Here is a 57475-nt window from a genome sequence, read left to right on the forward strand (position 1 = left end):
GAGGCGGCCGGGTTCTCCAAGCAGGACATCGTCCGGCGCTACGGCCTGGTCGGCATCCCCATGGTCGACACCCGCGCAAAATTCTACATCCCGTCGACCTATGGCGACTGGATCACGATCGAGAGCACGATCGAGAGCATCAAGCGCTCGTCCTTCGACGTCACCCACAAGGTGTTCAAGGGCGAGGCGCTGGCGATCGAAGGTTTTGAGACCCGGGTGCTGGTCGGGCGCGATCCGACCGACCCGGACAAGTTGAAATCGGCGCCATTCCCCGAGGAGATGAGAGCCAAGTTTCTCGAGGGATGAGGCTGGAATGAGTGCGACATGCGACCGTCTTAAGGATGATCAGCAGTCGTGCTTTGGTCGACTGGTGAGACGTGATCTTCTCGTGTTCAATGCTATGATCACGTTTGGACACATATCGGCCGGCCAATTGGAAGGCGCCTTCGGATCGGGGGTGGGACTGCAAACAGGATCGGCGGATCACGAGCTGAATCGAAAAGATTGAGGGAGGATTGAATGAGGAAGGCCTATCTGGCGGCGGCTGGCGTCATTGCGATGCTGGCGGCAGCGCCTGCGCTGGCGCAGACCAGCGAGATCACCATCGGCATCACCACGACCACGACGGGTCCGGGCGCGGCGCTCGGCATCCCCGAGCGCAATGCGCTCGAGTTCGTGCCCAAGGAGATCGGCGGCGTGCCGCTGAAGGTGATCGTGCTCGACGACGGCGGCGACCCGACGACGGCGACCACCAATGCCCGCCGCTTCGTCACGGAATCGAAGGCCGATATCATCATGGGCTCGGCGCTGACCCCGCCGACCATCGCGGTGTCCAACGTTGCCAGCGAAGCCGGCATTCCGCATTTCGGCCTGGCGCCGTTCCCGGTCACCCCGGAGCGCGCCAAGTGGTCGGTGGTGATGCCGCAGCCGGTGCCGATCATGGGCAAGGTGCTGTACGAGCACATGAAGGCGCACAACATCAAGACCGTCGGCTATATCGGCTATTCCGATTCCTACGGTGACCTCTGGTTCAACGACCTGAAGAACCAGGCCGTGCCGATGGGCATCACCATCGCCGACGAGGAGCGCTTCGCGCGTCCCGACACGTCGGTCACCGGTCAGGTTCTGAAGCTGGTCGCCGCCAATCCGGACGCCATCCTGGTCGGCGCTTCCGGCACCGCCGCGGCGTTGCCGCAGACCGAGCTGCGCGAGCGCGGCTATACGGGTCTCATCTATCAGACCCATGGCGCGGCGAGCATGGACTTCATCCGCATCGCCGGAAAGGCGGCGGAGGGCGTGATCATGGCCTCGGGCCCGGTGATGTCGCCGGAAACGCAGGACGACAGCGCGCTGACCAAGAAGCCCGGCCTCGAGCTGAACAAGGCCTATGAGGGCAAGTATGGCCCCAACAGCCGCAGCCAGTTCGCCGGTCACTCCTTTGATGCGTTCGAGATCCTCAAGCGCGTCATCCCGGTGGCGCTGAAGACCGCCAAGCCCGGCACGCCGGAGTTCCGCGAGGCCATCCGCCAGGCGCTGATGACCGAAAAGGACATGGCGGCCTCGCAGGGCGTCTACAACTTCACCGAAAAGGATCGTTCGGGCCTCGACGACCGCTCCCGCATCATCCTGACCGTGAAGGACGGCAAGTACATCCCGGCGAAATGAGCCGCACGGACCATAGCTTCGATTGAGAAAGGCCGGCTCGGTGAGCCGGCCTTTCGGCTATCAGGACGACGAGTTTTTGGTTTTCTGGGAGACCCCCGATGATTTTCGCCCCCACCGGAGCCACGAGGCTCCACATCATCATCGGTGATCCCATTGCGCAGGTGCGCGCGCCGGCCGGTGTCAGCGAAGCCTTTGCGGATCGCGAGAGCGATGCGATCCTCGTCGCGGTCCAGGTCGCGATGGCTGATCTCTCAGACTTCCTGGCAACGATGACGCGGGTCAAGAATCTCGACGGCATCGTCGCGACCATTCCGCACAAATTCGCCTGCTATCGCGCCTGCACGACGGCGACCGAGCGCGCGCATTTCATCGGCGCCGTGAACCTGATGCGGCGTGATGCGAATGGTAGGTGGCACGGCGACATGGTTGACGGCCTCGGCTTCGTCGGTGCGGCCAAGGCGGCCGGTTTCGATCCCTCCGGCGTTCGTGCCTTGCAGATCGGGGCAGGCGGCGCCGGCTCGGCGATCGCGCTCGCCCTGATCGATGCCGGCGTGCGCGAGCTCGCCATCCACGACAGCGATGCCGGCCGGCGCGATGCGCTGATCGCGCGGCTCAACGAGCGTGGCAAGGGCCGGGCTGTCATCGGCAGCACCGATGCCAGCGGCTTCGAGATGGTCGCGAATGCGACGCCGGCCGGCATGCAGCCCGGTGATCCCCTGCCGGTCGACATGGTGACCGTCAGCCCGTCGGCCTATTGCGGCTGCGTCATCACCAAGCCGGAGGTGTCGCCGTTCATCGCCGCCGCGCGTGACCGCGGCTGCCCGACGGCAACCGGCACTGACATGTACCGTGCGCTGGAGCGCGTGATGGTCGACTTCCTGCTGTCGAAGGAGGCGCCATCCTGAGACAGCGCCTCACCTCGATGACATCAGGCTCAGCTCGCCGCTGTCTCGGCGAAGCCGAGATAGCTCGCCGCGACGCGCGGGTCGGTGGCGATCTCGCTGGCCTTGCCGTTGAGCACGAACTCGCCGAGCTCCATGACATAGGCACGGTCTGCGACATTCAGCGCGGCCTTGGCGTTCTGCTCGACCAGCAGCACCGAGACGCCCTCCTGGCGCAGCTTGGCGACGATCTCGAAGATGCCGGCGACGATGATCGGCGCCAGCCCGAGGCTCGGCTCGTCCAGCATCAGCATCTTCGGCGAGCCCATCAAGGCGCGGCCCATCGCCAGCATCTGCTGCTCACCGCCGGAGAGCGTGCCGGCGAGCTGCTTGCGCCGCTCCTTCAGCTTCGGGAACAGCGTGTAGACGTGCTCGAAGCCTCTCACCGCGTGCGCCTTCGACATTCTGAACGCGCCGAGCTGCAGATTGTCCTCGACGTTCATGGTCGCGAACAGCTCGCGATGCTCCGGCACCAGGCAGAGGCCGCGGGCGACGCGATCCTCGATCTCGTAGCGCGCGAGGTCCTCGCCGAGGAACGACACGCGGCCCTTGAGCGGAAACACGCCCATGATGGCGCTGAGCAGCGTGGTCTTGCCGGCGCCGTTGGCGCCGATGATGGTGACGATCTCGTTCTCGGCCACAGTGAGCGAGACCGAGCGAACGGCCTCGACCTTGCCGTAGGAGACGTGAGCGTCGGAAACGTCCAGCAGGGTGCTCATGCGGTGGCTCCGAGATACGCCTTGATCACCTCAGGGTTGGTCTTGATCGCGGCTGGGGTGCCCTCGGCGATCTTGGTGCCGAAATCGAGCACCACGATGCGGTCGGCGAGATCCATGACGAAGCCCATGTCGTGCTCGACCAGCAGCACCGACATGCCGCCGGCGCGGAGGTCGCGCAGCAGCGCGCCGAGGCGCTGCTTCTCCATGTGCCGCAGGCCGGCCGCGGGCTCGTCGAGCAGCAGCAGCATCGGATCGACACACAGCGCGCGGGCGATCTCGACGATGCGCTGCTGGCCCAGGGACAGAGAACCAGCGAGCTGGTGCATCTGCTCGCCTAGCCCAACGCGCTCGATCTGGCGCGCCGCCTCCGCGAGCAGCTTGGCCTCGTCGCCGCGGTCGAGCCGGAGCATGCTGGAGATCGCGTTGGAATGGCCGCGCAGATGCGCGCCGATCGCGACGTTCTCGAGCACCGTCATGTCCGGCACCAGCTTGACGTGCTGGAAGGTGCGGGAAATGCCGAGCTTGACGACATCCTGCGGCGGCGCATTACCGACGGCCTTGCCGAGCACCGAGATGTTGCCGGAGGTCGGCGGCAGCACGCCGGTGATGAGGTTGAACGTGGTGCTCTTGCCGGCGCCGTTGGGGCCGATCAGCGCAACGATCTCGCGGGCCTGGACGTCGAACGAGACGTTGTTGACCGCAACCACGCCGCCGAACTGCTTGCGCGCATTGTCGACCTGCAGCAGCACGCTCGGCGCCGACGCGGATCGGGTGCGGGCCGGCAGCTGGATCGAGGTGTCCGGCTTCTTGGCGACCGGCTTGAACGGCAGCCACGACGTCAGCCACGGCCACAGGCCGGTCGGCGCGAGCTGCAGCAAGGTGACGAGCAGGATGCCGAACACGATCGTCTCGAGCTGGCCCTCGCCGTGCAGCAGCAGCGGGAGATAGCTTTGCAGCACCTCCTTCAGCACCACGACGATCGCCGCACCCAGCACGCCGCCCCAGACATAGCCGGCGCCGCCGACGACCGCGACAAACAGATATTCGATGCCGGCCTGGGCGCCGAACGGCGTCGGGTTCACCGCACGGGTGAAGTGCGCATAGAGCCAGCCGGACAGGCCTGCGAGCACCGCGGCATAGATGAACACCAGCAGCTTGGCGCGCGGCGAATAGACGCCGAACGCTTCCGCTGCGATGTGGCCGCGGCGCAGTGCGCGGATGGCGCGGCCGGTGCGGGAGTCCAGGAGGTTCATGGTCAGCAGCGCGGAGATCAGCACGGCCGCCCAGATCGCGAAATAGATCGTGCCCGGATCGAGCATCTTGAGGCTGCCGATCGACAGCGGCGGGATGCCGGAGATGCCGTCATTGCGGCCGAGGAAGGCGAGCTTGCTGAAGAGATAATACAGCCCGAGACCCCAGGCGAGCGTGCCGAGCGGCAGATAGTGGCCGGACAGCCTGACCGTCACGAGGCCGAGCAGCACCGCCGCGAAGCCGGAGACCAGCAGCGACAGCGGCAAGGTCAGCCAGGGCGAGAGGCCATATTGCGCCGACAGCACCGCTGTCGTGTAGGCGCCGAAGCCGACGAAGGCCGCCTGGCCGAACGAGGTGAGGCCGCCGACGCCGGTCAGGAGCACCAGGCCCATGGCGACCAGCGCGGACAGCCCGATATTGTCGAGCAGCACGATCCAGAACGGCGGCATGCCGGGGATGAACGGGATTGCCGCAACGATCACGGCAAAGACGATGAAAGGCCAACGCTCGCGCACGGATCAATCCTTCTCTTCTTCGACCGCGGGCGCGGCGAGCGAACGCAACAGCAGGACGGGGATCAGCAGCATGAAGACGATCACCTCCTTGAAGTTGGAGGCATAGAACGAGGAGAACGCCTCGACGATGCCGACGACGAGGGCTGCCACCGCGGTCAGCGGATAGCTGATCAGGCCGCCGATGATCGCGGCGATGAAGCCTTTCAGGCCGATCAGGAAGCCGGTGTCGTAATAGAGCGTGGTGATCGGCACGATCAGGATGCCCGACAGCGCGCCGATCGTGGACGCGAGCAGGAACGCGATCTGGCCGGACAGCGTGGTGCGGATGCCGACGAGGCGCGCACCCAGCCGGTTGACGGCGGTCGCGCGCAGCGCCTTGCCGTAGAGCGTCAGGCCGAAGAACAGCCAGAGTCCGACGATGAAGGCGATGGTGATGCCGTAGACGACCATGCCCTGCCCGGTGAAGCGCAGCGTGCCGAGCGTTGCCGTGGCGTTCAGCAAGGTCGGGCCGCGCTGGCCCTCGGCGCCGAAGAACAGCAGGCCGAGGCCCTGCATCGCCAGATGGGTGCCGACGGAGGCGATCAGCAGCACCAGCACCGAGGTGTGGGCGAGCGGCTGGAATACGATGCGGTAGAGCGACAGGCCGATCGCGGCGACGATCAGCAGCGACAGCACCAGGCTGACGCCGGCCGGCATGCGCTGGTCGGCCGCCCACATCGTGGCGAGCAGCACGGCGACCGGGAAGGCGACGTTGAGCCCGAAGGCGCGTGCGATCTTGGGCGCATGCAGCGTCTTGCGCATCGCGTAGAGATCGAAGGCAAAGGCGATCAGGCCCATCACCACCGCGAGCTTCGCCGTACCCGGCATGCGGCCGGCGGCGAGCGAGGCATAGGTGAGGGCGCCATAGGTGACGAATTCGCCCTGCGGGATCAGGATCACCCGGGTGACGGCAAAGACCAGCACCAGCGCCAGCCCGAGCAGGGCGTAGATCGCGCCGTTGGTAATGCCGTCCTGCAACAGGAACAGCAAGATCGTTGTGTTCAAGACAGGACGCTCCCCCTCTGTGGTGACCGCGCGCCGTGGGCGCCCAGCGCCCACGGTAGGCCGGAGCAGTTGAATGGCTGCCCGTGTTTGATATAGTGGATAACAATTATCGAGTATAATCTCAAGGCCGCTGTTCCGGCTGCGGCACTCGAGACCAGGGGATGGAAGCAGGGCGATGACGATGGCGGATTGTGATGGCCGATAGCGCCAAGCCCGTCAGCAAGCGGGACAGCCGGAAGGAAGCTGCCGTAGCCGCCGACGAGACGCAAGCGGTGCAGCTCGGCGAACTGTCCGATCTGCTCGGCTATGTGCTGAAACGGGCGCAGCTGAAGGTGTTCGAGGACTTCCTGCGCTGCGTCGCGCCCTTGCAGCTGACCCCGGCGCAGTTCTCGGTGCTGCTGCTGCTCGACGCCAATCCCGGCCGCAACCAGACCGAGATCGCCAACACGCTCGGCATCCTCCGGCCGAATTTCGTGTCCCTGCTCGACAGCCTGGAAACCCGCGACCTCTGCACCCGCGTCCGCTCGGCCAATGACCGGCGCTCGCACATCCTGATGCTCACGGAGAAAGGCCGCGCCGTGCTCACCCGTGCCAAGAAGCTCGTGGTGTCGAAGCACGAGGCGCGGCTGAACGAGCTGCTCGGCCCGGAGGGCCGGGAGGCGCTGCTCGCCATGCTGACCAAGATCGCGGAGGAGTACTGAAGGCGCCGTGGCGCCCTCAATCGACCAGGATGACCCTGACGTCGTTGACGTTGGTGAGCGTCGGGCCGGTCTGCAGCAGGCCGCCGGTCGCGGCGAAGAAGGCGGTGGCATCGTTGTTGGCGAGATAGGCCTGCGGATCCAGCCGCTGCGCCCGCATCGCCGCGATGATTTCGGCATCGACCAGCGCCCCGGCCGGGTCGGAGGCGCTGCCGCCGCCGCCATCGGCGCCGTCGGTGTCGCCGGCCAGCGCCGCGACGCCGTCCATGTCCTGGAGGAGGTCGGCGAGCGCGAGCGCGTATTCCTGGTTCGGCCCGCCGCGGCCGCTCCCGCGCACAGTGACGGTGAGCTCGCCGCCGGAGATGATGGCCATGCGGCGGCCGAGCGCGCGGGCCTCGCGGGCCAGCTTGGCGTGATCGGCAGCCACCTCGCGGGCCTCGCCCTCTAGATCGGCGCCGAGGTCGAGCACGTCGTAGCCAGCGGCCTTGACGCTGGCCACGGCGGCGTCCAGCGAGCTGGCCGGACGTGCGATCAGCTCGAACGCGGCCCGGGCGAAGGCGGGATCGCCGGGCTTGCAGCTCTCATTGCCGGCATCCTCGAGCGCGCGGGCGATCGCCGGATCGACCTCGAGCTTGTACTTGGCGACGATCGCGCGGGCATCGGCCAGCGTCGTCGGATCCGGCACGGTGGGACCAGAGGCGATCGCCGAGGGATCGTCGTGCGGCACGTCCGAGATCGCAAGCGTCACGATCTCGGCCTTCTGCCCGGCCCGCGCCAGCCGCCCGCCCTTGATCCGCGACAGATGCTTGCGGACGACGTTCATCTCGCCGATCGGCGCGCCCGAGCGCAGCAGCGCGCGGGTCAGCTGCTGCTTCTGCGCGAAGCTCACGCCGGTGACAGGCGCAACCCAATTGGCGGAGCCGCCGCCGGAGATCAGCACCAGCATCAGGTCGTCGGCTTCGGCGGTCGCGGCGAGCTGCAGCGTGTCGTCCGCGGCCTTCAGCCCGGCTTCGTCGGGCATCGGGTGACCGGCTTCGATCACTTTCACGCGCCGGGTCGGCACGCCATGGCCGTGCCGCGTGGTTGCGATGCCGACCAGCTTTGCGGGATCGAAGCCCAGCGTGTCCAGGTAATGGCGCTCGGCGGCGACCGCCATCGCGGCCGCGCCCTTGCCGGCGGCGAGGCAGATGATCCGTCCCTTCGGTGCCGCCGGCAGGAAGGCAGGCAGCACCACGTCGGGATGCGCCGCGGCGACCGCGGCGTCGAAGATGGCGCGCAGCAACGGACGGCGGCTGGTCATGCGGCGCCGCCCGGATGCTGTGCCGATCCTACTTGAGTTCGCCGCTCATCACGTCGCCGAACAGCTGCCAGCGCTCGCCCTTGAACTGCATCAGCTGCAGCTGCTCGATCGGCTGAAAATCGTCGGGACCCGTGGTCAGCGTGATGCCGGGCAGCAGCCCGCCTTGTGCAAACTGCTTCAGGCTCGCGGCCTGCTTCATGACGTTTGCGCGAGTCAATTCGTCGCCGCATCGCTTCAACACCTCGACCATCGTGGTGGCGATGTTGTAGCCGGTCAGCGCAGACGAATCCACGGGATTGATCTCCGGCAGATATTTGGCCAGCAATTCCTTGAAGGCGCCGATGCCCGGGTCGTTTGCCCATTGCGGATCGGACACATCCTTGGCGTAGGCCGCCGAGATCACATCTTGCGAGTTGTCGACGCCGGCGGGGCGCATTACGGCGGCCGTCGAGGCGCTGACGTTCGAGATGATGGTCAGCGGCTTCCAGCTCATCTCACCGAGCTTCTTGATCGCCTGGGCGCCGGACTTCGGCGTCGTGAACAGCACGACAACGTCCGGATTGGCCGACTTCATCTTGACGATATGCGACTCGACGGTCGGCTCGGCGATCTCGTAGCTCTCCTCCAGCACGATCCTCGACGCATCGCCGAGGCCGTCCTTGAGGCCCTTCAGATAATCCTTGCCCATGTCGTCGTTCTGGTAGAGCACCGCGATCTTGCCGTTGGGCTGCTGCGCGGCGAGATATTTCGCATAGATGCGTGCTTCAGACTGATAGCTCGGCAACCAGCCCATGGTCCACGGATTGGTCTTGGGCTCGTTCCACTTGGTCGCGCCGGTGGCGACGAACAGCTGCGGCACTTTCTTGGCGTTCATGTACTTCTGGATCGCGGTGTTGGGCGCGGTGCCGAGCACGCCGAACAGGAACAGCACCTCGTCGCTCTCGACCAGCTTGCGGGCCTGCTCGACCGTCTTCGGCGGCGAGTAGGCGTCGTCATAGGAGATGAAGTTGATCTTGCGGCCGTTGATGCCGCCGTCGTCGTTGACCTTCTTGAACACCGCCGACATCGCCTTGCCGACCGAGCCATAGGCCGAGGCCGGTCCGCTATAGGGCACGATGTTCCCGATTCTGATCTCGGTGTCGCTGGCGCCGGTGTCGTACTTCTTGTCGGCATGGGCGGCGCCGGAGCTCGCGCCGATCAGGGCGAGGCCGATCAGGCCGGACAGCGTGCGGCGGGTGAGGGCAGTGGTCATCGCGATGGGGCTCCTGATGGGCCTTGTGAATTGGCCTTGTTGTTGGATCCGCCCGCGGCGCGGGCGACTCGTTTCACTCCGAACGAGTCCCATAGCGCAGCGGCGCGCGCGACGTAACCATCGCCGGCGCATGACCACCGCTCGTTCAACTCCTAGCTTGGGAAATGCCTGGGAAAGATTGCGGAGATGTTCAGAGCCGAAGCCTCCTGCGGCGTGGCGCCGCAGGAGGTTCTCGTCGTCAGATCGTGTCGTCAGCCGCCGGCGTCGGCCGAAATGACGTCGCCGAACAATTCCCACTTGTCGCCCTTGAAGCGCATCAGCTGCAACTGGCTCACAGGCGCGAAGTCGGTTGCCGAGGTGTTGATGCTGATGCCCGGCAGCAGCATCTCGGTGCGGAAGTTCCGCAAGGACGCCGCCTGCTTCATGACGTTCTCGCGGGTGAGATCGTCGCCGCACTGCTTCAAGACCTGCACCAGGGTCTGCGCCACGCCGTAGCCGACCACGGTGCCGCCGTCGAGCTTGTCGCCTTCCGGAAAGTCCTTGGCCATGAAGTCGAGGAACTGCTTCATCCCGGGGTCGTCCTTCCACTGCGGGTCGGTGACATCCTTCAGATAGGCGGCCGAGATGATGTCCTGCGAATTCTCGTAGCCGGCGGGCTTGAGCACGCTGCCGACCGAGGCGGAGACGTTGTTGAGGAGGTGCAGCGCCTTCCAGTCGATCTCCTTGACCTTCTTGATCGCCTGGGCCGCGAATTTCGGCGTCGTGATGTTCATGAACACGTCGGCGCCGGTCGACTTCAGCTTGACGATGTGGCTGTCGATCGTCGGCTCCGTCGTCTCGTAGCTCTCCTCCATGACGATCATGCTCGCCGCCTTGGCGCCGAGCCCGTCCTTCAGGCCCTTGAGATAGTCCTTGCCGTAGTCGTCGTTCTGATAGAGCACGGCGATCTTGGCGTCGGGCTTCTCCTTGAGCAGATATTTCGCGTAGATCCGCGACTCGGCCTGGTAGCTCGGCTGCCAGCCCATGGTCCACGGGAAGTTGGCCGGATCGTTCCACTTGGTCGCACCCGTCGCCACGAACAGCTGCGGCACCTTCTTTGCGTTCATGTACTTCTGGATCGCCGTGTTCGACGGCGTGCCGAGCGAGTTGAAGATCAGGAGTACCTCGTCGCTCTCGACCAGCTTGCGCGCCTGTTCGACGGCTTTCGGCGGCGAATAGGCGTCGTCATAGGAGATGTAGTTGATCTTGCGACCGTTGATGCCGCCCTCGGCGTTGATCTTCTTGAAGTAGGCCGCCTCCGTCTTGCCGATGATCCCGTAGGCCGAGGCCGGCCCGCTATAGGGCATGATGTTGCCGATCTTGATTTCGGTGTCGGAGGCCCCGGTGTCGTATTTCTTGTCGGCCGCGAATGCGGCGCTGGAGGTGAGGACGATCGCGGCGGCCGTGGCGAGGGCTGCCCTTCGCGTAAACATCATGATGCGCTTCTCCCGTGTCGTTGCTGGATGACGTGTCGCGGCTTCCCTGGTGGAAGCTCTTGTTGTGCCGGGAAACTATAGCAGAGCTGGTGAGGCGCGGTTGCGACATCGCAGCACGGCCCGTGTTTTTGCGCGGTTGGAGAAGGCTATGAGTTATGTGCGACTGCGAGATGGTATTGCAATCTCAACGGGTGCGTGCTCTGCACTCACAGCTTGAGATCAAGGTGACGGTGTCGGCTCACCGCTCCCCGGTGAGCGCTGGTGCGCAAGAAAAAAGCCCTCCGCGCTGATGCGCGGAGGGCCAGGCAGAGGTCGGCACCGCTGTTTGCGGCGATGCGCGACTATTCGATCGCGCCGCTGATGGCGTCGCCGAACAGCTCCCACTTCTCGCCCTTGAACCGCATCATCTGCAGCTGATCGATCGGGGCGAAGTCGGTCTCTGACGTGTTGATCTTGACGCCGGGCAGCAGCGTGTCCGGCGTGAAGTCCTTCAGGCTCGCGGCCTGCTTCATGACGTTCGCGCGGGTCAGGTCGTCACCGCACATCTGCAGCACCTTCACCAGGGTCTGCGCCGCGCCGTAACCATAGACCGTCGAGCTGTCGAGCTTGTTGGCGTCGGGATAATACTGGGCGAGGAAGTCGAAGAACTTCTTCATGCCGGGATCATTGTTCCACTGCGCGTCGGCGGCGTCCTTGGCGTAGGCGGCCGAGAGAATCCCTTGCGAGTTCTCGAATCCGGCCGGCTTGATCACGCTGCCGACCGAAGCCGACACGTTGACCACGAGCTGCGTCGGATGCCAGTCGATCTCGGCGAGCTTCTTGATCGCCTGTGCCGCGAACTTCGGCGTGGTGACGCTGAAGAACACATCGGCGCCGGAGGCCTTCAGCTTGACGATGTGACCGTCAATCGACGGCTCCGACGTCTCGTAGCTCTCCTCCATCACGACCATCGACGCGGCCTTGTCGCCGAGCCCGTCCTTGAGACCCTTGAGATAGTCCTTGCCGAAATCGTCGTTCTGGAACAGCACGCCGATCTTGGCGCCGGGCTTCTCCTTGAGGAGATATTTGGCGTAGATGCGGCCCTCGCTCTGGTAGCTCGGCTGCCAACCCATGGTCCAAGGGAAGTTCTTCGCATCGTTCCACTTGGTGGCGCCGGTCGCGACGAACAGCTGCGGGATCTTCTTGCCGTTGAGATACTTCTGGATCGCCGAGTTCGAGGGCGTGCCGAGCGGGTTGAAGACCAGGAGCACCTCGTCGCTCTCGACCAGCTTGCGCACCTGCTCGACCGCCTTGGGCGGCGAATAGGCGTCGTCATAGCTGACGAAGGTGATCTTGCGGCCGTTGATGCCGCCCTCGGCGTTGATCTTCTTGAAATACGCCTCTTCGGTCTTGCCGATCACGCCGTAAGCGGACGCCGGGCCGCTATAGGGCATGATGTTGCCGATCTTGATCTCGGTATCGGACGCGCCGGTGTCGTACTTCTTCTGGGCGAGTGCTCCGCCCGAGGTGAGGGCGATGACCGCCGTCGCGAGCGCGGCGATTCGTAGTTGTTGGATGACGAGCAAGATTTTCCTCCTTAGCTCTTTCGGACCTTGCCCAGCAATTGCTGAGCCACCATCGCCACCTGCCGCGAGCCGTGGGGCACGAGGAAGATGATGAGGAACAACAGAACGCCGAACACCGCGCCGGACAGGCCCTTGGAGATGCCCTCCGCGATGTTCGGAACGAAGATGATGAAAGCGGCGCCGATGAAGGAGCCGGGCAGCCAGCCGACGCCGCCGACCACCATGCCGAGGAACAGCGAGATCGCCAGCACGATCGTATAACTGTCGGGCGCGACGAACTGCACCGCAATGGCGCCGAGGCCGCCGGCGACGCCGGTGATGCCGGCGCTGACGCCAAACGCCAGCGTCTTGTAGGTGGCGACGTCGACGCCCATGGCGGAGGCCGCGATCTCGTTGTCACGGATCGCCATGAAGGCCCGTCCGGAGCGCGATCGCAGCAGGTTGACCGAGAAGATGTAGATCGCGATCGTGATCGCCAGCGTGAAGTAGTACAGCCACATGTCCTGCGACATCGGCAGCCCGAACGGCGCGTCCGGCTTGGTCACGACCAGACCCTGCACGCCGCCGGTCCATTTCTCGAAGAAGCCGAGCTTGAGGATCTGCGGCATCGCGGTGGCGAGCGCAAAGGTGGCGAGCGCAAGATACACGCCCGACAGCCGCAGCGCCGGCTGACCGAACAGGAAGCCGAAGCCGAAGCAGACGACGCCAGCGACCGGCAACGTCAGCGCATAGTTGATGTTGTATTGTTCCATCAGGATCGCCGACGTATAGGCGCCGACGGCGTAGAAGGCGCTCTGGCCGAGCGAGAACTGGCCGCTGCCGCCGGTCAGGATGTTGAGCGCCAGCACCGCGAGCCCGTAGATCAGGAGCATCGTCATCTGGAAGATGATGAAGTTCTTGACGAACAGCGGCACCACCAGGAGCAGCAGCACGACCACGAACGCCGTGCCCGCATTCAGAGTCATGGCGCGCTTCGGCACGGCCTCGACCGCGGGCGCCTGGGATCCGACTTCCTCGATTGCGCTCATGATCAGACTCGCTTCACGATGTTGCGGCCGAACAGACCGGCGGGTTTGACGACCAGGACGGTGATGATCAGCGCCAGCGCGATCGGGAGCTTCATCTCGTTGCCGACATGGGGGATGTAGGTTCCGGCGAGGTTCTCGAAGATGCCGACCAGGAAGCCGCCGAGCACCGCGCCGAACGGGCTGGTGAGGCCGCCCAGCACCGCAGCAGCAAAGCCGTAGATCAGCACGCCGCCCATCATGTTGGGCTCCAGGAACACCACCGGTGCGATCAGCATGCCGGCGATCGATCCGATCGCCGCCGCCATGCCCCATCCGAGTGCGATCATCCAGGAGGTGTTGATGCCGACGAGGCGGGCCGATTCGGGCACCGACGCCGCGGCCCGCATCGCAAGGCCGATGCGGGTGTACTGGAAGAACACGTAGAGGCCGATCAGGAGCAGCACGGTTATGCCGATCATGCCGGCCTGGTGGGTCGAGATCAGCTGGCTGCCCAGGAACGGCGTCGAGCCGAACGGCGTCGGATATTGCTTGATCGTGAAGTCCCAGATCAGCCCGGCGCAGGAGTTGATGATCGAGAACAGCGCGATGAAGCCGGCGACCTGGGTCAGGATCGGCGCCTTGGCCAGCGGCTTGAACAGCACGCGCTCGATCGCGATGCCGCCGGCGAAGGAGAACGCCAGCGTCACCACGAAGGCGACCCAATAGGGCAGGCCCCATTGCATCAGCTGCCAGGAGATGAAGGTCGAGAACATCGCCATCTCGCCCTGCGCGAAATTGAGATGGTCGATGGCCTGGTAGATCATGACGACGGCGAGCGCCATGCAGGCGTAGATCGCGCCGGTCGCGATGCCGGCCAGGACCTGGTTGGTGAAGAGCTCCATTGTCCGGCCTCCGTCAGTAGCCAAGATAGGATTTGCGGACGTTCTCGTCCTGCGCGATGTCCTTGGCCGCGCCGGACATGACGATGCGGCCGGTCTCGATCACATAAGCCTTGTCGGCGAGCTCCAGCGCGAGCTGCGCGTTCTGTTCGACGACGAGGATCGAGACCTTCTCCTCGCGGTTGATCTTGCCGAGGATCCCGAACAGGTCGCGCACGATCAGCGGCGCCAGTCCGAACGACGGCTCGTCCAGCAGCATCAGCCGGGGACGCAGCATCAGCGCGCGGGCCACCGCCAGCATCTGCTGCTCGCCGCCGGAGAGCGTACCGGCCTGCTGGGTGTGCCGCTCCTTCAGCTTCGGGAAGTAGCCGTACATGCGCTCGATGTCGGAGCTGATCGCCTTGTCGGTGCGGGTGATGGCGCCGAGCTGGAGGTTCTCCTCCACCGTCATCGTGGTGAAGGTGCCGCGGCCCTGCGGCACATGCGCGATGCCGAAGCGGACAATGCTTTCGGTCGACTTGTTGTTGAGCGGCTTGCCGTCGAACTCGATCGCTCCGGTGGAGCGGACCATGTTGCAGATCGCGCGCAGGGTCGTGGTCTTGCCGGCGCCGTTGGCGCCGAGCAGGGTCGTCAGCGAGCCCTCGTTGAGCGAGAAGGACAGCCCGTGCAGGGCCTGGACCTGGCCGTAATAGGCGCGCAGATCCTTGACGTTGAGAAGCGGCGTCATTGATCCTTGCTCCCGAGATAGGCCTTGATGACGTCGGGATCGGCCTGCACCTGGGCCGGCGTGCCCTCCGCGAGCTTGCGGCCGAAGTTCAGCGCGACGACGTGGTCGGCGATCGACATCACCAAGCCCATGTGATGCTCGACCAGCAGCACCGTGATCTTGCGGTCGTCGCGGATGCGCCGGATCAGGTCGCCGAGGACGTGGACCTCTTCGTGATTGAGGCCGCCAGCGGGCTCGTCGAGCAGCAGGATCTTCGGATCGGCGGCCAATGCGCGGGCCAGCTCGACGCGCTTCTGGGTGCCGAACGGCAGGCCGGAGACGGTGCGGTGGGCGACGCTCTCGAGATCCAGATAAGCCAGAATCTCGTGAACCTTCGTGTTGACCGACGCTTCGCTGCGCCGGACCCAGGCGAGCCGTAGCGAATCCGAAATGATGTCGCTGGACGTGCGGGCGTGGGTGCCGACCCGGACGTTGTCGAGCACGGAGAGATTCGGAAACAGCGCGACGTTTTGGAAGGTGCGCCCGATGCCGATCTCGGCGATGCGGTGCGGCGGGCGCGACAGGATGCTGCGGCCTTCCATCAGGATGTCGCCGGAGGACGGCTGATACAGCCGGCTCAGGCAGTTGAACAGCGTGGTCTTGCCGGCGCCGTTCGGGCCGATCAGTCCGAGGATCTGTCCCTGGTGCATGTCGAACGACACGCCGGCGAGCGCCACGATGCCGCCGAACACGACGTTGACGTCACGCACCGCGAGCAACGGGTCGCCGCTGCGAGCAAGTTGTGCCTGCGTCATGTCGTCTCGCCCACCATCGTCAGCGTGACGGAAGGACGATTTGCCGGCGTGGCGCGACCGCGCAGGCTATCTGATACCCTCGGCAACTCGGGCAAGTTTCCCTCCTGGCTTGTGCTTTTTGCTTGGTTCTTTGCTGAATTGATTAGTTGGCGGCGCGAGTCCGCCCACCGCCGCTTCGATTTTCCTTACCATCGCGAGCAGGCGAGGTCCAATGTCGGTCCGCAGACGCTCTTCCGTGAAGCGGAATGCGGGCGCGCCGCAGTTGAAGGCGTAAGGGCCCGTCCCGTCATTGAGCCGCATGGCGACGCCGACGGCATGCACGTCGTCCTGCCACTCGCCGGCCGAGATCGTGAAGCCGTGCTCGGCAACGGTCTCGCCGGCGCGCTCGATGCCGTCGCGGATCTTGGGCCAGCGGTTGCCGTAGTGCTCGCGCAGCTCGCGCATCAGCACAGTGCGCTCCTCTTCGGGCAGCGCCCAGATGTAGGCTCGGCCCATGGCCGTGGTGGCAATCGGGATGCGTGAACCGACGTCGAGCTGAACGTTGACGACGCCGTGCCGGCTCTGGCCGATATAGACCATGCTGAGGCGGTCGCGGCCGCCGATCGCAACTGCGCCGCCGGTCTCGCGCATCAGCTGTTCGCGGAACGGTTCGGACAATTGGCGGACGCCGAGATTGGCCAGCGCGGCATAGCCGAGCAGCAGCGCCGACGGCGCGAGCTGATACTTCTCGAATCGGGGGACCGGCGTGAGATAGCCGAGCTTGGTCAGCGTATAGGTCAGTCGCGATACCGTCGGCTTGGGCAGATTGGTGCGGGCAGCGATCTCCTGGTTGCCCAAGAGGCCGTCATTGGGCCTGAACGCCCGGAGCACATCGAGGCCGCGCGACAGCGCAACGACGAAGTTGCGATCGGTCGCAGCTTTCTTCCCTGGGCGTTTCATTTCATCGGCTGTTGATGGCTGCCTCGTTGACAACGCTCGTGCTTCAAAATAACCCTGGCTGTCAAGATGTGGAATTAGATTTCGCACTGCGGAATTGGGCTTTGGCAGCGTGTAGACGCAAGCAAGCCCGATGCGCGGAGCGAATGACAAGCCGCCGGTTCACGGCGGCAACCCGGCAAAGCGGCAGCATTAACCAGCCGCAAAGAAACGTCATCTCGAGGAGCGCAGTGTGAGCGAAGTGGCCAAGCTTGAACGTCATGACATCGTGGGCATCGTCACCATCGACAGCCCGCCCGTCAATGCGCTGAGTGCCGCAGTTCGCGGCGGCATCCTGGACAACGTCAACGCAGCCATTGCCGATCCCGCCATCAAGGCGATCGTGTTGACCTGCGGCGGCCGCACCTTCATCGCCGGCGCCGACATCACCGAGTTCGGCAAGCCGCCGAAGCCGCCGGCGCTCAACGACGTGCTGAGCGCGATCGAGAACAGCCCCAAGCCCGTGATCGCGGCGATTCACGGAACCGCGCTCGGCGGTGGCCTCGAAGTGGCGCTGGCCTGTCATTATCGTGTCGCCACCAAGGACGCTAAGCTCGGCCTGCCCGAGGTGAAGCTCGGCCTGCTGCCCGGCGCCGGTGGAACGCAGCGCCTGCCGCGCGCGGTGGGTCCGGAACTCGCGGTCAAGATGATCGTCGGCGGCGATCCGATCGGCGCCGCGGAGGCGCTGAAGGCGGGGCTGATCGAGGAGATCATCGAAGGACCGGCGGCCGGGGGCGAGGCCTTCGCGCGCAAGATCGTCGCCGAGGGTCGACCGCTGCGCAAGCTGCGCGACGACGAATCCAAGATCGCCGCGGCCAAGGCCGATCGCTCGATCTTCACCAACGCGGTCGCCGCGATCACCAAGAAGTCGCGCGGGTTGGAGGCGCCGTTCGCGGCCGCCGATGCGGTCGGCTATGCGATCGACCTGCCGTTCGACGAGGGCCTGAAGCGCGAGCGCGAGGGCTTCCTCAAGCTGCTGACCAGCGACCAGTCCAAGGCGCAGCGCTATGCGTTCTTCGCCGAGCGCGAAGCCGCCAAGATCGCCGGCGTGCCCGACGGCACCAAGGGCCGCAAGGTCGAGCGCGTCGCCATCATCGGCGCCGGCACCATGGGTGGCGGTATCGCGATGTCGTTCGCCAATGCCGGCGTTCCGGTCACCTTGATCGAGACCGCCGAGGAACAGCTGAAACGCGGCATGGGCATCATGCAGAAGAACTGGGAAGCGACCGCGGCGCGCGGCGGCATCCCGGCGGATGCGCCGGCCAAGCGCATGGCGCTGATCGACGGCAAGGTCGGGCTGGAGAACGTCAAGGACGCCGATCTCATCATCGAGGCGGTGTTCGAGACCATGGCCGTGAAGAAGGAAGTGTTCGGCAAACTCGATCAGTATGCCAAGCCGGGCGCGGTGCTGGCCTCGAATACCTCGTACCTGAACATCGATGCCATCGCCGCCGAGACCAGCCGTCCGCAGGACGTGCTCGGCATGCACTTCTTCTCCCCGGCCAATGTCATGAAGCTGTGCGAGATCGTGCGCGCGGAGAAGACCGCGCCGGACGCGCTCGTCACCGCCGTGTCGATCGCGCGCAAGATCGCCAAGGTTCCGGCGGTGGTCGGCGTCTGCGACGGCTTCGTCGGCAACCGCATGCTGGCGCAGCGCGGCAAGCAGGCCGAGAAGCTGTTGTTCGAAGGCGCGCTGCCGCAGCAGGTCGACGCGGTCGTCACCAAGTTCGGCATGCCGATGGGCCCGTTCGCGATGGGCGATCTCGCCGGCCTGGACATCGGCTGGCGCTCGCGCAAGGACCGCGGCATCAAGAGCGAGATCGCGGACGCGCTGTGCGAAGCCGGCCGCTTCGGCCAGAAGACCGGCAAGGGCTACTACAAATACGAGGCCGGCTCGCGTTCGGCGCTGCCGGATCCCGATGTCGAGAAGCTGATCGACGAGACGCTCGCCAAGCTCGGCCTCAAGCGCCGCGCCGTCAGCGACGAGGAGATCCTCGAACGCATGATGTATCCGATGATCAACGAGGGCGCGAAGATCCTCGCCGAAGGCATCGCCGCGCGTCCCTCCGATATCGACGTGGTCTGGCTGTACGGCTATGGCTGGCCGATCTATCGCGGCGGCCCGATGTACTGGGCCGACAGCGTCGGCCTGAAGCACATCGCCGAGCGCCTCGCCTTCTACGCCAAGGAGACCAACGATCCGTCGCTGGAGCCGGCGCCGCTGCTGAAGCAGCTCGCCGATGAAGGCAAGACCTTCGCCTCGCTGGCCCAGGGGAAGGCCGCTTGAGGCGGCCTGCTCTTTCCACATGGTCATTCCGGGGCGCGCGGAGCGCGAGCCCGGAATCCATAACCACGACCGGGAGTATGGATTCCGGGCCTGCGCCTTGCGGCGCATCCCGGAATGACAGCATCATTTGAGGCAAGCAGGTCGGCGCATGACCCATCCCGGTGAACAGTTCTATCCCGAAGGTGTCCGCTGGGACGCGCCGCTCGCGCGCGGCACCTTGCCGGATCTGCTGGCGAAGTCCGTCAGTGATTTTGGCGATCGCAACGCGCTCGAATTCCGCGATCGCCCGATCAGCTTCAACGAGCTCGCCGGCCTGGTCGACGAGGCCGCCGCCGCATTCCTGCGCGCGGGCTTCGGCAAGGGCGCCTCGATCGCGCTGTTCCTCGGCAACTCGCCGGACCATCCGATCAACTTCTTCGGCGCGCTCAAGGCCGGGGCGCGGGTCGTGCATCTGTCGCCGCTCGACGGCGAGATCGCGCTGTCGCACAAGCTGAGCGACTCCGGTGCGCGCATCCTGGTGACGTCGAATCTGTCGGCGCTGCTGCCGATGGCGCTGAAGTTTCTGGCGAAGGGCCTGCTCGATCGCCTGATCGTCTGCGAGGACGATCACTGGGGCAAGGTCGGCACGCCGCAGACCGCCTTGCCGGACAATGCCGCCGTCATCACGCACCGTGCCTTCGTCGAGGGCGCGACGCCGCCGGCGGCGTGGCCGGCGATCTCGCCCGACGACATCGCGCTGCTGCAATACACCGGCGGCACCACCGGCCTGCCCAAGGGCGCGATGCTGACGCATGGCAATCTCACCTCGGCGGTCTCGATCATCGAGATCTGGAGCCGTGCCACCCGGACCCAGCACGAAGGCGGCGATCGCGTGATCTGCGTGCTGCCGCTGTTCCACATCTACGCGCTCACCGTCGTGCTGTTGACCGCGCTGCGCATCGGCAGCCTGGTGTCGCTGCATCAGCGCTTCGATCTCGAGGCCGTGATGCGCGACATCGAGGTCAAGCGCGCGACGTATTTTCCGGGCGTGCCGACGATGTGGATCGCGATCGCCAATCTGCCCGATCTCGACAAGCGCGATCTGTCATCGCTGACCAGCGTGGGCTCCGGCGGTGCGCCGTTGCCGGTCGAAGTCGCGCGCATCCTGGAGCGCCGCGTCGGCATGAAGCTGAAGAGCGGCTGGGGCATGACCGAGACCTGCTCGCCCGGCACCAGCCATCCCAAGGAAGGGCCGGACAAGCCGGGCTCGATCGGCATCGCGCTGCCCGGCATCGAGATGGACGTCGTGTCGCTGGAAGATCCGTCCAAGGTGCTCGGCACCGGTGAGGTCGGCGAGATCAGGGTCAAGGGGCCGAACGTCACCAGGGGCTACTGGAACAGGCCGGAGGAGTCGGCGCAGTCGTTCGTCGGCGATCACTTCCTGACCGGCGACATCGGCTATGTCGATGCCGACGGCTTCTACTTCCTGGTCGACCGCAAGAAGGACATGATCATCTCCGGCGGCTTCAACGTCTATCCGCAGATGATCGAGCAGGCGATCTACACCCATCCCGCCGTGCAGGAAGTCATCGTGATCGGCATTCCCGATGCCTATCGCGGCGAGGCCGCCAAAGCCTTCATCAAGCTGCGCGACGGCTTCGCGTCGTTCCCGGTCGAGGATCTCCGTGACTTCCTGACCGGCAAGCTCGGCAAGCACGAATTGCCGACGGCGGTCGAGTTCGTCGACGAGCTGCCGCGCACCCCGGTCGGCAAATTGTCGCGCCACGAATTGCGCCAGCAGCAATCATCAACATCTCACAGCAAACAGTCGTAACACCAACAGGAGGTCATTCATGACCGATGCCGTCATCGTTTCCACCGCCCGCACGCCGATCGGCAAGGCCTATCGCGGCGCGCTCAACGCCACCGGCGGCGCCACCTTGCTCGGCCACGCCATCGGCGAGGCCGTCAAGCGCGCCAAGGTCGATCCGGCCGAGGTCGAGGACGTCGTGATGGGCGCGGCCCTGCAGCAGGGCTCGACCGGCGGCAACATCGCGCGCAAGGCGCTGCTCCGCGCCGGCCTGCCGGTGTCGGTCGGCGGCACCACCATCGACCGCCAGTGCGCCTCGGGCCTGCAGGCGATCGCGCTGGCAGCGCGCTCGGTGATCTTCGACGGTGTCGAGATCGCGGTCGGCGGTGGCGGCGAGTCGATCTCGCTGGTCCAGAACGACAAGATGAATGCATTCCAGGCCACTGACCCGGCGCTGCTCGAGATCAAGGGCGACGTCTACATGCCGATGATCGACACCGCCGAGATCGTCGCCAAGCGCTACGGCATCTCGCGTGAGCGCCAGGACGAGTATGCGCTGGAGAGCCAGCGCCGCACCGCGGCCGCGCAGCAGGGCGGCAAGTTCAACGACGAGCTGGCGCCGATCTCGACCAAGATGGCGGTCACCGACAAGGCCACCGGTAACATCTCGTTCAAGGACATCACGCTGTCGCAGGACGAGGGTCCGCGTCCCGAGACGACCGCTGAAGGCCTTGCTGGCCTCAAGGCCGTGCGCGGCGAGGGCTTCTCGATCACCGCCGGCAATGCCAGCCAGTTGTCCGACGGCGCTTCCGCCTGCGTGATCATGAGCGACGCCAACGCGGCCAAGCGCGGCCTGCAGCCGCTCGGCATCTTCCGCGGCTTCGTCTCGCATGGCTGCGAGCCCGACGAGATGGGCATCGGCCCGGTGTTCGCGGTGCCGCGCCTCTTGAAGCGCCACGGCCTTACCGTCGACGACATCGGCCTGTGGGAGCTCAACGAGGCGTTCGCAGTCCAGGTGCTGTATTGCCGCGACAAGCTCGGCATCGATCCCGACAAGATCAACGTCAATGGCGGCGCCATCGCGGTCGGCCATCCCTACGGCATGTCGGGCGCGCGCCTGACCGGTCACGCCTTGATCGAGGGCCGCCGCCGCAAGGCCAAATACGCCGTCGTCACCATGTGCGTCGGCGGCGGCATGGGCGCCGCCGGCCTGTTCGAGGTGCTGCAGTAACAACGATTTCAATTCCGCGCGCAATTCGTGCGGGATTTCCCTCGGTGTCGTCCCGGGCAAGCGCAGCGCAGACCCGGGACCCATACCGCGTGATGTCGCTTGGCGCACTGTGGCAGTCGCCTGTGCTTCCAAGCCCCGCCTGTGGTTATGGGTCCCGGCTTTCGCCGGGACGACGGCTGAACGAGACGAACTAACAGGACTGAACGACACACGGGAGCGATCCAATGGATCTTGCATTCACTAGGGAAGAGCAGGCGTTCCGCGAGGAAGTGCGGGCGTTCTTCAAGGACAACGTGCCGCCGGAGACGCGCCGCAAGATGGTCGAGGGCCGTCATCTGTCGAAGGACGAGATGGTGACCTGGTGGCGCATCCTCAACAAGAAGGGCTGGGGCGTCTCGCATTGGCCGAAGGAATATGGCGGTACCGGCTGGACCTCGGTGCAGCACTACATCTTCAACGAGGAGCTGCAGGCCTATCCGGCGCCGCAGCCGCTCGCCTTCGGCGTCAGCATGGTCGGCCCGGTCATCTACACCTTCGGCAACGAGGCGCAGAAGAAGCAGTATTTGCCGCGCATCGCCAATGTCGACGATTGGTGGTGCCAGGGCTTCTCCGAGCCGGGCTCCGGATCGGACCTCGCCTCGCTGAAGACCAAGGCCGAGCGCCGCGGCGACAAGTGGATCATCAACGGCCAGAAGACCTGGACCACGCTGGCCCAGCACGCCGACATGATCTTCTGCCTGTGCCGCACCGATCCCGCCGCCAAGAAGCAGATGGGCATCTCCTTCATCGTCTTCAGCATGAAATCGAAGGGCGTCACGGTGCGTCCGATCCAGACCATCGACGGCGGCCACGAGGTCAACGAGGTGTTCTTCGACGACGTCGAGGTACCCATCGAGAACCTGATCGGCGAGGAGAACAAGGGCTGGGACTACGCCAAGTTCCTGCTCGGCAATGAGCGCACCGGCATCGCCCGCGTCGGCGTCTCCAAGGAGCGCATCCGCCGCATCAAGGAGCTCGCCGCCAAGATCGAGTCCGGCGGCCGCCCCGTTCTGGAGGATCCGTCGTTCCGCGAGAAGCTGACGGCGTGCGAGGTCGAACTGAAGGCGCTCGAGCTGACCCAGCTTCGCGTCGTCGCCGACGAGGGCAAGCACGGCAAGGGCAAGCCCAACCCGGCCTCCTCGGTGCTCAAGATCAAGGGCTCGGAGATCCAGCAGACCACGACCGAGCTGCTGATGGAAGTCATCGGCCCGTTCGCCGCGCCCTACGATATCCATGGCGACGATGACAGCAACGAGACCATGGACTGGACCGCCCAGATCGCGCCGAGCTACTTCAACAACCGCAAGGTCTCGATCTACGGCGGCTCCAACGAGATCCAGCGCAACATCATCGCCAAGGCGGTGCTGGGGCTCTGATTTGTGAGCCGCAGCGCGTCGACAACGCACGCCGTCATGGCCGGGCTTGACCCGGCCATCCACGCGAAGCCCTGCGGTGGCCCGACGTGGATGCCCGCGACGAGCGCGGGCATGACGGAGAATGGGGATACTGGAGAGTCAACCAATGGATTTTGATCTCACCGAGGAGCAGCGCCTTCTCAAGGACAGCATCGACGGCCTGCTGGCGGATGCCTATGATTTCGACAAGCGCAAGCTGTACATGAAGGAGAAGGGCGGCTGGAGCCGCGCGATGTGGTCCAAGCTCGCCGAGCAGGGCCTGCTCGGCCTGCCGTTCTCCGAGGACGATGGCGGCTTCGGCGCCGGCGGCGTCGAGACCATGATCGTGATGGAAGCGATGGGCCGCGCGCTGGTGCTCGAGCCGTATCTGGCGACCGTGGTGCTGTCGGGCGGCTTCCTCCGCCACGGCGGCACGGCGGCGCAGAAGGCGGCGCATCTGCCCGGGATCATCGACGGCAGCAAGACCTTTGCGTTCGCCCAGCTCGAGAAGCAGTCGCGCTACGATCTGTTCGATGTCGCCACGTCAGCCAAGAAGAAGGGCGACGGCTGGGTCATCGACGGTGAGAAGTTCGTCGTGCTCAACGGCGAGAATGCCGACACGCTGATCGTCACCGCCCGTACTTCCGGCGGCCAGCGCGATAAGTCGGGCATCGGCGTCTTCATCGTGCCTGCCGACGCCAAGGGCGTCACCCGCAAAGGCTATCCGACCCAGGACGGCCTGCATGCGGCAGACATCACGTTCACCGGTGTCGAGGTTGGCGCTGACGGCGTGATCGGCGATGCCGCCAATGGCCTGCCGCTGATCGAGCGCGTCGTCGACGAGGCCCGCATCGCGCTGTGCGCGGAAGCGGTCGGTCTGATGGACGAGTCGCTCTCGACCACGGTCGAGTACATCAAGACGCGCAAGCAGTTCGGCGTCGCGATCGGCTCGTTCCAGTCGCTGCAGCACCGCGCCTCCGACATGTTCGTGGCGCTGGAGCAGGCCCGCTCGATGTCGATGTTCGCCACCATGGCCGCCGAGTTCGACGACGCCAAGGAGCGCGCCACCTCGATCGCCGCGGCCAAGGTGCAGATCGGCAAGTCGGCCAAGTTTGTCGGCCAGCAGGCGATCCAGCTGCACGGCGGCATCGGCATGACCATGGAGGCCAAGATCGGCCACTACTTCAAGCGCCTGACGATGATCGAGAGCACCTTCGGCGACACCGACTACCACACCCGCCGCGTCAGCGAGGCGGGCGGGTTGATCTGAGATGGTCCGTCGTTGCCGGGCTTGACCCGGCAACCCATCGCTCTTCTGAAGATGGATGCGCGGGTCAAGCCCGCGCATGACGAGAGTGAGAGGCTTACGTCGTCTCGAGTGTTTGAGCCGTCGTTGCGAGCGTAGCGACGCGTCCGCCGAAGCTCGAAGAGCGTAGGCGGAAGCAATCCAGGGCGTCACGCGTTGCCCTGGATTGCTTCGTCGCTTCGCTCCTCGCAATGACGCGGAGGAAGCAGGACATGACCCCCAACCCCTTCAATCTTACAGGCCAGGTCGCCGTCATCACCGGTTCCAGTCGCGGCATCGGTCGCGCCTCGGCGGAGCTGCTGGCGCAGCTCGGCGCCAAGGTGGTGATCTCCAGCCGCAAGGCCGAGGCCTGCGAGGAGGTCGCGAACGGCATCCGCGCCAATGGCGGCGATGCTCACGTCATCGCCTGCAACATCTCGCGCCGCGCCGAAGTCGACGCGCTGATCGACGGCGCGGTGAAGCACTACGGTCAGGTCGACATCCTCGTCTGCAACGCCGCGGTGAACCCCTATTACGGTCCGCTGCTCGATATCCCCGATGAGGCCTTCGACAAGATCATGGCCTCCAACGTCAAGAGCAATCTCTGGCTCTGCGCCAAGGCGATCCCGCCGATGGCTGCGCGGGGCAAGGGCTCGGTCGTCATCGTCTCCTCGATCGGCGGCCTGCGCGGCTCGACCGTGATCGGCGCCTACGGCATCTCCAAGGCTGCCGACTTCGCGCTGTGCCGCAGCCTCGCCGGCGAATGGGGCTCGCAGGGCGTGCGCATCAACTGCGTCGCGCCCGGCCTGATCAAGACCGACTTCGCCCGCGCGCTGTGGGAGGACGAAGCCCGCCTGAAGCAGCGCTGCGCCACCACGCCCTTGCGCCGCATCGGCGAGCCGCACGAGATTGCCGGCGCGGTGGCGTATTTGGCGTCGGATGCCTCGACCTTCATGACCGGCCAGACCATCGTGGTGGACGGCGGAGTGACGACGGCTGCGGTGTAGGCCCGGCTGTCGTCCCGGCGAACGCGTGGTAGCCGTCTTTCCCCACGACAGCTGCACCCTCTCCCCTTGTGGGAGAGGGTGGTTGCGCGAAGCGCAACCGGGTGAGGGGTCTCGCTCCTCATACTCAGTGCTTGCATGTGGCACCAACCCCTCACCCGAGTGAGCCTGGAGCTTCCGCCGGTGTAGCCCTCTCCCACAAGGGGAGAGGGCGCAGTCATGTGCAGCGTAACGGCCCAAGCACCGCTCGGACACTGAGTTGAAATCCCCGGTCGGTCTTCCGCGAAGCACGTGCCTCCAAGCTTCTTGACCTTCCCCTTCCAATCCGCTTGCTTGTCGCCCCAACGTCTTCAACTCCCGGGAAGAAACCCCATGTCCTTCGTGCTGGCCATCGATCAGGGCACCACGTCCTCGCGCGCGATGGTGTTCCGCTCCGACATTTCGATCGCGGCCGTGGCGCAGCAGGAGTTTCCGCAGCATTTCCCGGCTTCGGGCTGGGTCGAGCACGAGCCGGAGGACATCTGGACCTCGACCGTGATGACCTGCCGCGATGCGCTGGAAAAGGCTGGGCTTGAGGCCAAGGACATCGCCGCCATCGGCATCACCAACCAGCGCGAGACCACTATTGTCTGGGATCGCGCCACCGGGCAGGCGGTGCATCGCGCCATCGTCTGGCAGGACCGCCGCACCGCCGACATCTGCGCCAAGCTCAAGGCCGAGGGCCACGAACCGGCTGTCAGCGCCAGGACCGGCCTGATCATCGATCCGTATTTCTCAGGCACCAAGGTCGCCTGGATCCTCGACCACGTGCCGGGCGCGCGTGAGCGCGCCGAGCGGGGTGAGCTGCTGTTCGGGACCGTCGACTGCTACCTGCTGTGGCGGCTCACCGGCGGCAAGGTTCATGCGACCGACGCCACCAATGCGTCGCGCACATTGCTGTTCAACATCCACGGCGGCGTGTGGGACGATGCGCTGCTCGAGCTCTTGCGCGTGCCGCGCTCGATGCTGCCCGAGGTGAAGGATTCCTCGGCCGATTTCGGCACCACCACGCCGGACCTGTTCGGCGGCCCGATCAGGATCGCGGGCATCGCCGGCGACCAGCAGGCGGCGACCATCGGTCAGGCCTGCTTCACGCCGGGCATGATGAAGTCGACCTACGGGACCGGCTGCTTCGCGCTGCTCAACACCGGTGCCACGCCGGTGAAGTCGAACAACAAGCTGCTGACGACCATCGCCTATCAGTTGAACGGTGAGCGTACCTACGCGCTGGAAGGCTCGATCTTCGTCGCCGGCTCGGCCGTGCAGTGGTTGCGCGACGGCCTCGGTATCATCAAGCACGCCGCCGAGACCGGACCGCTCGCCGACAAGTCCGACTCGATGCAGTCGGTCTATCTCGTGCCGGCCTTCGTCGGCCTCGGCGCGCCGTATTGGAATCCGCGCGTCCGCGGCGCGCTGTTCGGGCTCACCCGCAACACCGGTCCCGCAGAACTGGCGCACGCCACGCTGGAGAGCGTCTGCTACCAGACCTACGATCTGTGGGCCGCGATGCGCGCCGACTGGCCGGATGCGTCGGCGGCCACCATCGTGCTGCGCGTCGACGGCGGCATGACCGCCTCCGACTGGACCATGCAGCGCCTCGCCGACCTGCTCGACGCGCCGGTCGACCGTCCGATGATCCAGGAGACGACAGCGCTCGGCGCCGCCTACCTCGCCGGTCTCAATGCGGGAGTCTATCCCGAGCCGGAAAGGTTCGCCGACAATTGGCGGCTCGAGCACCGCTTCAAGCCGGCGATGAGCGCCGCCACCCGCCAGCGCAAGCTGGCCGGCTGGGCCCGCGCGGTGAAGGGCGTGCTGGCGAGCGACGAGGGCGAGTAGCGCCTCCGCTGCTCGCTTCCGTTACGCCAGGAACGCCGCGAGGTCGGCGTTGACCTGCTTCATGTGGGTGACGAACAGCCCGTGCGGGCCGCCGGGATAGATCTTCAACTCGGCGCCCTTGATGCCCTTGGCGGTCGGCCGTCCGGTCATCTCGAGCGGCGCCGACACATCTCTGTCGCCATGCAGGATCAGAACGGGGCGGTCGATCCTCGCCAGCACCGGGCGCAGGTCGGTCGTGATGAGCGCGCGATTGGTCGCCACGGCGACCGGAATCGGGGTCTGTCGCATCATGGCCGCGACCCACTCCATCATCTGCGGCGAGGTCTCCGGCGTGAAGAACGGCAGCTTGTTGTCCTCGATCCATTTCGGGAAGTCGCTCTGCCACGCCGCCCAGCATTGTTCGAAATAGGCCTTGGGCGCGCCGAGCGCATTGTCGGCGGTCTCTAGCGGATACGGCGTGGTCGGCCCGAGCATCGCGATCCGGGTGATGCGCGCGGTGCCGTGGCGGGCGACGTAGTTGAGGATCTCGTTGCAGCCCATGGACATGCCGACCAGCACCACGTCGTCTAGGTCGAGCTGCGTGATGACCTCGGCGATGTCGTCGGCCAGCCGGTCGAGATCGTAGCCGCTGCCGGGAATGTCCGAGCGCCCATGACCGCGGCGGTCGAACGCGATGCAACGCAACCCGCGATGACTCAGATCGGCCATCTGATATGTCCACATCGCACTCGTCAGCGCCCACGCATGCACGAACAGCACGGGCCGGCCGCTGCCCCAGTCCTCACAATGCAGCGTCACGCCGTCGCTGCAGCGGACGCGCGAGCGCGATGTCTCTGGTCCAGCAGCCCGCGCGCCGGTCGTGGCCAGGGTCGCGGTCGCGGCCGTCAGCAGCAGGTCTCGTCGTTGCATGGTCATCGCTCCTGATGTTGAATGCGCCGAGCATGCGCGGCGGCCGGCAGCGATCCAATTACGTCGCGGGTAAGCGCGCGAGCCGATCGTCTCCGACTCAGGTGGCCTGTGAATGATGTTTCCCGATGGTTATGTCGACATCCCGCCCGGCAAGATCGCCGCGGTGGTGACCTCGCTCGAGATGCTGGCGCAGCCGGTGCTGCCGCCGGATCCGGTCGCCGACGGGACCATTCGGCGCGTCGCGCAGCCCGATCTCGATTGGTACCGCGACCTCTATGCGCGCGTCGGTTCGGAATGGCTGTGGTCGCAGCGCCTGCGGATGAGCGACACAGAGCTCGCGGCAACCATCCGTGCCGCGGGCGTCGAGATCTACACGCTGGAGCACGCCGGCAGTGACGAGGCCCTGCTGGAGCTCGACTTCCGCAAGAAGACCGATTGCGAGCTGGTGCTGTTCGGCGTCACGGCGAAGCTGATCGGAACAGGCGCCGGCCGTTTGCTGATGAACCACGCGCTGCGCCGCGCCTGGGCGCAGCCGCTCACGCGGCTTTGGGTCCACACCTGCAGCTTCGACCACCCGCGCGCGCTCGCCTTCTACCAGCGCTCCGGCTTCCGCCCCTATCGCCGCCAGATCGAGATCGCCCCCGATCCCCGCCTCGACGGCACCCTGCCGCGCGAGGTCGCGGCGCATGTGCCGCTGCTCGAGACCAGGTGAACGCGATGCCGCTAATCTGGTAGTTCATACGGCGCCAGCCGCCAAAGCCGCTCCGGGACAGGTCGCAGAGGCGGCGGGTTCAGATCGCCATAGCTCGATTGCAGCGGCGTGCCCGGCTTCCAGTCATGGATCACGAAGACGACCCGATATCGGCTGCCGCCCGGGACCTTTTCGGTGTCGGCGAGCTCGATCCGGCTCTCGCCGTCCGCGGTCAGGAACGTTTCGTTCCAGGCCGCCTGCCATCGTCCTGGGGGCTTCGATGGATCAGGCTGGATGAAGTGGCCAACGCTGAATTTGGCGTCCGGGTTGGTGACCATCACTTCGACCAGGGCCGCCTTGTCCAGTTGGGCGCGGTAGATTTCGTCCCACTCCTCGCGGTCCTCCTGGCTCAGTGGCCTGATCTCATCACCGCGCCCTTGATCTCGCAGGAAATTCTTGAGGTTCTCGCTGAAATTTATCGGATTGTGAACTTCTTCGATAGTCGTGGCCAAGAAGCGGTCGTATTCGGTCCTGTCGGCGCTGAAAGAGTAGATCCCGATGATTTCGAGTGACGGCGGGGCTGGATCAGCCATGACGCCGATCGGGCTGGCGCAGAGGAGGGGCCAGAAAAACAGGAAGCTCAAGGTTGAAGGGCGCAGCATCGGTTCACCTCGCCACTGCACGATATTAGCTGACAGAAATCGAAATTCCAGCTTCAATAGTGCGCACAAGAGGATGCACTATGTTCCTGATCGGCCAGTACGACTCGCCCTTCGTCCGCCGCACCGCGATTGCGCTCCGGCTGTACGACATCGCGTTCGAGCACAGGCCGTGGTCGACCTTCGGCGATGCCGACAAGATCGCGCCGTATAATCCGCTGCTGCGGGTGCCGGTGCTGGTGCTCGACGATGGCGAGGCGCTGATCGATTCCGCTGCGATCCTCGATCATCTCGACGAGGCCGTGGGACCGGAGCGTGCGATGCTTTCGCCGAGCGGCGCGCTGCGCCGTCAGCAGCTGCACACGATCGCGCTCGCCACGGGCCTTGGCGACAAGGCCGTCAGCCTGATCTACGAGCGCGTGCTGCGCAAGGACCGTCTGGCGCTGTGGGTCGCGCGCTGCGAGACGCAGATCGCCGGCGTGCTGGCGATGCTGGAGGCCGAGCGCGCGTCGGTCTCGACGGAGTATTGGTACGGCGAGCAGATCGGCCACGCCGACATCGCCGTCGCCTGCATGCTGCGCTTCACCTCGGAGGCGCATCCGAATCTGTTCGATGCGACGCGCTATCCAGCGCTTGCCGCCCACGCCGCGCGCTGCGAAGTGCTGCCGCCGTTCCAGGAGATCGTGCAGCCGCTGGCCCCGCCGAGCGGGGATTAGTCTCCTTGGGTGCGCTTCTGTAACCGCACGGGGAAGGTGCGCTCCCTCTCCCCGTTCTTCACGGGGAGAGGGTCGGGGTGAGGGGCCGCCGCATGGGAAGTGCCAGCAGGGGCAGACGCGCGGGGAGTGTTCGCGGTGAGACCTGTACCCCCTCACCCGGATTGCATCTGACGATGCAATCGGACTTCTCCCCGCCCTAGCGAAGCTTCGCTTCGCCCTGGCGGGGCGAGGTGCACCGAGCGAGCCGCAGCAGGTGGGCTCAATTCAGCCGGTCTCGAAAGAAGCTGCGTTAAGCTCGCAGCCACTCGAAGGATCAGCCGTCACGGCTTGAAATACACATCCACCTTCATGCCGACCGCGAACGGGCCAGGCTCGGCGAGATCGACCAGCACCTCCACCACATCCACATCCGTCATGTTGCGCTGGCTGAGCGCGGCGGCGCGGCTGCTTTCGACCAGCGGGGCGACGGCGGCGACCTTGCCGGCGACGTCGCGGCCGCGGAAGGCGTCGGAGCGGACGACGGCCTGCTGGCCCGGCTTGATCTTGTCGAGATCGCGCTGGTCGAGCTCGGCGCGCACGCGCAGCGACGACATGTCGCCGAGCAGCACCAGCGGCTGCGAACCTTGCGGCGAGGCGATTTCACCGGTGCGCGCATTCACCTGCAGGACGGTGCCGTCGAGCGGCGCGCGAATGGTGAGCTTCTCGAGCGTCGCGCGCGCCGCCTGCAGGTCGCTGCGCGCGACGTTGAGCTGGCCTTCGACGCTGATTGGCAGCGGCGCATCGGCGGTGACCTTGCGCAGCTCGTCGGTCTGCTGCTCCAGCTTGGCGTGCGCATTGGTCAGCTGCGTGCGCGCAGTGTCGACATCGCCGTCGCGCCCGGCGCGCCGCTCGGCGACCACCTTGTCTAGCGCGGCGCGCGCGTCGAACACGGCCGTCTGCGCATCGGCCACGCCATCCTCGGCGCGGCGCCGCGGCCCGGCACCCGACGGCGTCGATTCCTTGTTGCGCACGCGCTTGCGCATCGCTGCCTGCGCCTCGGCGCTGGCGAGCTGTGCGCGGGCCTCGGCATCGACGAGCCGTACCAGGGCTTGACCGGCGAACACCGTGTCCCCGGGCTTGACCAGCACCTCCTGGATCGGACCGACCACGGGTGCGCCGAGCTTGATCAGGCCGGACGCCGGCTCGACACGGCCGGGCGCCACCGCGAGCCAGCGCTCCTCCTGGGCGTTGGCGGCGCGCGCCGCCGGCGTCACGCACGCGGGCGCCACCGCAAGAGCGGCCGACGCCGCCAGCATCAGCGCGTAGGCATGGGTTGCGATCCGCGGTCTCGTCATGCGTTCGAAACTTTCTTCATGGAGTCGCCGCCGCTCTCCTCGCGGACGATGCGTCCGTCTTCGATGTGAACGACGCGATTGGCATAGGGGAGGATGCGCGGATCGTGCGTCACCACCAGCACCGCGCGCGACGGATCCTTCGCAATGTCGGCGAGCAAAGTCATGATCGCCTGGCCGTTGGCGGTGTCGAGTGCGCCGGTCGGCTCATCGGCGAGGATCACCTGGGTTTGGCCTACGATGGCGCGCGCGATCGCGACGCGCTGCTGCTCGCCGCCGGAGAGCTCGCGCGGCAACGATTTGCGCTTGTGGCCGAGGCCGACGGTCGCCAGCACCTCGCGCGAGGCCAGCTTCGCCGCGCGGGCGCGCTCGCCGCGGACATCGAGCGCCAGCCGCACATTGTCCTCAGCGTTGAGCGTCGGAAAAAGATGATAAGACTGGAAGATGAAGCCGATGCGCTCGCGCCGGAGCTTTGCCAGCGCCTCCGCATCAAGCCCGGCGACGGCGTGACCGCCGACCTTCACCGTGCCGGCATCCGGCGTCATCAGGCAGCCGAGGATCGACAGTAGCGTGGTCTTGCCGCTGCCGGACGGACCCATCAGCAGCACCAGCTCGCCGCCCTTCAACGATAGGCTCACGCCCTTCAGCGCCTGCACCCGGCCGGCGCCCTGGCCGAGGTGATGGACGACATCGGTGGCCTCGAGCACGATGTCGCTCATCGCGAGAACACCATGGCCGGATCGATGCGCATCACCTTGACGATCGCCGCGATTGCCGAGCCGACGCACATCGTGACCGTCAGGGCGAACAGCGCCACCGTGAGCGCCGGCGTCATGATGACGGGCAGCGCCGACTCCTCCGTCGCCGCCGCCACGATCTTGCCGATGCCGGCAGCGCCGGCGAAGCCGACGACGGCGCTGAGCAGCGCCTGCCAGATGATGACCGTGTAGATGTAGCGGCTCGACGAGCCGATCGCGCGCAGGGTCGCGAACTCATTGAGATGGTCCTTCGTGCTGGAATACAGCGTCTGCGCCACGATCACGGTGCCGACGATCACCCCTAGCAGTGCGCCGGCGAACAGCGCCGCGCCCGCGCCGGTGCCGAACAGCCAGAACGAGCGGCTGCGGTTGCGGAACTCGGCTGCCGTCAGCACCTCGACATTGCCGAGGCTGTCGCGAAGCGCCTGCTGCACTTTCCACTGGTCGGCATCTGGGGCGAGCCGCACCAGCAGATACGAGGCCTTGCTCGGCGTCGTTCCGGTATAGCTGCGCGCGCGCTCGACATCGGTGAACACGTAAGGTGTCGTCGTGAACGAGCGGATGCCCTTGCTCACCGCCATCACCTGCACCTTGCGGTCGCGCAGCTCCGCGGTCTGCTCCACGCCTGAGACGCCGAGCCGCTCGAAATAGGTCTGGTCGATCGCGACCGCGCCGGGCACCGAGAGGTCGTCGAGCCCGCCCTGCACCACGTTCCACGGATGCAGGCCGAGCCCGCGCAGCTCCGAGCCGACCACGAACACCGGCGTCGTCGTGCCCTGCGGCAGCCGCCATTGCGCATAGCCGATCACTAGCGGCGTGGCCTCGGCGACACCGGGAACCGCCAGCGCCCGGAACCGCTGCCGCTCGTCGAGCAGCGACGGGTCCTCGAAGCATTTGGTCCCGACCGGCATGATCCACAGTTGCGCCGGCGAGTGGTCGATCATGGTCGTGACCATGCGGCGGAAGCCGACATAGAGCCCCATCTGCACGGTCACCAGCACGATCGAGAAGATGATGCCGATGACGGTCGCGATGAAGCGCAACCTGTCATGAAACAGGTTTCGCGAGGCCAGCCTGAACTGCAACGACATGAACCAAAAACCACCCGTCGCCCCGGGTCTATTTCAGCCGGTTACGGGGGTGATGTCCACGCCGGATCGCATGACGGCGACTGTGGCGGTTTGTCATTCGGGATGGTCGTGGCGCTGAAGACACGGGGGAGGGGCGGCGGCTAGACTAAGATCCACGAGCGAGCTGACGAGGGTGCCTCACAACCGGTGTCGTCCCTGCGAACGCACGCGTTCGCGGGGACGACGGCTGTGGGTGCGGAGGCAGCGCGGGCTGACGTGGGAGCCGTCAGCCGTTCGTCAAACGCGGTGTCGCCCCGGCGAACGCCGGGACCCATAACCGCAGGGAGTGGTTGTTGCGCTCGACATCAGCCACCCCGGACGACGGACAGATCACGCGGTATGGGTCCCGGCGTTCGCCGGGACGACGGCGCTGGGTGGCGTGAGCGCACAGGTTACGTCGCGCTGATTGGCTTTCCTGCGCCGGCGAGATGCCCCGGGGCCTGCAATCTTAGACACGCTCGGCCATTCGTTACAACTTGAGCCATCCGCGGTGCAGAATCTTAGAGGGCCGAATGTAGAGGTTGTCGAAAACCGCATTTGGGGCCCCCCGCATGTCGTCATTTTCAGTCGAGAACTTTCTCCAAGCCATCGATTTCTCCGGGCGCATGACCCGCGCCGCCAATGTCGCGCTGGACTTTTGGTGGGCCTGGCTGCTCGCCGGCGCCGTGCTCTGGTTCTTGCTGAAGATCCGCGCGCAGCACGCGTTGCTGGGCCAGCTCGATGAGCGGGCGGACGCGGCGTTCGGCGACGTCGATGCGCTCCTGATCGAGCGGCACGCGCTGATCGGAAATCTGGTCGAGGTGGTCCGCGCCTTCGCGACGAGGGAGCACGAGGTGATCCGTGACGTGCTGGAGGCCCGCGTCGATGCGCTGGAGGCGCTCAGCGGGGGCGGCGGCTCGGCGATCCAGGCCGACACGCAGATCGCCACCGTCCTGCAGAACCTGTTCTCGGTCAGCGAAAGCTATCCGGCGCTCGCCAGCGCCGCGCATTACAGCACGCTGCGCGGCGATCTGATCCGGGTCGAGGAGCGCATCACGGCGGCACGCAAATTTTACAATCTGTCGGTGGAGGAGCTGAACTCGGTCCGCCGTGCGTTCCCCAGCAACGTGATCGCCTGGCTTTGCGGGAGCACCGCGCGCGAGAAGTTCACGCTCGGCGAACGCCGCTCCGAATTCGCCGGCCCGGTCAAGATCAGCCTGTAACTTCCCGGGAGCGCACCCATGGCCGTTCACGGCTACGTCACGCATGCCGCGTACAACAGGCGCTGTACGGCCTTGCTGGTGCTGGCCCATGTCGTGTCGTTCGAGGTGATCGGCACCTTTGCGTTGACGATCTATCTGCTCGTCGCCGACCACGAGCACACCATCCTGTCGAACCCGGTCGGCTATGCCGTCCGCTATGCGCTGCCGATCGCCCTAGCCACCGGGATCATGTTCTGGTGGATGTATCGCGGCCATGCCAAGGCCGTGACCAAGGCGCTGGGCGTGCGGCTGGTGTCGCGTCAGGACGAGCCGCGCTTCGTCGCCATCGCCGAGGAGCAATGCACCGCCCTCGGCGTCCGTCTGCCGCGCTTCGGCGTGATTGATGCAAGCGAGCCCAACGCCGTCACCGTGGGCGAGGGGCCGAAGGCGGGCCTGATCGCCGTGACCCGCGGCCTGCTCGATCAGCTCGATGATGACGAACTCGCCGCGGTGCTCGCCCACGAGGCCTCGCATATCCGGCATGGCGACACGAGGCTGCTCGCCGCCAATCATGCGCTGATGCGGACGGCCGTCATCCTGCAGATGAACAATCCGCTGCGGTTCGAGCACTGGCGCCAGATCCTGGTCGCCGTGCTGATGCCGCCGATGCTGCCATTGCTGCTCGCCAGCAGCGTCGCGACCGCGGTCTCGATGCGGCTCGCGCGCGTGGCGCGGCGCAGCGTGAAGCTCGGACGGGACCATGTCGCCGATGGCGAGGCGATCAGGATCACGCATTATCCGGAAGCGCTGATCAGCGCGATCAGCAAGATCGGCGGCCGCGGCATGTTCCACGGCAGCGCGCGCGTCGAGGGCCTGCTGTTCGATGGGCCGGCCGATCATGCCGGTGGCAGCCATCCCAGCGTCGCGGAGCGGCTGGACGCCATTGCCGCGCTCGGTCGCGAACTGATGAACCCGGCACGGCAGCGTCGCGACAGCCGCGTGCCGTCGGCGCCCCAATTCGGACGCCGGCCGCGATCGGCCATGTCGCTCTATCCGCTCGACGCGTCGGGCCGGCCGTTGGAGAAGCCGGCGCGGCCCGAGACCAACGTCCTGATGCTGTATCTGTTCGACCGCGAGACGTTTCGCGCCTGGCACGACGCCTGCGTCGCCTGGGAAGAGCGCAAGCTCGATGAGCGTCGCAACATCATCGGCGTGGCGCCCGTCGTGTTCGTCATGCTGGTCCTGGGCAATTTTGGCGCGCTGTATTTTTATTGGCCGAAGGACGGCAACCTGTCCACGCTGGTCAACCTGTACAGTCCGGCCAGCCTGGTCGAAATGGCGCGCATCACGCAGTCCGGCCCGTTCTGCATCGGCTCGTCCTATCCGGATGGGAAATGCCCGGCCAAGCCGGAGAAGGCGTCGGATGCAAATGTGGTGAGCCAACCTGCGGGCCTCAGCGGCACCTTCAGCAGCCGGCCGACGAACGGCGCGCCCGATCAGCCGGCGGCTGCGCCTGCTCACAAGCAGTCCTGGTCCGTGTCGATCGCCAGCTGGCTGTTCGTCGTGATCGCCATCTGCGTGACGAATCCCAGTCTCATCCCCCGGGTCGTCAGGTGGGTAGCGGCCCATGTGCGGCTCATCTCGCGCTCCATCGAAGCGGCGTCTGCCAAGTCGCGTGCCAAGCCGGCTGACCCGGCGAGCGTGGCGTGGCGATTGGATGATCCCGGTCCCGAGGCCAGGCAGTTCGGGCGGCGCAAGGTTTGAGTGAGCCGAACCTGTGGTTCCCGCCCCCGTGCTTTTCTTTCGCACGGGGGCGATGGGGGCGGCGAGCTCCCGGCCTGCGCCCTCCTGCTGAATTCGAGGGCGGACTTGCCGGATCAACTCGGGCGATGTGCGTCGCGAGGACGCGGCGGCGTGTCTGCCAGGTTGTTTCATCCTCAAAGCGGCTTGCTGGTTCCGACATCGCGGTTGCGTGCCGCTGACAGCGCCCCAAAAAAAGGTGTCGTCCCGGCCTTGAGCCGGGACCCATAACCACAGGGAGCAGTGATGCGCTCGATATCAGCCACCGCGCGCCACAGATGCATCACGCGGTATGGGTCCCGGCGTTCGCCGGGACGACGGCTGTGGGTGCGGTGAATGCCCCGGCTACTTCGCGCCGACGGCCTTCTTGCGCCAGGCGAGATGCACCGCGCAGGCGCAGCCGGGCGGGTGGCTGGCGAGCTCGGCGGGAGTGGCGTCGTTGGCTGCGGCGGGAGCGGGCGAGGCGGCTTGGCGCGGCGTCTCCGCCTGCTGTCCACCCCTCGCCGGGATGTAGTTCAGGATCGGTGCCAGCCAGCGCTCGACCTCGGCGACCGTCATGCCCTTGCGCGCGGCGTAGTCCTCGACCTGGTCGCGCTCGATCTTGCCGACGCCGAAGTAGAAGCTCTCGGGCGAGGCGAAGTAGAGGCCCGAGACGGACGATCCCGGCCACATCGCAAAACTCTCGGTGAGACGGACGCCGGCGTTCTTCTCGGCATCGAGCAGCTCGAACAGCGTGGCCTTCTCGGTGTGATCGGGCTGCGCCGGATAGCCCGGGGCCGGGCGGATGCCCTGGTACTTCTCCAGGATCAGATCATCCGCGGAGAGCGCTTCGTCCGGCGCATAGGCCCAGAACTCGCGGCGCACGCGGGCGTGCAGGCGCTCGGCGAAGGCCTCGGCGAGGCGGTCGGCCAGCGCCTTGACCAGGATCGAGGAGTAGTCGTCATTGGCGTTCTTGAAGCGGTCGGCGACCGCATCCTCGCCGATCCCCGTCGTGACAACGAAGCCGCCGACATAGTCCGGCACGCCCGAGCCTTGCGGCGCGACGAAGTCGGACAGCGCGGTGTTGAAGCGGCCTTCGCGCTTCTCGAGCTGCTGGCGCAGCGTGTGCAGCGTCGCAATCTCTCTTGTGCGGCCGTCATCGGCATAGAGCACGATGTCGTCGCCCTTGGCATTGGCCGGCCAGAAGCCGATTGTTGCCCGCGCGGTGAACCACTTCTCGGAGACGATACGGTCGAGCATCTTCAGCGCGTCGTCATACAGCGCCCGCGCGGCCTCGCCGACCTTGGAATCGTCGAGGATCGCCGGGAAGCGCCCCGCCAGCTCCCAGGTCTGGAAGAACGGCGTCCAGTCGATATAGGGCACGAGCTCGGCGAGGTCGTAGTCGACGAAGGTCTTGGTGCCGAGGAAGGTCGGCTTCACCGGCTTCGCCTTGCTGAAGTCGATCTTCGGCGCGTTGGCGCGGGCATCAGCAAGCTTGAGCCGCTTCTTGTCGGCCTGACCGCGCAGATGCGCGGCGGCGATCTTCTGGTACTCGGTCCGGACCTCGGCGGCGTAAGCGTCCTTGCGCTCCGCCGACAGCAGCGAGGAGGCGACGCCGACGGCGCGGCTCGCGTCGTTGACATGCACGACCGGGCCGCCCTGGTAGTTCGGATCGATCTTGACGGCGGTGTGGACGCGGCTCGTCGTCGCGCCGCCGATCAAGAGCGGCACGTTGAGGCCCTGGCGCTCCATCTCCGAGGCCAGATACGCCATCTCGTCGAGCGAGGGCGTGATCAGGCCGGAGAGCCCGATGATGTCGGCATTCTCCGTCTTCGCCGTCTCGATGATCTTGGCGGCGGGCACCATGACGCCGAGGTCGATGACCTCGAAATTGTTGCACTGGAGAACGATGCCGACGATGTTCTTGCCGATGTCGTGGACGTCGCCCTTGACCGTGGCGAGCACGATCTTGCCGGCGTTGGAGCGCTCATTGGCACGGCCCTTGTTGGCGGCCTTCTCGGCCTCCATGAACGGCATCAGATAGGCGACCGCCTGCTTCATCACGCGCGCCGACTTCACGACCTGCGGCAGGAACATCTTGCCGTCGCCGAAGAGGTCGCCGACCACGTTCATGCCGGCCATCAGCGGGCCTTCGATGACGTCGAGCGGCCGCGTCGATGCGGCGCGTGCCTCCTCCGTATCCGCCTCGATGAATTCGGTGATGCCGTGCACCAGCGCGTGGCTGAGGCGCTTGCCGACCGGCCATTCGCGCCAGGCGAGATCGGCCTCCTTGGTCTGCTTGCCCTGGCCACGGAATTTCTCAGCCAGCGCCAGCAGCCGCTCGGACGCGCCGGGGTCGCGGTTGAGGACGACGTCCTCGCAGACCTGGCGCAATTCGGGATCGATGTCGTCATAGACGATCATCTGGCCGGCATTGACGATACCCATGTCCATGCCCGCCTTGATGGCGTGATACAGGAACACCGAGTGCATGGCTTCGCGCACCGGCTCATTGCCGCGGAACGAGAACGACAGATTGGAGACGCCGCCGGAGATGTGGGCGTGCGGCAGGTTCTGGCGGATCCAGCGTGTCGCCTCGATGAAGTCGACGCCGTAGTTGTTGTGCTCCTCGAGGCCGGTGGCAATCGCGAAGATGTTCGGATCGAAGATGATGTCTTCCGGCGGAAAGCCGATCTGCTCGACCAGAATCTTGTAGGCGCGAGCGCAGATCTCGGTCTTGCGCTGGTAGGTGTCGGCCTGGCCGGTCTCGTCGAACGCCATGACGACAACCGCGGCGCCGTGTCGGCGCGCGATCTTCGCTTCATGGATGAATTTCTCCTCGCCTTCCTTCAGCGAAATCGAGTTCACCACCGGCTTGCCCTGGACGCATTTCAGGCCGGCCTCGATGACGTGGAACTTCGAGGAGTCGACCATGACCGGGACGCGGGCGATGTCCGGCTCGGCAGCGACGAGGTTGAGGAAGGTCCGCATCGCGGCTTCCGAATCCAGCAGGCCCTCGTCCATGTTGACGTCGATGACCTGGGCGCCGTTCTCGACCTGGTCGCGCGCGACCTGCAACGCGGCGGTGTAGTCACCCGCGGTGATCAGCTTGCGGAATTTGGCCGAGCCGGTGACGTTGGTGCGCTCGCCGACATTGACGAAGGGAATGGCGGGCGTCAGCTCGAACGGCTCCAGGCCCGACAGCCGCAGCCGCGGCGCGATCTCGGGCACCACACGCGGCTTGTGCGGGGCGACCGCGGCGGCGATCGCCGCGATATGGTCCGGCGTGGTGCCGCAACAGCCCCCGACGATGTTGACGAGACCGGCGCTTGCGAACTCGCCGATCAGCCGCGCCATGTAGGCCGGCGTCTCGTCATACTGGCCGAACTCGTTAGGCAGGCCGGCATTCGGATAGGCGCAGACCAGCGTGTCGGCGACGCGGCCGATATCGGCGACATGGGCGCGCAGATCCTCGGCGCCGAGCGCGCAGTTGAAGCCGATGGTCAGCGGGCGAGCGTGCCGCACCGAATTCCAGAATGCCTCCGGCATTTGCCCCGACAGCAGCCGGCCCGACTTGTCGGTGATCGTGCCGGAGATCATCACGGGCACGTCGATGCCGCGCTCCTCGCACAGCTCGGCGATCGCATACAGCGCCGCCTTGGCGTTGAGTGTGTCGAAGATGGTCTCGACCAGCAGGATGTCGGCGCCGCCATCGAGCAGGCCGCGCGCCTGCTCGCCATAGGCGATGCGCAAATCGTCGAAGGTCACGGCGCGATAGCCGGGATTGGAGACATCGGGCGAGATCGAGGCGGTGCGGTTGGTCGGCCCCATCGCGCCGGCGACGAAGCGCGGCCTGCCGTCCTCTGCCGCGACGCGGATCGCCGCGTTGCGCGCGAGCCGTGCGCCCTCGCGGTTGAGCTCGTAGATGATGTCGGACAGGTCGTAATCGGCCTGCGCGATCGAGGTCGCCGAGAACGTGTTGGTGGCGACGATGTCGGCGCCGGCGCGCAGATACTGCGCGTGGATGTCCTCGATCGCCTCGGGCTGCGTCAGGATCAGCAGATCATTGTTGCCGCGGAGGTCGCGGTGGAAATCCTTGAAGCGCGCGCTGCGGAAGGCCGCCTCGTCGAACTGCAGCGCCTGGATCATCGTGCCCATGGCGCCGTCGAGAATCAGGATGCGTTCGCGCGCGGCGGCGAGGAAGGCGGTACGCACTTGTGATACAGGAGCGGACATCAGGCGGCGACCTTGTTGACGGACTTCGGCCGGATGCCGAGCAGATGGCTGATCGCAAACACGAGGTCGGCGCGGTTCATGGTGTAGAAATGGAAGGTGTCGACGCCATGCTTGGCGAGCTTGTGCACCTGCCCGGCGGCGACGGTCGCCGCGACCAGCCTGCGGGTCTCGGGATCGTCATCAAGGCCGTCGAACTTCTCGGCCAGCCAATCCGGCACCGAGGTGCCATTGCGGGTCACGAAGCCGCGCGCCTGCTTGAAATTATGCATCGGCATGATTCCGGGCACGATCGGAATGTCGATGCCGCGGGCGCGGACGCGGTCGAGATAGCGGAAGTAGACGTCGTTGTCGAAGAACACCTGGGTGATGGCGCGGGTGGCGCCGGCATCGACCTTGGCCTTGAGCATGTCGATGTCGGCGTCGAAGTCGCGGCTCTCCGGGTGCTTCTCCGGGTAGGCCGAGACCGTAACCTCGATGTCGGGGTGGCGCTTCTTGATGCCGGCGACGAGGTCGGGCGAGCTCTGATAGCCCTCGGCATGGGCCTGATAAGGCGTGCCGATGCCACCGGGCGGATCGCCGCGCAAGGCGACGATGTGTCGGACGCCGACCTCGTGATAGCGGTCGACGACGTCGTCGATCTCGCCGCGGGACGCGCCAACGCAGGTCAGATGCGCGGCCGGCAGCAGCGCGGTCTCCTTCAGGATGCGCGCGATGGTCGCGTGGGTGCGCTCGCGTGTCGTGCCGCCGGCGCCGTAAGTCACCGAGACGAAGCTCGGCTCCAACGGCGCAAGGCGCTCGATCGAGGTCCACAGCGTCCGGTCCATTTCCTCGGACTTCGGCGGGAAGAACTCGAACGAGATCTTCGGCCGGATGAGCGCGGAGGAGCCGTCGGCAATGGCGGTGGCGAGGTCGGTCATGGCAGCGCAGGTTCCCGATGGGACGTAAATTTCAACTCAAGAGGGGATCAGCCTCAGAGTGCGGCAAGATAGGGGAAGTGCGTCGCAAGCGACAGCCCACCAATCATGGGATTTTGCCCACCTACGGTGGTTTTATTGAATTTTCTGATGGTGATCTCGATTTCTTGTGGGCAGATAAAATTGAGCAATATCAGTGCCCGATATCGCGCGACGAACGAGTCTAATCAAATTTCGCAGTGGGACATGGTGCTTTACAGATTGTATACAAGCAGTACGTCCCAATCGTTGGATCAGCCGATCCCTGCGTTTCCGGCAGGTCACCGCCCCGCATGGCCCATTGTGGCCGGCCTTGCAGGCATTAGGTTGAGGCCATGATCCCGATTTCCGTTCTCGACCTCTCGGTCACCACCACTGCGACGCCTCCGTCGGCGGCGCTGCGCAACAGCATCGACCTGGCCCGCCATGTCGATCAGCTCGGCTATGTCCGCTACTGGCTCGCCGAGCATCATAGCCTGCCTTCGGTGGCGAGCCCGTCGCCGGACATCATGATCGGGCAGATCGCAGCCGCCACGCAGCACATCCGCGTCGGCTCCGGCGGCGTGATGCTACCCAACCATGCGCCGCTGGTGGTCGCCGAACGCTTCAAGATGCTGGAAGCGCTGTTCCCGGGCCGTATCGATCTCGGTCTCGGGCGCGCGCCGGGCACCGACGGCACCACGGCCTATGCGTTGAGGAGCCGGCTCGATCGCCGCGAGGGTGACGATTTCCTGGAGCGGCTGCACGAGCTGACCTTGTGGGAGACGCGCGAGTTTCCCGCCGGCCATCCCTACAACAACGTCATCGCGATGCCCGACGATGCGCCGCTGCCGCCGATCTGGCTGCTCGGCTCCAGCGACTATTCCAGCGAGCTCTCGGCGCAGCTCGGCATGGGCTTTGGCTTCGCGCATCATTTCGCCAGTCACGACGCGATCGACGCGATGCTCACCTATCGCGCGCATTTCACCGCGTCGCGTTGGCGGTCGCAGCCGCATGCGATCCTGGCGGTGGCCGTGGTGATGGCGGAGACCGATGCCGAAGCCGAGCGGCTGGCCTCGTCGATGGACCTCAATCGTCTGCGCCGCGACCGCGGCCAGTTCCTGCCGCTGCCGAGCCCGGAGGAGGCGGTGGCCTATCCGTATACGGACGCCGACCGCGCCTCGATCGCCCGCAACCGTTCGCGGCTGTTCGTCGGCTCTCCGGCCACGGTTCGCGCCAAGCTCGATCCGATGATCAAGGCGAGCCAGGCCGACGAGCTGATGGTAATCACCGCAATCTTCGATCACGACGCTCGCAAGCGCTCCTACACCCTGCTCGCCGACGCCTTCGGCTTGGCGCGCCAGGCGGCGGCGTGATCCCGGAGGGCTACTCCATGCGCTCGCTGAACGTCGCGCGGAACGGATGCGCCGGGTAGACGCCGACGATGCGCAGCTCGCGCGAGAAGAACTTCAGCTCCTCGAGCGCGAAGGCAAGCCCCTTGTCCTCCGGATGGCCGTCGACGTCGGCATAGAACTGGGTGGCGAAAAAGTTGCCGTCGACCATGTAGCTCTCGAGCTTGGTCATGTTGACCCCGTTGGTCGCGAAGCCGCCCATCGCCTTGTACAGCGCGGCCGGCAGGTTGCGGACGCGGAACACGAAGCTCGTCACCAGCGGGCCTGAGTTCTGCTCGGCCCACTGCGCCTCGCGCGCCAGCACGACGAAACGGGTGGTGTTGTGGGCCTCGTCCTCGATGTCCTCGGCGAGAATCTCGAGGCCGTAGATCTCGGCGGCGAGGCGCGAGGCGATCGCCGCCACGCTCGTGTCGCCGCGCTGGGACACGTCCCGGGCGCTGCCGGCGGTGTCGCCGGCGACGATCGGCCGGACGCCGAGCTGGCGGATGATGCGGCGGCACTGGCCGAGCGCGTGGACGTGGCTCTCGACGGTCTTGATGTCGGCGATCTTGGTGCCCTTCAGCGCCATCAGCTGGTGGCGGATCGGCAGGAACCATTCGCCGATGATGTAGAGCCCGGAGCCCGGCAGCAGATGGTGGATGTCGGCGACGCGGCCGGCGACCGAGTTCTCGATCGGGATCATGCCGAGATCGGCCTCGCCGGAGGAGATCGCGGCCAGCGCGTCCTCGAAGGTCGGGCAGGGCATGGCTTCGGCGGCCGGATAGGCTTCAGAGATGGCGATGTGGGAATTGGCTCCCGGCTCGCCCTGGAATGCGATTTTCAAGATCTTGCTCATGAGGGGCCTTGTAGCAGCAGCTCAGGCTTTGGACAGCAGCCGGCGTGCGGTTTCGAGATCGGTGGGCGTGTCGACGCCGCGCGGGACGGCATCGACGACCATCACGTCGATGCGCATGCCGGCCTCCAGCGCGCGGAGCTGCTCCAGTCTCTCCTGCTGCTCCAGCGGCGATGGCGGCAGGCCGACGAAGCGCTCCAGAGCGGCGCGGCGATAGGCGTAGAGGCCGATGTGATGGTACCGCGGTCCGTCGCCATGCGGCGCCGTGGCCCGGGTGAAATACAGCGCGCGCATGCGGCGGCCGCCAAGCGGGGAGCCTACCGCCTTGACAACGTTCGGGTTGAGGCTCTCCTCCTCGGTGTGGATCTGCGCGGCGAGGGTCGCGATGTCCACGGCAGGGTCCTGCAACGGCGGCAGCACGTCGCTGATGTTCTGCGGGTCGATGGTCGGGAAATCGCCCTGCAGATTGACGACGATCGCAGCCTCACCGGCCGGGTCGAGCTTGCACATCGCCTCGTAGATGCGGTCGGATCCGGAGGGATGATCGGCCTTGGTCATGACCGCCTCGCCGCCCGCCGCGATGACGGCGTCCGCGATCTCCGGCGTATCGGTGGCCACCGCCACGCGGCCGATCGCCGCCTCCTGGGCACGGCGCAGCACCTGCACGATCATCGGCACGCCTGCGATGTCGAGCAGCGGCTTGCCCGGCAGGCGGGTGGAGGCCATGCGGGCGGGGATCAGCACGAGGATCTTGGGCTTGGTCATCCGGTAACGCGTGCTCGGAGCCGGTCGCAACAGCGCGGGCCGGACTTGATGGGGACAGCAAAAACCGCCCGCTTATACGGGTTGCCAGAGCACGGGCAAACCGATATCTCACTTCTGCCGCAGGGGGAGGCGCGACGGCTCGATTCCGCTCGATGCCTTCACGAGTCCTTGGACGAAACAAGTCCTTGGACAAATCCTTGAGGCGATTCACGGCCGCGGCCCCGCGACCAGAGCACACTGACATCCGCCCTCGGAGCCTGATTCCAAAATGGACTCCTTCGAACTGAACAAAATCCTCGGCGCCGTCCTGGCCGCCTGTCTCGTCGTGCTGGTCACGAGCTTTTCCGCCGGCGCGCTGTTCGCGCCGAAGATGCCGGAGAAGCCGGGTTTCGAGATCGCGGTGAAGGAAGCCGAGGGCGCCGCCAAGGGTGGTGCTGCACCGGCCGCCGCCGAGCCGATCGAGAAGCTGCTGCAGACCGCCTCGGTCGAGAAGGGCGCTGCCGCTGCCAAGAAGTGCGCGGCCTGCCACACCTTCGACAAGGGCGGCAAGAATGCGGTCGGGCCCAATCTCTACGGCATCGTCGGCGACAAGATCGGCGAAGGCCGCGGCTTCAACTTCTCGGCTCCGATGAAGGCCAAGGGCGGCACCTGGACGATCGATGCGCTGAACCAGTTCATCGCCAATCCGAAGGGCTACATCCCGGGCACCGCGATGGGCTTCGCCGGCATCCAGAAGGACTCGGAACGCGCCGACGTGCTGGCCTACCTGAACTCGCTGGCCGACAGCCCGGCGCCGCTGCCGACCGCGGCCAAGTGACCTTCTTTAAGCGATCTCGGTTCAGCTTTGATTTTTCGGACGGCCGGGCCCCAAGCCCGGCCGTTTTGCTGTGTGGAGCGAATTTCGCCCCATTTGGGACCTTTGGTCGCATCCGACTCGTTCACAACCCGGTATCATGAGGAAAAAGCAAGGTTATCGGTCGAAACCTTGCCTTATATTGGTCCCCTGAATGGAACGGTTCGCGGGCCGGGACAGCCCTGCTGGCCAGCGAAACCTGCCCTAGCGAATTGGGTTACGATCAAGCGTTGGATCTGGGAGCAGCGGCCGCCGCCGACCACCTGCTTCAAGCGGTCTTATTCAGAGGAAGTCTCATTTGACGATTACCCGACGACAGCTCCTGCAGAGCAGCGCCTTCGCTGCGATGACCCCGGCGCTCGGCGCCGCCGCCAGCCTCGCTCCGCTCGACGCCGCGCGGGCGCAGGCGGGCGAGCAACTGGTCTGGCGGCACGGCCTGTCGCTGTTCGGAGAGGTGAAGTACCCGGCCGACTTCAAGCGCTTCGACTACGTCAACCCGGACGCGCCGAAGGGCGGTACCGCCCGCATGATCTCGCTGGGGACCTTCGACAATTTCAACATCGTCGTGATGTATGTGAAGGGCAACATTGCCTCGGCCGCCGGGCTTGTCTACGAGACCTTGATGACGCGGTCGCAGGACGAGGTCTCCACCGAATATGGCCTGCTCGCCGAGTCAGCGGCTTACCCCGACGACTATTCCTGGGTCATCTATCGGCTGCGCAAGGAAGCGCGTTGGAATGACGGCAAGCCGGTGACGCCCGAGGACGTCATCTTCTCGATGGACGTCCTGAAGAAGAACAGCCCGCACTACTCGTCCTATTACCGCCATGTCGTGAAGGCCGAGAAGACCGGCGATCTCGAGGTCAAGTTCAGCTTCGACGGTCCCGGCAATCGTGAACTTCCGCACATCGTTGGCGAACTGCTGGTGCTGCCCAAGCATTGGTGGGAAGGCACGGACGCACAGGGCCGCAAGCGCGACGTCACCGCGACGACCCTTGAGCCGCCGCTCGGCTCGAGCCCCTACCGCATCAAGGACTTCGTGCCCGGCCGTTCGATCAAGATGGAGCGCGTCAAGGATTATTGGGGTGCCAATCTGCCGGTTCAGATCGGTCAGAACAATTTCGACGAACTGCAGTTCGAGTACTTTCGCGACAACATCGTCGCACTCGAGGCGTTCAAGGCGGACCAGGCCGACTGGATCAACGAGAACTCGGCCAAGCAATGGGCGACGGCCTACGACTTCCCGGCCATCAACGAGAAGCGTGTGGTCAAGGATGAATTCCCGATCAGCGATTCCGGTCGCATGCAGGGCTTCGCCTTCAACCTGCGGCGTCCACAGTTCCAGGATCCGCGGTTGCGGCGGGCGTTCAACTACGCCTACGACTTCGAGGAGATGAACAAGCAGCTCTTCTACGGCCAGTACAAGCGGATCAACAGCTACTTCGAAGGCACTGATCTCGCCTGCTCCGGTCTGCCTCAGGGACTAGAGCTGGAGATCCTGGACAGCGTGCGCGACAAGGTGCCGCCGGAAGTCTTCACCACGGTCTACCAGAACCCAGTGGGCGGCAATGCCGAAAATGTTCGTGGCAATCTGCGCGAGGCCACGAAGCTGTTGAAGGAGGCCGGTTTCGAGATCAAGGACCGCAAGCTGGTCGATTCCGCCGGCAAGCCGGTTGCCGTCGAAATGCTGGTCCAGGATCCGCCGTCCGAACGCATGGCGCTGTTCTACAAGCCGTCGCTGGAGCGTCTCGGCGTGACGGTGACGGTCCGCCAGGTCGACAACGTCCAGTACGAGAACCGGATGCGGACGTTCGACTACGACATAATCACGGACCTCTGGGGCCAGTCGCTGTCCCCGGGCAACGAGCAGCGCGATTTCTGGGGCTCCAAGGCAGCCGACGAGCCCGGCTCCAAGAACTCCGTCGGCATCAAGAATCCGGCTGTCGACGCGCTGATCGAGAAGATCATCTTCGCCAAGGATCGCGCAACGCTGGAGGCGGCGACGCGTGCGCTCGACCGCGTCCTGTTGTGGAATTTCTATGTCGTGCCACAGTTCACCTATTCGTTCGCGCGCAGCGCGCGCTGGGACCGCTTCAGCCATTTCGAGCCGTTTCCGAAATATGCGCGGTCGGGCTGGCCTAATCTGTGGTGGTACGACGCCGACAAGGCTGCCAAGGTGAAGCGCACTTGAACCCGCTCTCCCATCTGTCGCGCCGCGGCGTTCTCGGGCTCGGCCTGGGCGCGCTGAGCGCGCCGCTGCTCAGGCCGGCCTTTGCCTCCGAAGGTTGGCCCGAATCTCACGGCATGTCGGCGTTCGGCGACCTGAAATATCCGGCCGACTTCCACCATTTCGACTACGTCAATCCAGACGCGCCGAAGGGCGGGATGTTTTCGCTGATCCCGTCGGTGCGGGCCTACAACCAGTCCTATCAGACGTTCAACTCCTTCAATGCCTACATCCTTAAGGGCGAGGGTGCGCAGGGCATGGGCATGACGTTCGCCTCGCTGATGGTGGCCTCGGGCGACGAGCCGGATGCGATGTATGGGCTGGTCGCGAAATCGGTCGCGATCTCGCCGGACAAGCTGAGCTATCGCTTCACCTTGCGGCCCGAGGCGCGCTTCCATGACGGCAGCCGGATCACGGCGCAGGACGTGGCCTGGTCGCTCAACACCCTGAAGGAGAAGGGCCACCCGCTGGTCGTGGTGCAACTGCGCGACTTCGTGAAGGCCGAGGCGCTCGACGATGCGACCGTGGTGGTGAGCTTCGTCGAGAAGCGCGCGCGCGACGTGCCGCTCTATGTCGTCAGCCTGCCGATCTTCTCCAAGGCCTACTACACCAACCATCCGTTCGACGAATCGACGCTCGAGGTGCCGCTGGGCTCGGGGCCGTACAAGGTCGGCAAATACGAGGTCAACCGCTACGTCGAGTTCGAGCGGGTCAAGGACTGGTGGGCGGCCGACCTGCCGGTCAGCCGCGGCTTCTACAATTTCGACATCGTGCGCTACGAGTTCTATCGCGACCGCGACGTCGCCTTCGAGGGCTTCACCGCCAAGAGCTATCTGTTCCGCGAGGAGTTCACCTCGCGCATCTGGGCCACCCGCTACGACTTCCCGGCGATCAAGGACGGCCGCGTCAAGCGCGAGCTGCTGCCGGACGAGACGCCGTCGGGCGGGCAGGGCTGGTTCATCAACACCCGCCGCGACAAGTTCAAGGACGCCCGCGTCCGCCAGGCGCTGACCTACGCCTTCGACTTCGAGTGGACCAACAAGACCATCATGTACGGCGCCTATGCGCGCACCGTATCGCCGTTCCAGAACTCGGACATGGTCGCGGCGGGGCCGCCGTCGCCGGAGGAGTTGAAGCTGCTCGAGCCGTTCCGCGGCCAGGTGCCTGACGACGTGTTCGGCGAGCCGTTCGTGCCGCCGGCCTCCGACGGATCCGGCCAGGACCGCGCGCTGCTGCGCAAGGCCACGCAGCTGCTGCAGCAGGCCGGGCTGCCGGTCAAGGACGGCAAGCGGCTCTTACCGAATGGCGAGGTCTTCACCATCGAGTTCCTGATCGACGAGGTCTCGTTCAAGCCGCACCACGGCACCCTGATCAAGAATTTGCAGACGCTCGGCATCGACGCCGATCTGCGGATCGTCGACGCCGTGCAGTACCGTGCGCGCGTCGAGGATTTCGATTTCGACATCACGGTGCAGCGGCTGTCGATGTCGCCGACCCCCGGCGACAGCCTGCGGCCCTACTTCACCTCGGACGCCGCGAAGACCAAGGGTTCCTACAATCTCGCCGGCATCAGCAATCCCGCGATCGACGCGCTGGTCGCCAAGGCGATCGCCGCGGAGACGCGTACCGAGCTGACCTTCGCCTGCCGCGCGCTCGATCGCGTGTTTCGCGCCGGCCACTACTGGATACCGCAATGGTACCGGCAGAATCACCCGATCGCCTATTGGGATCAGTTCGGCCACCCGCCGAAGCCGCCCAAATATGGATCCGGCGTGGGCGCTCCCGACATCTGGTGGTACGATGCCGCCAAGGCCGCAAAGCTGGAGCAGGCGAAGTAGTTCATGGCTGCCTATATCGCTCGTCGCATGTTTCTGATGCTCCCGACCCTGCTCGGGATCATGTTCATCTCCTTCGTCGTGGTGCAGTTCGCGCCGGGCGGTCCGGTCGAGCGCGTCATCGCGCAATTGACCGGCGCCGACACCGGCGGCACCTCGCGCATCTCCGGCGGCAGCGGCTCGGATTTCGGCGCGCGGCCGCCCGGGCAGGTCGGTTCCGGTGGTGAGATCAACTCCAAATATCGCGGCGCGCAGGGCCTCGATCCCGCCTTCATCAAGCAGCTCGAGAAGCAGTTTGGCTTCGACAAGCCAGCGCCCGAGCGCTTCGCGCTGATGGTCTGGAACTTCGCGCGCTTCGATTTCGGCAAGAGCTATTTTCGCGACACGACCGTGCTGCAGCTGATCAAGGAGAAGCTGCCGGTCTCGATCTCGCTCGGCCTGTGGATGACCCTGCTGACCTATCTGATCTCGATCCCGCTCGGTATCCGCAAGGCTGTCGCAGACGGCTCGCGCTTCGACGTCTGGACCTCGGCCGTCATCATCGTCGGCTATGCGATTCCCGGCTTCCTGTTCGCGATCCTGCTGATCATCCTGTTCGCCGGCGGCTCGTTCTTCAACATCTTCCCGTTGCGCGGCTTGACCTCGGACGGCTGGTCGGACTTCCCGTGGTACTGGAAGATCATCGACTATTTCTGGCATCTCACCTTGCCGCTGCTGTCGATGGCGCTCGGCGCCTTCGCCACCATGACCCTGCTCACCAAGAACTCGTTCCTCGACGAGATCCGCAAGCAATATGTCATGACCGCGCGCGCCAAGGGTTGCAGCGAGAACCAGGTGCTCTATGGCCACATCTTCCGCAACGCGATGCTGATCGTGATCGCGGGCTTCCCGGGCACCTTCATCCACGCGTTCTTCTCCGGCTCGCTGCTGATCGAGACCATCTTCTCGCTCGACGGCCTGGGCCTGCTGTCGTTCGAGAGCATCCTCAACCGCGACTATCCGGTCGTGTTCGGCAACCTCTACATCTTCTCGCTGCTGGGCCTCGTGGTGAACCTGATCTCCGACCTCACCTACATGTGGATCGATCCGCGGATCGATTTCGAGGCGCGGGAGGTCTAACGATGCTCAAGACCGTCCCCGTCGAGACCACCACGCAGGCGCCGCTTGGCGAGGCCGTGCCGCCGACGCGGCATCGCTTCCGGCCGTCACCGCTCAACCAGCGCCGCTGGCAGAACTTCAAGGCCAACCGCCGCGGCTACTGGTCGCTGTGGATCTTCCTGTTCCTGTTCTTCGTCTCGCTGTTCGCCGAGCTGATCGCCAACGATCGCCCGTTCCTGATCAAGTTCGACGGCCATCTCTACTTTCCTGCCTTCGTCTCCTATCCGGAGACCGCGTTCGGCGGCGACTTCGAGACCGCGGCCGACTATCGCGACCCCTATTTGCAGAAGCTGATCGCGGACAAGGGTGGTACCGTGATCTGGCCACTGATCCGCTACTCCTACGCCACTCATAATCTCGATCTGCCGACGCCGGCGCCGTCGAAGCCGACCTGGATGCTGACGGAAGAGCAGTGCAAGCCGGTGGTCGAGAAGAAGGGGCTGAAGAGCTGCCGCGACCTCGAATACAACTGGCTCGGCACCGATGACCAGGGCCGCGACGTCGTCGCGCGGCTGATCTACGGCTTCCGCATCTCCGTGCTGTTCGGCCTGTCCTTGACGTTCTTCTCCTCGATCATCGGCATCGCTGCTGGCGGCGTGCAGGGCTATTTCGGCGGCTGGGTCGATCTGCTGTTCCAGCGCTTCATCGAGATCTGGAACGCGATTCCCTATCTCTATCTGCTGCTGATCCTGTCAGCGGTGCTGGTGCCCGGCTTCTTCACCCTGCTCGGCATCATGCTGCTGTTCTCCTGGGTCTCGCTCGTCGGCCTCGTGCGCGCCGAGTTCCTGCGCGGCCGCAATTTCGAGTACATCCAGGCGGCCCGCGCACTCGGCGTCTCCAACGTCGTCATCATGTGGCGGCATCTGTTGCCGAACGCGATGGTCGCGACCATGACCTTCCTGCCCTTCATCGTCTCCAGTTCGGTGATGACGCTGACTGCGCTCGACTTCCTCGGCTTCGGCCTGCCGCCCGGCTCGCCCTCGCTCGGCGAGATGCTGTCGCAGGCCAAGGCCAACGTGCAGGCGCCGTGGCTCGGCCTCACCGGCTTCTTCTCGGTCGCGATCATGCTGTCGCTCTTGATCTTCATCGGCGAGGCCGTGCGCGACGCCTTCGATCCGCGCAAGACGTTCAGGTAAACGCCATGGATGCGATGACCCAGCCGCTCCTGTCGGTCAGCGATCTCTCGGTGGCGTTCCACCAGGGCGGCCGCGCGACGACCGCCGTCGACCACGTCTCGTTCGACATCAAGCGCGGCGAATGCGTCGCGCTGGTCGGCGAGTCCGGCTCCGGCAAGTCCGTCAGTGCGCTGTCGGTGCTGAAGCTCTTGCCTTATCCGGTCGCCTCGCACCCCTCCGGCAGCATCCGCTTCAAGGGCCGCGATCTCTTGCCGCTGTCCGAAGGCGAGATGCGCGGCATCCGCGGCAGCGACATCTCGATCATCTTCCAGGAGCCGATGACCTCGCTCAATCCGCTGCACACGATCGAGCGGCAGATCAGCGAGATCCTGCATCTGCATCGTCCGATCTCCAGCAGCGCTGCACGGACGCGCGTGCTCGAGCTCTTGACCCAGGTCGGCATCCCCGAGCCGGAGACGCGGCTCGCCAGCTATCCGCACCAGCTCTCCGGCGGCCAGCGCCAGCGCGTGATGATCGCGATGGCGCTCGCCAACGAGCCGGATCTCCTCATCGCAGACGAGCCGACCACCGCGCTCGACGTCACCGTGCAGGCGCAGATCCTGGCGCTGCTCGCCGACATCCGCGCGCGGCTCGGCATGAGCCTGCTGTTCATCACCCACGATCTCGGCATCGTCCGCCGCATCGCCGATCGCGTCTGCGTCATGAATGGCGGCAAGATCGTCGAGCAGGGGCCGGTCGAGCAGGTGTTCACCGCGCCACAGCATCCCTACACCAAGGCGCTGCTCGCGGCCGAGCCGAAGCCCGACCCCGCGCCGCCGCGGCCCGATGCGCCCGTGGTGATGCAGGCCAAGGATTTGAAGGTCTGGTTTCCGATCAAGCGCGGCCTGTTCCGCTCGACCGTCGGTCACATCAAGGCGGTCGATGGCGTCAGCGTCGCCGTACGCAAGGGCGAGACGCTCGGCGTGGTCGGCGAGTCCGGCTCCGGCAAGACCACCTTGGGCCTGGCGATGCTGCGGCTGATTTCCTCCGACGGCCCGATCGTGTTTCTCGGCAAGGAGATCCAGGGCCTGACCTTCAAGGACGTTCGCCCGTTCCGCCGCGACATGCAGATCGTCTTCCAGGATCCGTTCGGCGCGCTCAGCCCGCGCATGTCGGTCGGCGACATCATCGCCGAAGGCCTGACGGTGCATCAGCCTGATCTGTCCGAGGACGCGCGCGAGGCCAAGGTCGTCAAGGCGCTCAACGACGTCGGCCTCGATCCGGCGACGCGCTTTCGCTACCCGCACGAATTCTCCGGCGGCCAGCGCCAGCGCATCTCGGTCGCCCGCGCCGTCGTGCTCGAGCCGAGCTTCGTCGTGCTGGACGAGCCCACCTCGGCGCTCGACATGCTGTTCCAGTCGCAAATGGTCGAGCTGCTGCGCGAGCTGCAGCGCAAGCGCGAGCTGACCTACATGTTCATCTCCCACGACCTGCGCGTCGTCGCCGCATTGGCCAGCCACCTCATCGTCATGCGTCACGGCAAGGTGGTCGAGGAGGGCCCGGCCGCGGAGTTGTTCAAGTCGCCGAAGACCGACTACACGCGGGCGCTGTTCGCCGCGGCGTTCCGGAACGAGACGGCGGGGAATGGGACGGCGGCGAGCTAGCTGTTGGTCGTTGGCAGTCGTGTTCTGCCGACACCGGCATTGCCGCCATGATCGGAGAGCGTGTGGTGACTGATGCTGCAGCACGTCCCGAATGGCTCGCCGGAGCGACTCACAAGGATTGGCTCCGCGACGGTTGGAGGATGACCGGGGAGCAGTGGGCCGATCTCGACTGGGCGCGCGCCTGGATCGACATGGGGCCATCGCCGGCTGGCAATGGCGGCCCGTATTGGCACGTGCCGCTCAAGACCGGAGAGACGGTGCACCGGCTCTATACAAGGCTGCCATCGAAATGGCGCCGTCTGCTGCAGCATGCCATCACCGAGATGAGTACACAGAAGAGCGAGCGGCTCTAATTAGTTCAACCACAGTTCGTGCCGCGATCGTGATGCGCTCCCTCTCCCCGTTCTTCACGGGGAGAGGGTTGGGGTGAGGGGCAGCCACACGGGCGGTGCTGCATCTGCCGCGAATTTAGTTGTCAGTCCGCTTCGAAAATGAGTCCGACTGCGCCTCACTATTTTCGTGCCCGTCCGATGGACCTGCGATCGGGGCCACGTACGTGCCATGCCCCTCACCCGGATTGCTGCGCAATCCGACCTCTCCCCGCAAAGGGCGGGGAGAGGTTGCAGCGTCTGCGTCGCGCTCAGCGTCGGCCACCACCACCACCACCAAACCCGCCTTGGCCGCCGAAGCCGCCTCCGCCAGATGGAGCACCACCCGGCGCGCCGCCGAAGCCCGGCGGGGGCGATGCGCCGCCGGGGCCGAAGCCGCCGGGTGAACCCACGCTGCCCGGAGGTGACATGCCGCTGTCGCGGCCGAAGCCGGGCGCGCCCTGATGGCCGGGAGTGCCCGGATTGTTCGGCGCGCCTGGCCCACCCGGCGTGCCGGCACCGCCAGGGCTGCCGCCGCGACCCGGGCCGCCCGGTCCCTGCATCGGACCCTGGCCGCGCGGCGCCTGTGGGCCGCGCACCGATTCGCCCGGGAAGCGGTCGACCGACTGCACCGACTCGGCGCGCAATCCGCCGGCACCGTCGGGCACCGCGTCGATCACGACGCGCACTTCGCCCGCCGGCTGGAAGCGCGAATTGTCGCGCGCGACGTAGCCCGAGCCGAACCGCAGTTCGCTACCGACCCGCTGGACATAGCCCTCGACCAGCAAGCGGTTGGCGCGCGCGAAGTCCTTGAGATCATCGGGCCTGATCCGCGCGACCTGCATCGCGCCCTGCGTCACAGCGCCTTCGGCCTGGACACGCTGGCCGACCAGGGTCTGATTGGCACCCACGAGACGCAGGCCGCCGATCGCGAGGGCGCCGTTGCGGTCACGGACCACGACGCCCGTGATCCGGCTCGTGGTTGTGGTGCGCGGGTCGACCAAGCTGGCGACGATGACGCCGTCGCTGCGCCTCAGACCGAACACGGCGACATGGGCGCCGACCTTGCGCCAGCTCTCCTGTCCCGGCGAGACCACCGTCTGGCCGAGCACGGTGAGCTCGCCCGGCCTGACCGCCTCGATCGGCCCCGCCACCTCGCTCACCACATCGATGCGTGCCGTCGTCAGCGTCCCATTCGCATCCCGCCGCGCCAGCACGCGGGCGAGCTGGCCGATCTTCAGCGCCTTCACGGAAGCGGCTTCGCCATCGATCACCACCGGCACGTTCGGCGCGTAGCTGACGCGCTCACCATTGACGAAGATGCTGCCGAAGCGCTGGATCACGCCGACGATGCCGGTGCCGCCCATGCCCTGATCCTGGCCGCCGTTGAGCCCGGTGCCGCCGAGGCCCTGGTCGCTGCCCCCACGGGTCTGTCCCCACGCCAGCGCGGAGGATGCGGCGAGCCAGAGCGAGCTGAGCAGAGCCCGGCGTGAGAGCAGCGGCGGCCGGCTCATGTCTTGCCGTCCTCGCTGTCCTTCGGCTCTTCCAGATAGATGTAGACGCCGAAATTCCAGCGCGCGTCGCCGCCCTTGTCCTTGGCGAGCGCACGGTTGGCCTCGCGGTTGGCGGTCTTCAGCGCCTCCATGGCCAGCTCGCGCGAGCGCGCTTCGAGACGCCGCGCCAGCTTCGGCGACAGCCCGTCATAGTGCACCGCGCGCTCCATGAAGCGCGGCGTCGCCTCGGAGACGTTGTCCGCCGCGGCTGCGATGTGATCATGCAGGTTGCGGCCGAGATAGTACCATTTGCGGTCGTCGTCGCCGCGCGGCACGAAGCCGGTGTCCGTGAGCACGATGTTGTCGTCGGCATCGATCGTCACCAGCTGGCGGTCGAGCCATTCGTCGAGCACCGCGCGCGGGCGCACGTCCTTGGTGATCGTCGAGACCAGCGCCTCGAACGACGGCGCATCGTCCTCGGCGGTGCGCGGCAGCGGCAGCGGATCGCCCTTGACGTCGGTGAACTCCGGGGCGGCCAGCCAATGCGCGATGATGGCGCTGGTGCGCGACAAGGTCGCGGGCACCACGTTGACCGGTGCACCCGCGCCGCGCAGCCGCGCCACCTCCTTGCGGTGAATGCCGGTGAGCAGGCTGACGCGGCTGTCGGTCTGCGGCTTGCCGTCCAGCGCGAAATCATGCTCGGCGACGTTCACGAACAGCTCGCGCAGCAACTGGGCCAGCGCCGGAAACGTCATCCCGCTGCGGATGCACAGGCGCACGAGCGGACGCAGCAGGCGCGCCAGCGGCGCTTGCAGCTGCGTCGCGTTCAGCGGCGACGGCGTCCGGGATTTCGGATCCATGGCCAAATTTTAGCCGGTCCCGTTGTGGGACACAATCCCACACATTCCTTGACGTGTGAAAATTTCCCACGTATTGGAGGGGCGTTCAACCCACGGACCGTGTGGTTCCGCAATGCCAGGGAGCGTTGCGGACGCCATCTCCGGCCTGCTGAACGAGGAGTTCGCAATGCTCCAGGAGGCGTATCTCATGAACGTCGAGGGCAGCGCTTCGGACGTGCCGAATCCTGGCAACGCCGGGTGGGCGACGCGACCCTGGACCGAGACTCCCGCCTATCTCCTCACGACCGACCTGCTCGTGGTGCTGACAGCGGCAGTCCTGCCGTGGTCGACGACGGCGACGGCCGTCCTCATGATCGGCTGGCTGATCCTGGTCATCCCGTCGGTCGATTGGGATGAACTGATCAGGAGCCTGGCGCTTCCGGCCTGTGTGCTGCCGCTCGCGCTGTTTGCGCTGGCCGATCTCGGCGTGCTCTGGTCCGACGCGCCCTGGGAAGTCGGACTGCAGGCTATCAATCCGGTGTCGAAGCTGCTGCTCATTCCGTTCCTGTTTCATCATTTCAAGCGCTCGGAGCGCGCGAGCTGGGTGTTTGCCAGCTTTGTCGCGTCATCGATGGCAGCCATGATGCTGTCCTGGTTCGCAGCGGACGTGTCGGCGGGCTCCGGCGTGTGGACTGGCCACGGCCTTGCGGGGCGCTCGCAAGGTCTGCTCTGTGCATTTGCGCTGATGGCCGCTGCCCTCGCATGGCTTCAGCGCGGGCAGGTCCGGAGCGCTGCGGTCCTCGCCGCGCTCAGCCTGCTGTTCTTCGTGCACGAACTGATCATGCGGCCTGCGCCGACGGC

The 57475-nt window shown here is 65.9% G+C and carries 47 protein-coding genes (2 of these 47 only partly in view); 24 read left to right on the plus strand and 23 right to left on the minus strand.

Annotated features, from left to right (window positions below; all coding sequences use genetic code 11):
* From ACQR1I_RS02280 to ACQR1I_RS02290, 3 genes are all read left to right on the plus strand, one after another.
* Window positions 1-306 carry the 3' portion of an acyl-CoA thioesterase gene (locus ACQR1I_RS02280; protein ID WP_434865553.1) on the plus strand. 114 nt of this gene lie to the left of the window's left edge, so only the last 306 of its 420 coding nucleotides appear in the window; its start codon lies off the left edge, out of view; its stop codon occupies window positions 304-306.
* A gap of 213 nt (window positions 307-519) precedes the next feature.
* Window positions 520-1665: an ABC transporter substrate-binding protein gene (locus ACQR1I_RS02285; RefSeq protein WP_434865554.1), complete on the plus strand. Its 1146-nt coding sequence runs from the start codon at window positions 520-522 to the stop codon at window positions 1663-1665.
* Between the two features lie 98 nt (window positions 1666-1763).
* Complete coding sequence (locus ACQR1I_RS02290; RefSeq protein WP_434865555.1) at window positions 1764-2570, plus strand: shikimate dehydrogenase family protein; 807 nt, start codon at window positions 1764-1766, stop codon at window positions 2568-2570.
* Between the two features lie 29 nt (window positions 2571-2599).
* On the opposite strand, the gene ACQR1I_RS02295 is transcribed toward ACQR1I_RS02290, so the two are convergent.
* From ACQR1I_RS02295 to ACQR1I_RS02305, 3 genes are read right to left on the minus strand one after another with little or no spacing between them, the layout of a single operon-like run.
* Complete coding sequence (locus tag ACQR1I_RS02295; protein ID WP_434865556.1) at window positions 2600-3325, minus strand: ABC transporter ATP-binding protein; 726 nt, start codon at window positions 3323-3325, stop codon at window positions 2600-2602.
* Entirely contained in the window at window positions 3322-5091 is a 1770-nt protein-coding gene (locus ACQR1I_RS02300; protein ID WP_434865557.1) for a branched-chain amino acid ABC transporter ATP-binding protein/permease, read from the minus strand. Before ACQR1I_RS02300 ends, ACQR1I_RS02295 begins: the two co-directional genes overlap by 4 nt.
* Window positions 5092-5094: 3 nt before the next feature.
* On the minus strand, window positions 5095-6135 hold the full coding sequence (locus ACQR1I_RS02305) for a branched-chain amino acid ABC transporter permease (protein ID WP_434865558.1): 1041 nt from the start codon (window positions 6133-6135) through the stop codon (window positions 5095-5097).
* Between the two features lie 194 nt (window positions 6136-6329).
* On the opposite strand from ACQR1I_RS02305, the gene ACQR1I_RS02310 reads away from it, so the two are divergent.
* Window positions 6330-6836, plus strand: a complete 507-nt coding sequence (locus ACQR1I_RS02310; RefSeq protein WP_434865559.1) for a MarR family winged helix-turn-helix transcriptional regulator — start codon at window positions 6330-6332, stop codon at window positions 6834-6836.
* Between the two features lie 16 nt (window positions 6837-6852).
* Here ACQR1I_RS02310 and ACQR1I_RS02315 read toward each other — a convergent pair whose 3' ends face one another.
* From ACQR1I_RS02315 to ACQR1I_RS02355, 9 genes are all read right to left on the minus strand, one after another.
* Window positions 6853-8133: a glycerate kinase type-2 family protein gene (locus ACQR1I_RS02315; RefSeq protein ID WP_434865560.1), complete on the minus strand. Its 1281-nt coding sequence runs from the start codon at window positions 8131-8133 to the stop codon at window positions 6853-6855.
* A 28-nt stretch (window positions 8134-8161) separates the two neighbouring features.
* Window positions 8162-9385 carry an ABC transporter substrate-binding protein gene (locus ACQR1I_RS02320; RefSeq protein ID WP_434865561.1) on the minus strand — a complete coding sequence of 408 codons (1224 nt, stop codon included), beginning with the start codon at window positions 9383-9385 and terminating at the stop codon, window positions 8162-8164.
* 251 nt (window positions 9386-9636) lie between these two features.
* Entirely contained in the window at window positions 9637-10860 is a 1224-nt protein-coding gene (locus tag ACQR1I_RS02325) for an ABC transporter substrate-binding protein (protein ID WP_434865562.1), read from the minus strand.
* Between the two features lie 341 nt (window positions 10861-11201).
* A complete protein-coding gene (locus tag ACQR1I_RS02330; protein ID WP_434865563.1) occupies window positions 11202-12425 on the minus strand; it encodes an ABC transporter substrate-binding protein in 1224 nt (407 codons plus the stop codon).
* Between the two features lie 11 nt (window positions 12426-12436).
* Window positions 12437-13453, minus strand: a complete 1017-nt coding sequence (locus tag ACQR1I_RS02335) for a branched-chain amino acid ABC transporter permease (RefSeq protein ID WP_434865564.1) — start codon at window positions 13451-13453, stop codon at window positions 12437-12439.
* Between the two features lie 2 nt (window positions 13454-13455).
* Window positions 13456-14334, minus strand: a complete 879-nt coding sequence (locus ACQR1I_RS02340; protein WP_434865565.1) for a branched-chain amino acid ABC transporter permease — start codon at window positions 14332-14334, stop codon at window positions 13456-13458.
* Window positions 14335-14347: 13 nt separating this feature from the next.
* Window positions 14348-15058, minus strand: a complete 711-nt coding sequence (locus tag ACQR1I_RS02345; protein WP_434865566.1) for an ABC transporter ATP-binding protein — start codon at window positions 15056-15058, stop codon at window positions 14348-14350.
* Window positions 15055-15852 (minus strand): ABC transporter ATP-binding protein, encoded by a 798-nt coding sequence (locus tag ACQR1I_RS02350; protein ID WP_434865567.1) that lies wholly within the window; start codon window positions 15850-15852, stop codon window positions 15055-15057. Before ACQR1I_RS02350 ends, ACQR1I_RS02345 begins: the two co-directional genes overlap by 4 nt.
* A gap of 66 nt (window positions 15853-15918) precedes the next feature.
* Window positions 15919-16791: an IclR family transcriptional regulator gene (locus tag ACQR1I_RS02355; RefSeq protein ID WP_434865899.1), complete on the minus strand. Its 873-nt coding sequence runs from the start codon at window positions 16789-16791 to the stop codon at window positions 15919-15921.
* A gap of 229 nt (window positions 16792-17020) precedes the next feature.
* Between ACQR1I_RS02355 and ACQR1I_RS02360 the strand changes: the two genes are divergently transcribed.
* The 7 genes from ACQR1I_RS02360 to glpK all read left to right on the plus strand — a co-directional run bounded on the left by ACQR1I_RS02360 (window position 17021) and on the right by glpK (window position 27731).
* Entirely contained in the window at window positions 17021-19114 is a 2094-nt protein-coding gene (locus tag ACQR1I_RS02360) for a 3-hydroxyacyl-CoA dehydrogenase NAD-binding domain-containing protein (protein WP_434865568.1), read from the plus strand.
* Between the two features lie 148 nt (window positions 19115-19262).
* Entirely contained in the window at window positions 19263-20927 is a 1665-nt protein-coding gene (gene pimA, locus ACQR1I_RS02365; protein WP_434865569.1) for a dicarboxylate--CoA ligase PimA, read from the plus strand.
* A 19-nt stretch (window positions 20928-20946) separates the two neighbouring features.
* Entirely contained in the window at window positions 20947-22134 is a 1188-nt protein-coding gene (locus tag ACQR1I_RS02370; protein WP_434865570.1) for an acetyl-CoA C-acyltransferase, read from the plus strand.
* A 224-nt stretch (window positions 22135-22358) separates the two neighbouring features.
* The gene (gene pimC, locus ACQR1I_RS02375) at window positions 22359-23549 is read left to right on the plus strand and encodes a pimeloyl-CoA dehydrogenase large subunit (protein WP_434865571.1); all 1191 of its coding nucleotides are present in this window, start codon (window positions 22359-22361) and stop codon (window positions 23547-23549) included.
* A gap of 145 nt (window positions 23550-23694) precedes the next feature.
* Window positions 23695-24837 carry a pimeloyl-CoA dehydrogenase small subunit gene (pimD, locus tag ACQR1I_RS02380; RefSeq protein WP_434865572.1) on the plus strand — a complete coding sequence of 381 codons (1143 nt, stop codon included), beginning with the start codon at window positions 23695-23697 and terminating at the stop codon, window positions 24835-24837.
* Window positions 24838-25085: 248 nt separating this feature from the next.
* Complete coding sequence (locus ACQR1I_RS02385; protein WP_434865573.1) at window positions 25086-25859, plus strand: SDR family NAD(P)-dependent oxidoreductase; 774 nt, start codon at window positions 25086-25088, stop codon at window positions 25857-25859.
* 369 nt (window positions 25860-26228) lie between these two features.
* Window positions 26229-27731 (plus strand): glycerol kinase GlpK, encoded by a 1503-nt coding sequence (glpK, locus tag ACQR1I_RS02390; protein WP_434865574.1) that lies wholly within the window; start codon window positions 26229-26231, stop codon window positions 27729-27731.
* Window positions 27732-27752: 21 nt separating this feature from the next.
* On the opposite strand, the gene ACQR1I_RS02395 is transcribed toward glpK, so the two are convergent.
* Window positions 27753-28640, minus strand: coding sequence for an alpha/beta fold hydrolase (locus ACQR1I_RS02395; RefSeq protein ID WP_434865575.1), 888 nt, complete (start codon window positions 28638-28640; stop codon window positions 27753-27755).
* A 112-nt stretch (window positions 28641-28752) separates the two neighbouring features.
* Between ACQR1I_RS02395 and ACQR1I_RS02400 the strand changes: the two genes are divergently transcribed.
* Entirely contained in the window at window positions 28753-29352 is a 600-nt protein-coding gene (locus ACQR1I_RS02400; RefSeq protein ID WP_434865576.1) for a GNAT family N-acetyltransferase, read from the plus strand.
* Between the two features lie 11 nt (window positions 29353-29363).
* Here the strand turns inward: ACQR1I_RS02400 and ACQR1I_RS02405 are convergent, their stop codons facing one another.
* Window positions 29364-29993 carry a hypothetical protein gene (locus tag ACQR1I_RS02405; protein WP_434865577.1) on the minus strand — a complete coding sequence of 210 codons (630 nt, stop codon included), beginning with the start codon at window positions 29991-29993 and terminating at the stop codon, window positions 29364-29366.
* Between the two features lie 80 nt (window positions 29994-30073).
* On the opposite strand from ACQR1I_RS02405, the gene ACQR1I_RS02410 reads away from it, so the two are divergent.
* Complete coding sequence (locus ACQR1I_RS02410) at window positions 30074-30706, plus strand: glutathione S-transferase family protein (RefSeq protein WP_434865578.1); 633 nt, start codon at window positions 30074-30076, stop codon at window positions 30704-30706.
* A 320-nt stretch (window positions 30707-31026) separates the two neighbouring features.
* On the opposite strand, the gene ACQR1I_RS02415 is transcribed toward ACQR1I_RS02410, so the two are convergent.
* The 3 genes from ACQR1I_RS02415 to ACQR1I_RS02425 are packed head-to-tail and all read right to left on the minus strand — an operon-like array spanning window position 31027 to window position 33886.
* Window positions 31027-32040 carry an HlyD family secretion protein gene (locus ACQR1I_RS02415; RefSeq protein WP_434865579.1) on the minus strand — a complete coding sequence of 338 codons (1014 nt, stop codon included), beginning with the start codon at window positions 32038-32040 and terminating at the stop codon, window positions 31027-31029.
* Window positions 32037-32756: an ABC transporter ATP-binding protein gene (locus tag ACQR1I_RS02420; protein ID WP_434865580.1), complete on the minus strand. Its 720-nt coding sequence runs from the start codon at window positions 32754-32756 to the stop codon at window positions 32037-32039. The genes ACQR1I_RS02415 and ACQR1I_RS02420 overlap by 4 nt, the downstream gene beginning before the upstream one ends.
* Window positions 32753-33886 (minus strand): ABC transporter permease, encoded by a 1134-nt coding sequence (locus ACQR1I_RS02425; RefSeq protein WP_434865581.1) that lies wholly within the window; start codon window positions 33884-33886, stop codon window positions 32753-32755. Before ACQR1I_RS02425 ends, ACQR1I_RS02420 begins: the two co-directional genes overlap by 4 nt.
* 590 nt (window positions 33887-34476) lie before the next feature.
* Here ACQR1I_RS02425 and ACQR1I_RS02430 point away from each other — a divergent pair.
* Both ACQR1I_RS02430 and ACQR1I_RS02435 read left to right on the plus strand, forming a co-directional pair.
* Window positions 34477-35127, plus strand: coding sequence for a LemA family protein (locus ACQR1I_RS02430; RefSeq protein WP_434865582.1), 651 nt, complete (start codon window positions 34477-34479; stop codon window positions 35125-35127).
* 18 nt (window positions 35128-35145) lie between these two features.
* On the plus strand, window positions 35146-36870 hold the full coding sequence (locus tag ACQR1I_RS02435; protein WP_434865583.1) for a M48 family metalloprotease: 1725 nt from the start codon (window positions 35146-35148) through the stop codon (window positions 36868-36870).
* 381 nt (window positions 36871-37251) lie between these two features.
* On the opposite strand, the gene metH is transcribed toward ACQR1I_RS02435, so the two are convergent.
* Both metH and metF read right to left on the minus strand, forming a co-directional pair.
* Window positions 37252-41121: a methionine synthase gene (gene metH, locus ACQR1I_RS02440; RefSeq protein ID WP_434865584.1), complete on the minus strand. Its 3870-nt coding sequence runs from the start codon at window positions 41119-41121 to the stop codon at window positions 37252-37254.
* Window positions 41121-42038, minus strand: a complete 918-nt coding sequence (gene metF, locus ACQR1I_RS02445; protein ID WP_434865585.1) for a methylenetetrahydrofolate reductase [NAD(P)H] — start codon at window positions 42036-42038, stop codon at window positions 41121-41123. Before metF ends, metH begins: the two co-directional genes overlap by 1 nt.
* 371 nt (window positions 42039-42409) lie before the next feature.
* Between metF and ACQR1I_RS02450 the strand changes: the two genes are divergently transcribed.
* On the plus strand, window positions 42410-43429 hold the full coding sequence (locus ACQR1I_RS02450) for an LLM class flavin-dependent oxidoreductase (RefSeq protein ID WP_434865586.1): 1020 nt from the start codon (window positions 42410-42412) through the stop codon (window positions 43427-43429).
* Between the two features lie 10 nt (window positions 43430-43439).
* On the opposite strand, the gene ACQR1I_RS02455 is transcribed toward ACQR1I_RS02450, so the two are convergent.
* Together ACQR1I_RS02455 and ACQR1I_RS02460 are read right to left on the minus strand one after the other, a co-directional pair.
* The gene (locus ACQR1I_RS02455; RefSeq protein WP_434865587.1) at window positions 43440-44300 is read right to left on the minus strand and encodes a prephenate dehydratase; all 861 of its coding nucleotides are present in this window, start codon (window positions 44298-44300) and stop codon (window positions 43440-43442) included.
* A gap of 21 nt (window positions 44301-44321) precedes the next feature.
* Window positions 44322-45062: a 3-deoxy-manno-octulosonate cytidylyltransferase gene (locus ACQR1I_RS02460; RefSeq protein WP_434865588.1), complete on the minus strand. Its 741-nt coding sequence runs from the start codon at window positions 45060-45062 to the stop codon at window positions 44322-44324.
* Between the two features lie 268 nt (window positions 45063-45330).
* Between ACQR1I_RS02460 and ACQR1I_RS02465 the strand changes: the two genes are divergently transcribed.
* The 7 genes from ACQR1I_RS02465 (at window position 45331) to ACQR1I_RS02495 (ending at window position 54267) form a co-directional block, all read left to right on the plus strand.
* Window positions 45331-45879 carry a c-type cytochrome gene (locus tag ACQR1I_RS02465; protein WP_434865589.1) on the plus strand — a complete coding sequence of 183 codons (549 nt, stop codon included), beginning with the start codon at window positions 45331-45333 and terminating at the stop codon, window positions 45877-45879.
* Window positions 45880-46261: 382 nt separating this feature from the next.
* Window positions 46262-48106, plus strand: a complete 1845-nt coding sequence (locus ACQR1I_RS02470) for an extracellular solute-binding protein (protein ID WP_434865900.1) — start codon at window positions 46262-46264, stop codon at window positions 48104-48106.
* Window positions 48103-49980, plus strand: coding sequence for an extracellular solute-binding protein (locus tag ACQR1I_RS02475; RefSeq protein WP_434865590.1), 1878 nt, complete (start codon window positions 48103-48105; stop codon window positions 49978-49980). The genes ACQR1I_RS02470 and ACQR1I_RS02475 overlap by 4 nt, the downstream gene beginning before the upstream one ends.
* Window positions 49981-49983: 3 nt before the next feature.
* Window positions 49984-51096, plus strand: coding sequence for a microcin C ABC transporter permease YejB (locus tag ACQR1I_RS02480; protein WP_434865591.1), 1113 nt, complete (start codon window positions 49984-49986; stop codon window positions 51094-51096).
* 2 nt (window positions 51097-51098) lie between these two features.
* A complete protein-coding gene (locus ACQR1I_RS02485; RefSeq protein WP_434865592.1) occupies window positions 51099-52271 on the plus strand; it encodes an ABC transporter permease in 1173 nt (390 codons plus the stop codon).
* Between the two features lie 5 nt (window positions 52272-52276).
* Entirely contained in the window at window positions 52277-53914 is a 1638-nt protein-coding gene (locus tag ACQR1I_RS02490; protein ID WP_434865593.1) for an ABC transporter ATP-binding protein, read from the plus strand.
* Window positions 53915-54054: 140 nt separating this feature from the next.
* On the plus strand, window positions 54055-54267 hold the full coding sequence (locus ACQR1I_RS02495; protein WP_434888698.1) for a hypothetical protein: 213 nt from the start codon (window positions 54055-54057) through the stop codon (window positions 54265-54267).
* A 287-nt stretch (window positions 54268-54554) separates the two neighbouring features.
* Here the strand turns inward: ACQR1I_RS02495 and ACQR1I_RS02500 are convergent, their stop codons facing one another.
* Entirely contained in the window at window positions 54555-55796 is a 1242-nt protein-coding gene (locus tag ACQR1I_RS02500; protein WP_434865595.1) for a DUF5666 domain-containing protein, read from the minus strand.
* Complete coding sequence (locus ACQR1I_RS02505; RefSeq protein WP_434865596.1) at window positions 55793-56635, minus strand: DUF6502 family protein; 843 nt, start codon at window positions 56633-56635, stop codon at window positions 55793-55795. The genes ACQR1I_RS02500 and ACQR1I_RS02505 overlap by 4 nt, the downstream gene beginning before the upstream one ends.
* A gap of 166 nt (window positions 56636-56801) precedes the next feature.
* Between ACQR1I_RS02505 and ACQR1I_RS02510 the strand changes: the two genes are divergently transcribed.
* Window positions 56802-57475: the 5' portion of an O-antigen ligase domain-containing protein gene (locus ACQR1I_RS02510; RefSeq protein WP_434865597.1), read on the plus strand. 655 nt of this gene lie beyond the right edge of the window; only the first 674 of its 1329 coding nucleotides appear in the window; its start codon is at window positions 56802-56804; its stop codon lies off the right edge, out of view.

The organism is Bradyrhizobium sp. HKCCYLS2038, assembly GCF_051167655.1.
Lineage (GTDB): Bacteria > Pseudomonadota > Alphaproteobacteria > Rhizobiales > Xanthobacteraceae > Bradyrhizobium.

Coding starts and splice junctions, on each gene's coding strand:
- ACQR1I_RS02285 (WP_434865554.1), top strand. CDS start 520: ATGAGGAAGGCCTATCTGGCGGCGGCTGGCGTCATTGCGATGCTGGCG.
- ACQR1I_RS02290 (WP_434865555.1), top strand. CDS start 1,764: ATGATTTTCGCCCCCACCGGAGCCACGAGGCTCCACATCATCATCGGT.
- ACQR1I_RS02295 (WP_434865556.1), bottom strand. CDS start 3,325: ATGAGCACCCTGCTGGACGTTTCCGACGCTCACGTCTCCTACGGCAAG.
- ACQR1I_RS02310 (WP_434865559.1), top strand. CDS start 6,330: ATGGCCGATAGCGCCAAGCCCGTCAGCAAGCGGGACAGCCGGAAGGAA.
- ACQR1I_RS02315 (WP_434865560.1), bottom strand. CDS start 8,133: ATGACCAGCCGCCGTCCGTTGCTGCGCGCCATCTTCGACGCCGCGGTC.
- ACQR1I_RS02320 (WP_434865561.1), bottom strand. CDS start 9,385: ATGACCACTGCCCTCACCCGCCGCACGCTGTCCGGCCTGATCGGCCTC.
- ACQR1I_RS02325 (WP_434865562.1), bottom strand. CDS start 10,860: ATGATGTTTACGCGAAGGGCAGCCCTCGCCACGGCCGCCGCGATCGTC.
- ACQR1I_RS02335 (WP_434865564.1), bottom strand. CDS start 13,453: ATGAGCGCAATCGAGGAAGTCGGATCCCAGGCGCCCGCGGTCGAGGCC.
- ACQR1I_RS02340 (WP_434865565.1), bottom strand. CDS start 14,334: ATGGAGCTCTTCACCAACCAGGTCCTGGCCGGCATCGCGACCGGCGCG.
- ACQR1I_RS02345 (WP_434865566.1), bottom strand. CDS start 15,058: ATGACGCCGCTTCTCAACGTCAAGGATCTGCGCGCCTATTACGGCCAG.
- ACQR1I_RS02350 (WP_434865567.1), bottom strand. CDS start 15,852: ATGACGCAGGCACAACTTGCTCGCAGCGGCGACCCGTTGCTCGCGGTG.
- ACQR1I_RS02355 (WP_434865899.1), bottom strand. CDS start 16,791: ATGAAACGCCCAGGGAAGAAAGCTGCGACCGATCGCAACTTCGTCGTT.
- pimA (WP_434865569.1), top strand. CDS start 19,263: ATGACCCATCCCGGTGAACAGTTCTATCCCGAAGGTGTCCGCTGGGAC.
- ACQR1I_RS02370 (WP_434865570.1), top strand. CDS start 20,947: ATGACCGATGCCGTCATCGTTTCCACCGCCCGCACGCCGATCGGCAAG.
- pimC (WP_434865571.1), top strand. CDS start 22,359: ATGGATCTTGCATTCACTAGGGAAGAGCAGGCGTTCCGCGAGGAAGTG.
- pimD (WP_434865572.1), top strand. CDS start 23,695: ATGGATTTTGATCTCACCGAGGAGCAGCGCCTTCTCAAGGACAGCATC.
- ACQR1I_RS02385 (WP_434865573.1), top strand. CDS start 25,086: ATGACCCCCAACCCCTTCAATCTTACAGGCCAGGTCGCCGTCATCACC.
- glpK (WP_434865574.1), top strand. CDS start 26,229: ATGTCCTTCGTGCTGGCCATCGATCAGGGCACCACGTCCTCGCGCGCG.
- ACQR1I_RS02395 (WP_434865575.1), bottom strand. CDS start 28,640: ATGCAACGACGAGACCTGCTGCTGACGGCCGCGACCGCGACCCTGGCC.
- ACQR1I_RS02400 (WP_434865576.1), top strand. CDS start 28,753: ATGATGTTTCCCGATGGTTATGTCGACATCCCGCCCGGCAAGATCGCC.
- ACQR1I_RS02405 (WP_434865577.1), bottom strand. CDS start 29,993: ATGCTGCGCCCTTCAACCTTGAGCTTCCTGTTTTTCTGGCCCCTCCTC.
- ACQR1I_RS02410 (WP_434865578.1), top strand. CDS start 30,074: ATGTTCCTGATCGGCCAGTACGACTCGCCCTTCGTCCGCCGCACCGCG.
- ACQR1I_RS02415 (WP_434865579.1), bottom strand. CDS start 32,040: ATGACGAGACCGCGGATCGCAACCCATGCCTACGCGCTGATGCTGGCG.
- ACQR1I_RS02420 (WP_434865580.1), bottom strand. CDS start 32,756: ATGAGCGACATCGTGCTCGAGGCCACCGATGTCGTCCATCACCTCGGC.
- ACQR1I_RS02425 (WP_434865581.1), bottom strand. CDS start 33,886: ATGTCGTTGCAGTTCAGGCTGGCCTCGCGAAACCTGTTTCATGACAGG.
- ACQR1I_RS02430 (WP_434865582.1), top strand. CDS start 34,477: ATGTCGTCATTTTCAGTCGAGAACTTTCTCCAAGCCATCGATTTCTCC.
- ACQR1I_RS02435 (WP_434865583.1), top strand. CDS start 35,146: ATGGCCGTTCACGGCTACGTCACGCATGCCGCGTACAACAGGCGCTGT.
- metH (WP_434865584.1), bottom strand. CDS start 41,121: ATGTCCGCTCCTGTATCACAAGTGCGTACCGCCTTCCTCGCCGCCGCG.
- metF (WP_434865585.1), bottom strand. CDS start 42,038: ATGACCGACCTCGCCACCGCCATTGCCGACGGCTCCTCCGCGCTCATC.
- ACQR1I_RS02450 (WP_434865586.1), top strand. CDS start 42,410: ATGATCCCGATTTCCGTTCTCGACCTCTCGGTCACCACCACTGCGACG.
- ACQR1I_RS02455 (WP_434865587.1), bottom strand. CDS start 44,300: ATGAGCAAGATCTTGAAAATCGCATTCCAGGGCGAGCCGGGAGCCAAT.
- ACQR1I_RS02460 (WP_434865588.1), bottom strand. CDS start 45,062: ATGACCAAGCCCAAGATCCTCGTGCTGATCCCCGCCCGCATGGCCTCC.
- ACQR1I_RS02465 (WP_434865589.1), top strand. CDS start 45,331: ATGGACTCCTTCGAACTGAACAAAATCCTCGGCGCCGTCCTGGCCGCC.
- ACQR1I_RS02470 (WP_434865900.1), top strand. CDS start 46,262: ATGACCCCGGCGCTCGGCGCCGCCGCCAGCCTCGCTCCGCTCGACGCC.
- ACQR1I_RS02480 (WP_434865591.1), top strand. CDS start 49,984: ATGGCTGCCTATATCGCTCGTCGCATGTTTCTGATGCTCCCGACCCTG.
- ACQR1I_RS02485 (WP_434865592.1), top strand. CDS start 51,099: ATGCTCAAGACCGTCCCCGTCGAGACCACCACGCAGGCGCCGCTTGGC.
- ACQR1I_RS02490 (WP_434865593.1), top strand. CDS start 52,277: ATGGATGCGATGACCCAGCCGCTCCTGTCGGTCAGCGATCTCTCGGTG.
- ACQR1I_RS02495 (WP_434888698.1), top strand. CDS start 54,055: ATGACCGGGGAGCAGTGGGCCGATCTCGACTGGGCGCGCGCCTGGATC.
- ACQR1I_RS02500 (WP_434865595.1), bottom strand. CDS start 55,796: ATGAGCCGGCCGCCGCTGCTCTCACGCCGGGCTCTGCTCAGCTCGCTC.
- ACQR1I_RS02505 (WP_434865596.1), bottom strand. CDS start 56,635: ATGGATCCGAAATCCCGGACGCCGTCGCCGCTGAACGCGACGCAGCTG.